This is a genomic window from Streptomyces sp. B15 (genome assembly GCF_018070605.1).
GTDB classification, from domain to species: Bacteria; Actinomycetota; Actinomycetes; order Streptomycetales; family Streptomycetaceae; genus Streptomyces; species Streptomyces smyrnaeus.
In genome coordinates, this window is sequence record NZ_JAGPXJ010000070.1 from 1 (window position 1) to 41,116 (window position 41,116).

The window sequence follows — 41,116 nt, forward strand, 5'->3', positions numbered from 1 at the left end:
GGCGGCGTCCAGGGTGATGGGCGGAAGGCGGTTGCTGTCGCGGCGGGCGACATAGGCGGTCTCCCCGTCGAGGTTCTCGACGGTGTCGATGACGAGCCCCAGCTCGCGCAGGTCGTCCTTGTCCCGCTCGAACATCCGGCTGAAGGACTCCTCGGTGCCGGTGGAACCCGCCGCCGGGCCGTAGGCCGCGGCCGCCTCCCCCGAACCGGACGGGGACGCCTCCGGCGAGCCGTAGGCCGCTGCCTCTCCCGAGCCGTACGCCGCTGCCTCTCCCGAGCCGTACGCCGCTGCCTCTCCCGAGCCGTACGCCTCGACATAGGCCTCGATCGACGCGCGCAGCTCGCGCTTGGTGAGCGGGCGGCGGGCCCCCAGCAGGCACAGAGCCAGATTCATCAGCCGCTCGGCCTTGGCGATCGCCATGAGTTCCTCGTGCCCTCTCTCATGCTGTTCTGGGCCCTCGACCGTACCGCCGGCGCGGCGGGAGGCAAAAGCCGGGAGCCCCGCGGTGGGCGGGGCTCCCGTTGGATGTGATATGCGGCCGTCAGACCGCGATGAGGTCGCAGACGAAGATCAGCGTCTCGTTGGGCTTGATCCGACCGCCACCCGCGCCGCGCTCACCGTAGGCGAGGTGCGAGGGGATGGTCAGCCGGCGGCGGCCGCCGACCTTCATGCCCTGAACGCCCTTGTCCCAGCCCTCGATGACCTGGCCGGCGCCGAGCTGGAACTGGAGCGGCTTGCCGCGGTTCCAGCTGGCGTCGAACTCCTCACCCGTGGAGAAGGAGACGCCCACGTAGTGCACGGAGACGTTGTCCCCGGCCTTGGCCTCGGGCCCGTCGCCCTCCCACAGGTCCTGGATCTCCAGGTCGGACGGCGGCTCGCCCTCGGGGAAGTCGACCTCGGGCTTGTCGATGCTCACGAAATTGCTCCTACGAACGTATCTGCGGGACAACCGCGCCAGTCTGCCACGGAAGCGGTCACTTCACGTCGAGCACGTCCACCGAGAAGACGACCCCGTCCTTGAACTGCTTCCGCTGCTCCTTGGGGAACTCGTCCTGCGGCACCGAGATCACCACGCGGCTGCCGGCCTGGGCCCCCTTGAGCCCTTCCTTCCAGCCCGGGATCTGGGCGACGGGGATCTCCTGCGGCGCACCGTTCTGCGCCCAGGTGTCGTCCAACTGCTTGCCGCCCTTCCAGGCCTTGGCGGTGAAGTGGGTCAGGATGGTGCTGTCCGCACCGACCTTCTTCTTGCCGTCGCCCTGGACAACGGTTTCGCTCAGCAACTGGTCGGGGGCCGAGTCCTTGCCCTTGGGCATCTGGACCGAGGGGGCCTTGTTCTTCTCGACCTTGGTGCTCACCTTGGGCAGCTGCGGGTTCTGCGGCTTGTCCACCGGCTTGCCGTCGATCTTGCTCGGGGCGATCTTCTCCAGGTCGACGACGAAGACCAGCGTGGAGTTGCCGGGAATCGTCGGCGGCTGCCCCTTCTTGCCGTATCCCTTGTCCGGCGGGGCGACGATCTCGACGCGGCTGCCGGTCTTCTTGCCGACCAGCGCCTCGTCCCAGCCCTTGATGACCTTGCCGGTCCCGATCTGGAAGGTGGCGGGCGTCTTCCGCTTCCAGCTGCTGTCGAACTCCTTGCCGTTCCACAGCTGGCCCACGTAGTGCGCGCTGACCGCGTCGCCCTTCTGCACCTTCTGCCCGTCGCCGCGCTTGAGCACCTTCGTCTTGAGCTCGGAGGGCGGGTCGCCCTCGCCCTTTTCGATCTTGGGCTTCTTGCCCCAGGATCCGCTCACCGCCGGGGGGCTGCCCTTGGCGTCGGACGAGCCGTCCTCGCCGCCGCAGGCCACCGCGGAGGCGGCGAGCAGCGGAACGGCCAGCAGCGCGGCGATACGGCGCGCGCTGCGACTGCGCGGCACCCGGAAGGCTCGGGGGGTACGGGGGGACGGGCCCCCGGAGATATACAACATGTGTCCCACTCGCGGGTATAGGGATGGTCCTGCGGTCATGACAGCCTACGACCCAGCAACGAGAGGCCCGACGCGCACGACACGAAAGCCGCCCGGCACCGGTCAACTCACGCTGACGGACGCCGCGGAGGGCGGCCCCGGAAGCTCGGGACCGCCCTCCGCACAGCTGTGTGCCGCCGCGGCGGGGCGCCGGTGGCACCCCCGCGCTCACATTCCCGCGATCAGCTTCTCCACCCGCTCGTCCACCGAGCGGAACGGATCCTTGCACAGCACCGTGCGCTGCGCCTGGTCGTTCAGCTTGAGGTGCACCCAGTCGACGGTGAAGTCCCGGCGCTGTTCCTGGGCGCGGCGGATGAAGTCGCCGCGCAGCCGGGCCCTGGTGGTCTGCGGCGGCACCGACTTGCCCTCGAAGATCTTGACATCGTTGCAGATACGGGCCGCCCTGCCGCTGCGCTCCAACAGGTAGTAGAGACCGCGGCGGCGGTGGATGTCGTGGTAAGCGAGGTCTATCTGAGCGATCCTCGGGTGCGACATCGTGATGTTGTTCTTGTTCCGGTACCGCTCGATGAGCTGGTACTTCATCACCCAGTCGATCTCGGTGTTGATCTTGTCCAGCTCCTGGGTGCGCACCGCCTCCAGGGCCCGCCCCCACAGCTCCAGCACCTGTTCGACCCGCCCGGTGCGGATGCCGCGCCGGTCGCAGAAGTCCAGCGCCTTGTCGAAGTACTCCTGCTGGACCTCCAGCGCGGAGGCCTCCCGGCCGCTGGCCAGCCGCACCTTGCGCTGGCCCGTGATGTCGTGGCTGACCTCGCGGATCGCCCGGATCGGGTTCTCCAGCGTCAGGTCCCGCATCACCGTCCCCGCCTCGATCATACGCAGCACCAGGTCGGTGGCGCCGACCTTGAGCAGCATCGTCGTCTCCGACATGTTGGAGTCGCCGACGATGACGTGCAGCCTGCGGTACCGCTCGGCGTCCGCGTGCGGCTCGTCCCGGGTGTTGATGATGGGGCGCGAGCGTGTCGTCGCGGAGCTGACGCCCTCCCAGATGTGCTCGGCACGCTGGCTGACGCAGTAGACGGCGCCGCGCGGGGTCTGCAGCACCTTGCCCGCGCCGCACACCAGCTGCCGGGTCACCAGGAACGGAATGAGTACGTCCGCCAGTCGGGAGAACTCCCCGTGCCGGGCCACGAGGTAGTTCTCGTGACAGCCGTAGGAGTTTCCGGCCGAGTCGGTGTTGTTCTTGAAGAGATAGACGTCGCCCGCGATGCCCTCCTCGTGCAGGCGACGTTCCGCGTCGACAAGGAGGCCCTCGAGAATGCGCTCACCCGACTTGTCGTGAGTGACCAGCTCGGTCACGCTGTCGCATTCCGGAGTGGCGTACTCCGGGTGCGAGCCCACGTCCAGATAAAGGCGCGCGCCGTTCCGCAGAAACACATTGCTGCTGCGGCCCCATGACACAACACGGCGGAAGAGGTACCGCGCCACCTCGTCGGGGGACAGCCGGCGCTGGCCCCGGAACGTACACGTGACGCCGTACTCGTTCTCCAGCCCGAAGATTCGGCGGTCCATGCCTGAACATTACGCCTACGTGGAGGATCTGAAACCGGGTTCGGGGCAGCCGTTCCGATCAGTCTCCGCACCTGGCAGAGGTTTCCGACGTTCGGTTCCGGTGCGCGGAAGGTCCGGCCGGGGCTCGCTCCCCGCGCTCGCGGAAGGCGTCGCGGCGGCCACGGATCCGGCCGCGGGCGCCGCCGAACCCGCCACCACCTCGCCCCGCGAGGGACCGTCGGGGGGTGCCAGGAACCGCCGCGCCGCCACGATCACGGCGAGCGCCGCCAGACCGCCGGCTCCGGCCAGACCGAACCCCGTTCCCGTACCGCCCCACTCGATGACCGAGCCCACCGCCGCCGTACCCGCGGCGGCCCCCACACCGAACGTCGTCACCAGCCAGGAGAACGCCTCGGTCACCGTCCCCGACGGGGCGTGCCGGTCCACGACCACGAAGGCACACGCCAGGGCCGGGGCCAGGAAGAGCCCGGACAGCCCGCCGAACACCACCATCACCGGGACGTCCGGCACCAGGGCCAGTGGCAGGTTGCCCGCGGCGAACAGGCCCACCAGCACCCGAAGCCGCCCCTCGTGGCTGCCGGGCCAGCCCCGCGCCCCGTAGCCGACCCCGCCCACCAGGGCTCCGGTGCCCTGCGCCGCCAGCAGATAGGTGGAGATCAGCTTGTTGTCGTGGTCGTCGGCGTAGGAGACCGCGGCCAGCGCGAAGGTGCCCAGCGCCAGCCCCACGAAGAAGAACGAGGCCAGCAGCACCTTCAGGCCCGGCGAGCGCAGCGCGCCCAGCCAGTGCGGCTTCCGGGGCGAGGAGCGCCAGCGGCGGGACGGCGGCGAGACGACCACCGAGAGGGCGCCCAGCACCCCCAGCAGGTTGACCACCAGCAGCGCCGCCGCCTCGCTCCACCCGGCGACCAGCAGCGTCACCAGCAGTGGCCCGGCCGCGAACATCACCTCCTGGGCGACGGCGTCCAGCGCGTAAGCGCTGTGCACCTGCTCCTCGCGCCGCAGCACGCTGGGCCACAGCGCCCGCAGCCCGCCCTCCAGCGGCGGGGTGAACAGGCCGAAGACCAGCACGCACGCAAAGCCCAGCGGCAGCGAGCCGATGCCCGCCAGCGCCAGTGTGGCCGCGCCCGCGGCGGAGACCACGGCGGCCGGCAGCATCACCCGTGGCTGCCCGTACAGGTCCACCAGCCGGCCCAGCATCGGCTGGCCGAACGCGGTGGCGAGGCCGTAGATCGCCGAGAGGGCGCCCGCCAGCGTCATGCTGCCGCCCTCGGCGCGGATGAACAGCGCGATGGCGATCGGCCCCGTGGCGTTCGGCAGCCTGCCCACCAGCGTGCCCGCCAGCAGGCGCATCGCGTGTCTGGCCCGCAGCAGTTCGGCGTAGCCCGTCGCCATCCGCCCCACCCCTCCCTCAGTTTTACGTATAACGGCTTGGTCATACGTACCATGCCAAGGCAGCGGCGGTGAAGGAGTTATCCGTGCCAGAACAGCACGCGTCAGCCAACGGGAACCGTGGCGGCGACGACCGCGGCACCGGAAACAGCAGCGACACCGGAGACAACGGCGGCGGGAACGGCACCGGAAACAGCGGCGGCGCCCCGGGCCGGGACACCGCGAACCGGGGCCGTACCCGGCCCACCGGCCATGACGTGGCCGGTGCGGCGGGCGTCTCACAGGCCACCGTCTCGCTGGTGCTCGGCGGCAAATGGCAGGGCAGGGTCTCGGCACGCACCGCCGAGTCCGTCCGCGCCGCGGCCCGGGAGCTCGGCTACCGGCCCAACCTCGCGGCCCGCACCCTGCGCCTCGGCCGTACCCGCACCGCGCTGCTGGTCGTTCCCGCGCTGACCAACGACTTCTTCGCCACCGTCCACCGGGGAGCCGTCGAGGTCGCCGGGGCGCACGACTTCGGAGTCGTCCTCTATCCCTCACCCGAAGGCATCACCGCGGCTCCCGACCCCTTCGCCTCGGCGCGTACCGCGCTCGACGGCGTCATCGCCTCCTCGATGGCCCCCGAAGCCCTCGCGGCGCTGCGCGGCGAGGGACTGCCCCTGGTGATGCTGGACAGCGACGAGGGCGCCTGTGACGCCACCGTCAACGTCGATCTCGCCGACGGCATGCGGCAGGTGGTGGCCCATCTGCGGGAGCTGGGCCACCGCCGGATCGCGCATGTCGCGGCCGACGTGGACTCCTGGACGTTCGAGGTACGGGCGCGGGCGCTGCGCGATCAGCTGCGGGCATGCGGAGCCACGCTGGTGCGCACCGAGCGGAGCCCGTTGAGCGTGGCGGGCGGCTTGGAGGCGGCGACGCGGATACTGGCCACGGCCGGGAAGGCCGGTGCCGCCGAAGCCCCCGAACAGGGGCCGACCGCACTGGTGTGCGATGACGATCTGCTCGCGGTCGGCGCCCTGAAGGCCGCACGGCGGCTCGGGCTGCGGGTCCCGCAGGATGTGTCGGTGACCGGGATCGACGATGTCGCGCTGGCCACGGCGGTTGAGCCGGAGTTGACGACCGTTCGGCTGCCCGCCGAGCGGGTGGGGGCGGCGGGCATGCACGCCCTGCTGTCCGTCCTGGAGGGCCGGCGGGTGGAGGCGGTGCGGCTGCCGGTGCGGTTGGTGGCACGCGGGTCGACCGGCCCCTGCCCCTCTCCCGGCCTCCGCGGCTCCCCCTCCCCCTAGGCCCCGGGCCCGCGGCCTCCTGGCGGGGCCGCGGGCCGGGTCCGGGGCCTATTTGTCCTCGTCGCCGCCCTCGCTGTCGCCCTCCGTGCTCTCCGGAGCCGGGGTCTCCTCCAGGAGGCGGGCCACCTGGCCGGCCGGGACACGCTTGAACTTGCGGCGCTGGGGGCGTTCGCGGTCCAGCACGGCAACTTCCAACTGCTCGGCGTCCAGCGACCGTTCGCTGCCGTTGGTGTCCCGCTTGAGCGCCTCGACGGCCAGTTTCAGCGCCTCGCCCAGCGACATTCCCTCCCGGTGCCGCTGGTCCATGTAGCTGCCGATCTGATCCGAGTTGCCGCCGACCGCGACCGAGCCGTGCTCGTCCACGATGGAACCGTCGTGCGGCAGCCGGTAGATCTGGTCGTCCTCGGGGGCCGGTCCCACCTCGGCGACGATCAGCTCGACCTCGTAGGGCTTCTCCGCGTTCGCGGAGAAGATGGTGCCCAGCGTCTGGGCGTAGACGTTGGCGAGCCCACGCGCCGTGACGTCCTCGCGGTCGTAGGTGTAGCCGCGCAGGTCGGCGTAGCGGACACCGCCGATGCGCAGGTTCTCGAACTCGTTGTACTTGCCGACCGCGGCGAAAGCGATCCGGTCGTAGATCTCGCTGACCTTGTGCAGTGCCCGAGAGGGGTTCTCGGCGACGAAAACGATGCCGTCCGCGTACTGCAACACGACCACGCTGCGCCCGCGCGCGATGCCCTTGCGGGCATACTCGGCGCGGTCCGCCATTGCCTGCTGGGGTGACACATAGAACGGCGTCGACACCGGCTATCCGTCCCTTCCTGTCCGAATGAGTGCTCTAGGAGACGGGGGCCTGCGGCCCGTTGGGCAGCCGGAGGCGGCCGTCGTGCACCGTCTGCGCCAGCCCGGAGACCTCCTCCTCGCTCAGCCTGCGGTAACCGTCCTCGGTGATCGCCACGACGACCGGGTAGATCCGGCGCGTCATATCGGGGCCGCCGGTGGCCGAGTCGTCGTCCGCGGCGTCGTACAGCGCCTGGAGGACCACGGTGGCGGCCTGCTCCTCGGTCATCTCGTCGCGGTAGAGCTTCTTGAGCGAGCCGCGGGCGAAGACCGAGCCGGAGCCGACCCCGGCGAAGCCCGGCTCCTCGGAGCGGCCGCCCGTCACGTCGTAGGAGAAGATCCGGCCCTTGCCGCGGTCCAGGTCGAACCCGGCGAACAGCGGGACCACCGCGAGGCCCTGCATCGCCATGCCCAGATTGCCGCGGATCATCGTGGAGAGGCGGTTGGCCTTGCCCTCCAGGGAGAGGGTGGAGCCCTCCACCTTCTCGAAGTGCTCCAGCTCCAGCTGGAACAGCTTCACCATCTCCACCGCCAGGCCCGCGGTGCCCGCGATCCCCACGGCGGAGTGCTCGTCGGCGGGAAACACCTTCTCGATGTCCCGCTGCGCGATGACGTTGCCCATCGTCGCCCGCCGGTCCCCGGCCAGCACCACGCCCCCGGCGAAGGTCGCGGCCACGATCGTGGTTCCGTGCGGGGCCTGCACGGCACCCTCCACGGGGGGCAGCGGCCGGCTGCCCGGCAGCTGCTCCGGAGCGTGGTCGGACAGGAAATCCATGAAGGACGACGACCCTGGCGTCAGGAAGGCAGCAGGTAGACGCCCCGTGCTACGAGTTTCGGCTTCCACACGTTTCCTTCCACGTAGGCGGCGGCACGTCCCAGGACGCCCGCCCGGTCCTTGAACTTCCCCAGCGCGGCGTCCCGGCTGGAGTACGGTACGCCCCGGACCCTACCCGTCTCATGATCGTGGTCCACCTGCTCGGCCGGTTCCGCGTTCTGCGTTCCGCGGACTGCCGGTGCCGCACGTTCCTGCGGACCCGGGACGGGTCGGACGGATGCCGAACCGGACGTCGAGGAGCATGTCTGGCCGCTCCCCGACGCGGTTCATCGCTTCGACTCCCCCTCGTTCACGGTCACTCGTTCAAGAGTGTGGACTACTGTCCACCCTTCTGAACGAAGGAGCGCACGAAGTCCTCTGCGTTCTCCTCGAGTACGTCGTCGATCTCGTCCAGCACCGAGTCCACGTCGTCCGAGAGCGCCTCCTGCCGCTCCTTGAGGTCCTCGGAGACCTGCGCTTCCTCGGTCTGCTCCTCGGTCTCCTCGGTGTGGCGCGTGGACTTCTGCTGTCCGCCGCCGGTGTCCTTGGTCGCCATTTCCCTCACCCCGCTCGGTTCGGTGGTGTACGCGGAACGTACAAGATCAGACCCTACAAGCAGGGACTGACATCGGCTCCTTCGTTGTTACAACGTCCGACAACCACCTCGATGATTCCCGGACCACGGACCGAATAGCCGCGATTCAGCCGCCCGAAAGCACCTTCACCAGCTCTTCCGCGGTGCGGCAGCGGTCCAGCAGCTCCTTGACGTGGTTGCGGGTACCCCGCAGCGGTTCCAGCGTGGGCACCCGTTGCAGGGAGTCACGGCCGGGGAGGTCGAAGATGACCGAGTCCCAGGAGGCGGCCGCCACGTCGTCGGCGTACTGCTCCAGGCAGCGGCCGCGGAAGTAGGCGCGGGTGTCCTCCGGAGGCTTGAAGGCGGCCTCCTTGACCTCTTCCTCGGACAGCAGCCGCTGCATGCTGCCGCGGGAGACCAGACGGTTGTACAGGCCCTTGTCGGGGCGTACGTCCGCGTACTGCAGGTCCACCAGATGCAGCCTGGGGGCGTCCCAGTCGACCCCGTCACGGCGGCGGTAGCCCTCCATCAGCTCCCGCTTGGCGACCCAGTCCAGCTCCCCCGCCAGGCTCATGGGGTCGCGCTCCAGCCTGCCCAGCACGTCCTCCCAGCGGGCCAGCACATCCCGGGTCTGGTCGTCCGCGTCGGCGCCCCAGCGCTCCTCGACGTACTTGCGGGCCAGCTCGTAGTACTCCATCTGGAGCTGTACCGCCGTGAGGGTGCGGCCGTTACGAAGGGTGATCAGCCGTTCGAGTGTGGGGTCGTGCGAGACCTGGTGCAGGGTGCGTACGGGCTGGTCGACGGCGAGGTCGACGGCGATGAAGCCGTCCTCGATCATGGACAGCACCAGCGAGGTCGTGCCCAGCTTGAGGTAGGTGGAGACCTCCGAGAGGTTGGCGTCCCCGATGATCACATGCAGTCGCCGGTACTTCTCGGCGTCCGCGTGCGGCTCGTCGCGGGTGTTGATGATCGGCCGTTTGAGCGTGGTCTCGAGCCCGACCTCGACCTCGAAGTAGTCGGCGCGCTGACTGAGCTGGAAGCCGTGCTCGCTGCCGTCCTGCCCCAGGCCCACCCGTCCGGCTCCGCACACGACCTGCCGGGAGATGAAGAACGGGGTCAGATGCCGCACGATCTCCGAGAACGGGGTCTCCCGTTTCATCAGATAGTTCTCGTGCGTGCCGTAGGAGGCGCCCTTGTTGTCGGTGTTGTTCTTGTAGAGGTGGATCGGGCTGGTGCCGGGGACCTCGGCCGCGCGCTCGGCGGCCTCGGCCATGATCCGCTCGCCCGCCTTGTCCCACAGCACGGCGTCCCGCGGGTTGGTGACCTCCGGGGCGCTGTACTCCGGGTGGGCGTGGTCGACGTAGAGCCGGGCTCCGTTGGTGAGGATGACGTTGGCCAGGCCGATGTCCTCGTCCGTCAGCTGGCTGGCGTCGGCCGACTCGCGAGCCAGATCGAAGCCGCGGGCGTCCCGCAGCGGGTTCTCCTCCTCGAAGTCCCAGCGGGCGCGGCGCGCCCGGTGCATCGCCGCCGCATAGGCATTGACGACCTGGGACGAGGTGAGCATGGCATTGGCGTTGGGGTGGCCGGGCACGGAAATGCCGTACTCGGTCTCGATGCCCATTACGCGCCGTACGGTCATGCTTCCCTCCTTGCCTGACGGCGGCCCGCCGGTGGACCACCGTTCAAGTCCCGCTGCGCATCCGTCCCGTGTGCGGCCCCCTCCTGCGCACTGCGCGTCGCGGCGGTAGGGCAGAGCCTATGACGCACGGAGGGGAGTGGGGAGATCACTCTGCGGACTTCCTTGACGCTCCGGGAAACGATCCGGCTGCGGGTACCCCGGGCGGGGACCCGCAGCCGGAATCGGTCCTCGTTACAGGTACTGACCGGTGTTGGCGACGGTGTCGATGGACCGGCCGGTGTCCGCACCCTGCTTTCCGGTGACGAGGGTGCGGATGTAGACGATCCGCTCGCCCTTCTTGCCGGAGATGCGGGCCCAGTCGTCCGGGTTGGTGGTGTTGGGCAGGTCCTCGTTCTCCTTGAACTCGTCCACGCAGGCCGACAGCAGATGGGAGACGCGCAGGCCCTTCTGGTTGTGGTCCAGATACGCCTTGATGGCCATCTTCTTGGCACGGCCGACGATGTTCTCGATCATCGCGCCGGAGTTGAAGTCCTTGAAGTAGAGGACTTCCTTGTCACCGTTGGCGTAGGTGACCTCCAGGAAGCGGTTCTCCTCCGACTCCGCGTACATCTGCTCCACGACCGACTGGATCATGGCGTCGCAGGCGGCCTCCAGGTTGCCGCCGTGCTCGGCGACGTCGTCCGCGTGGAGCGGCAGGTTCGGGGTGAGGTACTTGGAGAAGATGTCCTTGGCGGCCTCGGCGTCCGGGCGCTCGATCTTGATCTTCACGTCCAGCCGGCCGGGACGCAGGATCGCCGGGTCGATCATGTCCTCGCGGTTCGAGGCGCCGATGACGATGACGTTCTCCAGGCCCTCCACACCGTCGATCTCCGAGAGCAGCTGCGGGACGATGGTGTTCTCCACGTCCGAGCTCACGCCGGAGCCACGGGTGCGGAAGAGCGAGTCCATCTCGTCGAAGAAGACGATGACGGGCGTGCCCTCGCTGGCCTTCTCCCGGGCCCGCTGGAAGACGAGCCGGATGTGCCGCTCGGTCTCACCCACGTACTTGTTGAGCAGCTCGGGGCCCTTGATGTTGAGGAAGTAGCTCTTCCCCTGGGGCTTGCCGGTGACCTCGGCGACCTTCTTGGCGAGCGAGTTGGCCACCGCCTTGGCGATGAGCGTCTTGCCGCAGCCGGGCGGGCCGTAGAGCAGGACACCCTTGGGCGGGCGCAGTTCGTGCTCCCGGAAGAGGTCCGGGTACAGATACGGGAGCTCGACGGCGTCTCTGATCTGCTCGATCTGTCCGGTGAGGCCACCGATCTTGGTGTAGTCGATGTCGGGGACCTCTTCGAGGACCAGTTCCTCGACCTCGCTCTTGGGTACGACCTCGAAGACGTAGCCGGAGCGGCTCTCCAGCAGCAGTGCGTCCCCGGCCCGCAGTGTGGTGTTCAGCAGCGGCTCGGCGAGACGTACGACCCGCTCCTCGTCGGTGTGGCCGACGACCAGCGCTCGCTCTCCGTCGTCGAGCACTTCCTTGAGGGTGACGATGTCACCCGCGCGCTCGAACTCCATGGCCTCGACCACGTTGAGCGCCTCGTTCAGCATGAGCTCTTGGCCGCGCTGCAGGGACTGCAGGTCGACATTGGGGCTGACGTTCACCCTCAGCTTGCGGCCTCCGGTGAAGATGTCGGCCGTGTCGTCCTCGTTGGCCTGCAGGAAGACTCCGAAGCCCGCCGGCGGCTGGGCGAGCCTGTCGACCTCTTCCTTGAGGGCGACGATCTGGTCACGTGCCTCGCGGAGCGTGTTGGAGAGCCGCTCGTTCTGGGCGGACACGCCGGCCAGGTTGGTCTGCAGCTCGACGATCCGCTCCTCGAGAATACGAGTGTGCCGCGGAGAGTCGGCGAGCTTGCGGCGCAGGACGGCGATTTCCTGCTCAAGGTAGGCGATCTGGCCGGACGGGTCTTCGGAACCCCGACCGGGCCGGATGCCGCGGTTGGTGTCGTCGTCGTGGGCTGCCACGGTCCTCACCTCCTCCAGGGGGAGCTGGACGCTTCGACCCTACCTGGGCCGGTGCGGGTTGAAACCCCTAGATCACAAAGACGGTCGGGGTGTGTCCGATCTTCACCCTTGCGCACTCCCTCAGGACTGGGAATACCCACCCACAACCATCTGAAAGCGACGGGTATGTGACCGGTTGCAGTGTCGAGACGTTCAACACCCTTCAAGGGCCGCACTATTTCGGCCCGAGCGGGACTTGAGACGGCGGCTTCGCCCGGTGCCGCAGGAGGGCCCGTCAGACGCTGACGCCGCCGCCGGCCACCGGGCCCGGACGGAGGGCGAACTTCCCCTCGCGCCACTCCCACTTGACCGTGCGCCGCTTGTCGGGACAGCAGCGGGGCACATCGGCGGAGGAGTAGCCGAGGAGGGTCGCGGAGATGGTGGTGCCCCGCACGGCGAGGTCCCGGACCGACATGCCCTCCCGCTGCTCGACGAGGGTGGCGGCGATCCGCGGCCGGCGGTCCTCGGCGGGGCCGGAGAGCACGAAGACCGCGCTGGGCGGAGTGCCCCCGTGCGCCCGGCAGCGGACGACCGCGACGGTCTCCACCGCGCTGTCGCCGTCGAAGTCCGCCGCGGCCTTGTCGAGTACGTCGATCCCGGCGCCGGCCGGGCCGCAGTCCAGCGGGTAGCGGGCCTGTGCCGGGTCCGGCGCTCGGCCCGGGGCCTCGGGGGCCGTGGTGGCGGTGGCGGGCTGGAGCAGCGTGGTGCCGCCGAGTACGGCGGCGAGGGCTGCGGCAGTGGCGAGCCAGTGGACGGCACGGGTGCGGGTGTGCGGCAGTTCCGTCACTCGGGGTGACTCCTGGCGGACGAGACGGCGGAGGAGGTGCTCCGCATCGTGCCATACGTCACACCGCCGCGGAACGGCGGGGTCCCCTTCTCCCGGGCCCCTCCCCCGCGCCAACGCCGCAGCCCAGCACGCCGGTTCGGGTCCCGGGCCTTGCACGGGACCTCTCACGTACCCGGCATGCGGGCTGCGCTTGCCCACCCTGCTCCAGGGGGCAGCCCCTCGGCCGGAACAGCCGAGAAGGGGAGGCCGGGCGCCGCCCGCCTAGGCCCGGCCGCCGCCGGACTGGCTGCCGGGGCCGGTGTAGTCCTCCCCGTACGCGCCCTTGGCCGGGCGGCGCCGGCGGAGGGGCGGCTCGACGCCGTCGGCCAGCCGACGGGCCGTGAGCAGGAAGCCGGTGTGGCCGATCATCCGATGGTCGGGCCGGACGGCGAGGCCCTCGATGTGCCAGTTGCGCACCATCGTCTCCCAGGCCTGCGGCTCGTTGAACGTCCCGAACTCGCGGATCGACTCGACCATGCGCGCCATCTGCGTGGTGGTGGCGACATAGGCGCACAGGATGCCACCGGGTACCAGCGCCTTGGAGACGGCCTCCAGACACTCCCAGGGCGCGAGCATGTCGAGGATGACGCGGTCCACGTCGGGGTCGCTGAGGTTGTCCTGGAGGTCACCGACGGTGAGCGTCCAGGCCGGGTGGGGGCTGCCGAAGTAGCGCTCCACGTTCTGCTGGGCGATCTCGGCGAAATCGGCGCGGCGCTCATAGGAGTGGAGCATGCCCTGGTCGCCGATGGCGCGGAGCAGGAAGGTGCTCAGCGAGCCGGAGCCGACCCCCGCCTCGACGACGCGCGCGCCCGGAAAGATATCGGCCATGGCGAGCACCTGTCCGGCGTCCTTGGGATAGACGACGGCGGCTCCCCGCGGCATGGACAGGACATAGTCGGGGAGCAGTGGACGCAGCGCGAGGTAGGCGACGTTTCCGGTGGTACGGACGACACTCCCCTCGGGCGCACCGATCAGCTCGTCATGGGGGAAGGCTCCCTTGTGGGTGTGGAAGCTCTTTCCCTCTTCGAGGGTGATCGTGTAGTGGCGTCCCTTGGGGTCGGTGAGCTGGACCTGGTCCCCGACCTTGAAGGGCCCGCGACGGCGGGCGGCACCGGTCGGTTCGGACATACGCACAGCCTAGCCGGTCCGCAGGGTGCGGTTAGCCGCCGGGCCTGCTGCCGTCCTGGTCCGGGCGCTTGGCCATGGCCTCCACGAACGCGCGCTCGACATCGGCGGTGGACAGCACCCCGTAGATCTCGCCGGTGTCCTCCACCACCAGGTACTCGGTGGCGGGGGTGGCGCGCAGCCACTCCAGCAGGTCCTCCCCGGCCAGCTCGGCGGGGACCCGCATGCCCTCCTTGAGGTCCTGCGCGAGGGTACTGACCGCGACCCAGGGGCGGCGGTGCTCGGGGACCGAGGCGATGGCCGTCTCCCGCACCAGCGAGAGCGGGTCGCCCTTGCCGTCGACGACGACCAGCCCGCGGGCGCCCGCGGCGTTGGCCCGGCGCAGCGCCTCGGACAGCGGGGTGTCCGTCTCCACCGGGACCGCGCGCCGGGTCAGCGTGCGGGCGCGCAACTCGGGGAGGCGCTCGCGCAGCCTGGCCATCCGCAGGCTGTTGCCGGCCCCGGTCCAGATGATGGCGGCCAGGATCGCGGCGAGCAGCGCGTCGGTGAGGGAGTCCGTACCGCTGACGCCGTCCCTGGCCAGGCCGCCCGCGTGGGTGGCCAGGGGAAGGCCGATCAGCACGGTGACGGCCAGCGCCCGGCCGATCCAGGCGGCGGCGACAGTGCCGGTCATCGGCTTGCCGGTGATCTTCCAGATGACGGCGCGCAGCATCCGGCCGCCGTCCAACGGGAGGCCGGGCAGCAGGTTGAAGGCCGCGACCAGGAGGTTGGAGACCATCAGCCCGGCCAGCAGCACACCGGGGACGCTGCGGGGTTCCACCGCGCGCATGGCGCCGTAGAAGACACCGGCCAGGGCCAGGGAGAGCAGCGGTCCCACGAAGGCGAGGACGAACTCGCGCCCCGGGGTCTCGGACTCCTTCTCGATCTCGGAGACGCCGCCGAAGAACTGCAGCTGGATGCGGCGCACCGGCAGCTTGAAGCGGAGCGCGGCCACCGTGTGCGCCAGCTCGTGGACGAGGACGGAGGCGTAGAAGGCGACGGCGAAGAAGAGCGCGATCAGATAGCGGACGACACCCAGATGGGGCAGCACGCGATCGAGCTGGCCACCGAAGACCCAGGTGATCAGGATGGCGACGAGGAACCAGGACGGCGCCACGTAGACGGGGACCCCGAAGGGACGCCCCATCAGGATTCCGCCACCCGGCGGGTTGGGGCGTACGGGTTTACGGGGAACCGGCCGGCGACGGTTCGGCTCGTCGGAGCCGTTGCCCTCGCCGGAGCCGCCGGCTGGCGGCTTCCCGTCGTTGTCCTCGTCCGCCACGGGTTCCCCTCTGCTGCTTCCCTCGGGCCCCGCTGCGCCGCGCGGCTGCCGAATCATCTTCAGGTTGGCGATCATCCGACGCGAGGGGGTCTGCCGTCGATGGTAAGTGTCCCCTGTCAGTGGTGGGCCGTAGGGTCTTGCCCCATGAGAACCAGCGCGGCCACACCGCCGACCTCGCTGTCGCCCTCCCGGGCGGGGGACTTCATGCAGTGCCCGCTGCTCTACCGCTTCCGGGTGATCGACAAACTGCCGGAGAAGCCCTCTGCCGCCGCCACCCGGGGGACGGTGGTGCACGCGGTGCTGGAGAGACTCTTCGACGCCCCGGCCACCGAGCGCAGCGCACGGCGGGCGCGCGCCATGGTGGCCGGGGAGTGGGAGCGGCTGCTGGCCAAGCGCCCGGAGCTGGCCGAGCTGTTCGCGGAGGACACCTCGGACGGCGCCCGGTTGGCGCAGTGGCTGGCCGACGCCGAGGCGCTGGTGGAGCGGTGGTTCACCCTGGAGGACCCCACCCGGTTGGAGCCGGCGGAGCGCGAGCTGTTCGTGGAGGCGCGGCTGGACTCGGGGCTGCGGCTGCGCGGGATCATCGACCGGGTGGATGTGGCGCCCACCGGCGAGGTGCGGATCGTCGACTACAAGACGGGCAAGGCACCGCGCCCGGAGTACGCCGAGGGCCCGCTGTTCCAGATGAAGTTCTACGCCCTGGTGCTGTGGCGGCTGCGCGGGGTGGTGCCGCGCCGGCTGCAGCTGGTCTTCCTGGGCAGCGGTGACGTCCTCACCTACGACCCGGACGAGCGCGATCTGCAGGCCACCGAGCGCAAGCTGCTGGCGCTGTGGGACGCGATCGAGCGGGCGACGGAGACGGGCGACTGGCGCCCCAGGCCGAGCAAGCTGTGCGACTGGTGCGACCACCAGGCGCACTGTCCGGAGTTCGGCGGCACTCCCCCGCCCTATCCGCTGACGATCCAGCCCCGGCTGCCCGAGCCCCGGGAGCCGGGGTCGGAAGGGCAGCGGGCCACGGCCTCGGGGGCTGAGTGAGAATGGGGCGACCGCTGCCGTCCCCCTGAGGAGTTCCCGTGGCAATCCGCGTACTGCTGGTCGACGATCAGCCGCTGCTGCGCACCGGTTTCCGGATGATCCTGGAAGCCGAGCAGGACATAGCGGTGGTCGGTGAGGCGGGCGACGGTCTGCAGGCGCTGGACCAGGTGCGGGCGCTGCAGCCGGACGTGGTCCTGATGGACATCCGGATGCCCCGGATGGACGGGGTGGAGGCCACCCGCCGGATCACCGGCCCGGCCAAGGACGGCCCGGCGAAGGTGCTGGTGCTGACCACCTTCGACCTGGACGAGTACGTGGTGGAGGCGCTGCGGGCCGGGGCCAGCGGGTTCCTGCTCAAGGACGCGCCCGCCGGGGAGCTGGTGCAGGCCATTCGGGTGGTGGCGGCGGGCGAGGCGATGCTGGCGCCCAGCATCACCCGCAGGCTGCTGGACAAGTACGCGGGCAAGCTGCCCTCGGGCGAGGAGCCGGTGCCGGACACGCTGCACCAGTTGACGGAGCGTGAGGTGGAGGTCCTCAAGCTGGTGGCGCGGGGGCTGTCGAACGCGGAGATCGCGGCGGACCTGTTCGTGAGCGAGACGACCGTCAAGACGCATGTCGGCCACGTGCTGACCAAGCTGGGGCTGCGCGACCGGGTGCAGGCCGCGGTGTACGCGTACGAGAGCGGACTGGTGCGGCCCGGCTCGGCGTAGCCGCACGGGTGGTTCCGGCGGCCCCTGTTCCGCCGGGGTCCCGCCTCCGTGGCCGGGGCCCCCGCCTCCGTGGCAGGCCGTGCCCCCGCCGCCGTGGCGAGCGTCGCCGTGGCGCGCCGCCGCTGCGGCGGGGAGGGTGTGGGAGCTTCACCCCCACACCCTGGGCGCGTCAGCCTGCCGCGCCGCGGCCCAGTTCCCACAGCTGGAGCACCGAGGAGGAGTTGAGGGCCCACTCGACGCCGGTGATGTCGTCACGGGCCGCCAGGTACTGCTTGCCCTGCCAGAGCGGGAGGATCGGCACGTCCTTGGCGACGATGTCCTGTGCCTTGCCGAAGGCGCCGGTGGTGGCGGAGCGTTCGGTCTGCCGGCGGGTCTGCGGGACGAGCTTGTCGCGGATCTCGTGGTTGGTGTACGGCGAGCCGAGGAAGTTGTCCTTCTCGAAGAAGGGGGCGACGAAGTTGTCCGCGTCGGGGAAGTCCGGGTACCAGCCGTAGCCCCAGACCTGGTACTCGCCGTGGGTGGCCGCCGGGCGGAAGGAGTCCCACTTGACGCCCTTGGTCCGCACGTCGAACAGCCCGCTGTCGTTGAGCTGCTGCTTGAGGACGTCGAACTCCTTGGCGGTGGCGTCGCCGTAGTGGTCCGTGGTGTAGGTGAGGGTGAGCTTGACCGGCTTGTCGATGCCCGCCTCGCGCAGGATCCGCTCGGCCGCCGCCTTGCTGGGGTTGCCGTACTTGTTGAAGAACGAGTTGCGGTGGGCGGGCAGCCCGGCGGGCACGATGCTGTAGAGCGGCTCGGTGCTGCGGTCGTAGGCGTCCCGCACGATCTTCTTGCGGTCGACGAGCTGGGCCATGGCCTGGCGGACGGCCTTCTTGCCCGCCGTCTTGTCGTCGGTGTCGAAGGCGAGGTAGCGGATCTCCTGGCCGGGCTGCTCGACCAGTTCGATGCCGCTGTCGTGCGCGTCGCCCAGCCTGCCGACCTGGTCGGGCGAGACGGTCCGGCCCATGACATCGATGTCGCCGGCCGTGAGCGCCTTCTCCATCCCCTTGGCGTCGTCGAAGAAGCGCATCTCGATCTTGCTGTTGTGCAGCTTCAGGCCGCCGCTGTAGTGCGGGTTCTTGGCCAGTACTGCGGACTCGGAGTCGATGCTCTGCAACGCGTAAGGGCCCGATCCGGTGAGCTGGTCGCCCTTGGTGAGGGAGGCGGCCGGGTAGGTCTCGCTGTCCACGATGGCCGCGGCCGGGGTGGTCAGCTTGTAGGGGAAGGTCGCGTCGGGCTTCTTGAGATGGAAGACGACCTCGTTCTTCTTGGTGGCCTCGACCCGGTCGAGGTTGCTGAAGAGGACGGCGGGGCCGCCCTTGTGGTTGATGTTCTTCAGCCGCCGCAGCGAGAACTCGACATCCTCGGCGTCCAGGGTGTGCCCGTTGGAGAACGTCTGGTCCTTGCGCAGGGTGCAGCTGTACCGCTCGTTCGCCGCGTCGGTGAACCCGCACCGGGAGGCGGCGTCCGTCGTCGGAGAGGTGCCGGTACGCGGGAAGCGCAGGAGCGTCTGGAAGGTGTTGCGCATGACGCTCCAGGCCGCGACGTCGTACGCCGCCGCCGGGTCGAACGGGGCCGGCGCGTCCTTGCTGACCGCGAAGTGGTCCGTCGTGCCGACGACGATCGCGTCGCCCCCGGTGCTTCCGCCCTTCTCGGACCCGCACCCGGCGAGAATCGGCGTGAGCAGCCCGGCGGCAAGCACAGGCAGCACCACAGTTTTACGGTTCATGGTCGACGATCTCCTCGGCCGGCCAGGGTTTGTTGCAGGGGAGGAATGGCCGGTACACCGACATTAATCGTCCCCTCCGCCCAGCTCCGAAGCGCAGGTCGGGGAACCGGTTTCACAGACAGAAACCACGAGCTTCCTGTCCGCTATCCGGACGTCGGAACGATCTCCGCGTCGCTCTACCAATACGGACACAAGGGAAGGACAATTTCCCCACGAGTCCCAGCAGCACCACAGGTCAGCCCCACCGTCGAGGGGGTCGGACGTGATGAACGTCACTGGACCAATCCGCGCACCGGACACCGGAGTTCACCGTTCACGAGCGCTTCCAAAATCGTTTACCGAGCCCGGCGCGGCACATTTTTCCGGACCACCGGAAATGCGGGAACCGGCCGGAACCGCCGCCCTCAACGAGCGACCATGATCCGCGAACGCAGAAATTCGAGATCGACTTCTTCGAGCGAACTCACAATGGTCCGGCCGGACTTGGGTTTGATCGGTGCGATGGACGGCACCGCCACCACATGGCAGCCGGCGGCCTCGGCGGCGGCGACACCGGTGGCGGTGTCCTCCAGGACGGCACAGCGCGCCGGATCGGCGTTCAGTCGGCGTGCCGCGGTCAGATACGGGTCCGGGTGCGGCTTGGTCCTGGCCAGCTCGTCCCCGGCGACCGTGAAGGCGAAGTGCTCCGGCCCGATCCAGGTGAGCATCCGGTCGACGACGGTGCGGTGCGAGGCTGAGACCAGCGCGGCGGGGATCCGGTGCGCCGACAGTTCCGCCAGCAGTCGCCGGGCTCCGGGCATCAGCGGGACGCCGCGCTCCAGCCGCTCCACGAACTTGGCGTTCAGCAGCACGCTGAGCTCCTCCAGACCGATGTCGGCGGCCGTGGCCTCGATCAGGAAGCCGGCACTGCGCGACATCGGCCCGCCGACCACCACGGTGCGCCACTCGTCGCGCAGCTCGTGCCCCAGCTCGGCGAAGACCTCGACCTCCGCGTCCCACCAGAAGTCCTCGGTGTCGACCAGGGTGCCGTCCATGTCGAGCAGCACGGCCTGGAGCGCTGGCTCCTCACCCGTCAGAGTGGTGACGGCGGGGGATGGACCGGCCATCCGTGGCACCTCCTTGAAAGACGACTCCAAAGGGACGACAAGGCCGGTCGCCCTCTTCCCGGGGAATCCCGCCGGAGCCCTGTGGACTCCGGCGGAACCCCGGCGAAGGGGACGACCGGCCTGTACCGGACCGATCAGTGTATGACCTATACCCTCATCGGGCGTTGAAATACTTGGCCTCGGGGTGGTGCAGCACGATCGCGTCGGTCGACTGTTCGGGGTGGAGCTGGAACTCCTCGGACAGCTCGACACCGATCCGCTCCGGCCGCAGCAGTTCGGCGATCTTCGCGCGGTCCTCCAGATTGGGGCAGGCGCCGTAGCCCAGGGAGAAGCGCGCGCCCCGGTACTTCAGATCGAACATGCCCTGCATCTGGTCGGGGTCCTCCCCCGCGAAGCCCAGCTCGCTGCGGACCCGGGCGTGCCAGTACTCGGCCAGCGCCTCGGCGAGCTGCACCGAAAGCCCGTGCAGCTCCAGATAGTCGCGGTAGGCGTCGGCCGCGAACAGCTCGGCGGTCTTCTCGCCGATCTTGGAGCCGACGGTGACCACCTGCAGCCCGACCACGTCCGTCTCGCCCGAGTCCTCCGGACGGAAGAAATCGGCCAGGCACAGCCGGCGGCCACGCCGCTGGCGGGGGAAGGTGAAGCGGGTGCGCTCGTTGCCCTGCTCGTCCAGCAGGATCAGGTCGTCACCCTTGGAGTAGCAGGGGAAGTAGCCGTAGACGGCGGACGCCTCCAGCAGGTTCTCCGTCTGCAGCCGCTCCAGCCAGCCGCGCAGCCGCGGGCGGCCCTCGGTCTCCACCAACTCCTCGTAGGAGGGCCCGTCGCCCTTGCGGGACTCCTTGAGCCCCCACTGGCCCTTGAACAGCGCGCCCTCGTCCAGCCAGGAGGCGTAGTCCTGCTGCTGGAGGCCCTTGACGACGCGGGTGCCCCAGAAGGGCGGCTCCGGGACGGGGTTGTCGACGGCCACGTCCGAGCGGATGGAGCCGTCGTTGACCTCCGGTTCGGGGATGTCGAGGTCCCGCTTGGGCACCCGGCGCTGCTTGAGGTCGGGCAGCTTGGCGCCGGGGACGCCGCGCTTGACGTCCATCAGGGCGTCCATCAGGCTCAGCCCCTCGAAGGCGTCCTTGGCGTAGCGGACCTCGCCCTCGTAGATCTCGTGCAGATCCTGTTCGACGTAGGCCCGGGTGAGCGCGGCACCGCCGAGGATGACCGGGAAGTCGGCGGCCATCTTGCGCTGGTTGAGCTCCTCCAGGTTCTCCTTCATGATCACCGTGGACTTCACCAGCAGCCCGGACATGCCGATCACATCCGCGCGGTGCTCGGCCGCCGCCTCCAGGATGGCGCTCACCGGCTGTTTGATGCCGAGGTTGACGACCTCGTAGCCGTTGTTGGACAGGATGATGTCGACCAGGTTCTTGCCGATGTCGTGCACATCGCCGCGCACGGTGGCCAGCACGATCGTGCCCTTGCCCTCGTCGTCGGCCTTCTTCTCCATGTGCGGTTCGAGGTAGGCCACCGCGGCCTTCATCACCTCGGCCGACTGGAGTACGAACGGCAGCTGCATCTGGCCGGAGCCGAACAGCTCACCGACGACCTTCATGCCCGCCAGCAGCGTGTCGTTGACGATGTCGAGCGCCGGCCGTTCCTCCAGCGCCTCGCCCAGGTCGGCCTCCAGGCCGTTGCGCTCGCCGTCGATGATGCGGCGCTGAAGGCGCTCCTCCAGCGGGAGGGCCGCCAGCTCCTCGGCCTTGCCGGCCTTCATCGACTTGGCGGTGGCCCCCTCGAACAGCTCCATCAGCTTCTGCAGCGGGTCGTAGCCCTCGCGGCGCCGGTCGTAGATCAGGTCGCGGGCGACCTCGACCTGCTCCTCCTCGAAGCGAGCGATCGGCAGGATCTTGCTGGCGTGCACGATCGCGGAGTCCAGACCCGCCTTCACACACTCGTCGAGGAAGACGGAGTTGAGCACGATCCGGGCGGCCGGGTTGAGGCCGAAGGAGATGTTCGACAGGCCCAGGACGGTCTGCACATCGGGGTGCTTGCGCTTGAGCTGCCGGATGGCCTCGATGGTGTTGATGCCGTCCTTGCGGGACTCCTCCTGGCCCGTGCAGATGGTGAAGGTGAGGACGTCGATGAGGATGTCCGACTCGTGGATGCCGTAGTTGCCGGTCAGGTCCTCGATGAGGCGTTCGGCAATGGCGACCTTGTGTTCGGCGGTGCGGGCCTGGCCCTCCTCGTCGATGGTCAGCGCGATGAGGGCCGCGCCGTGCTCGGCCGCCAGCTCGGTGACCTTCGCGAAGCGGGAGTCGGGGCCGGCGCCGTCCTCGTAGTTGACGGAGTTGATGACCGCGCGACCGCCCAGCTTCTCCAGTCCGGCCCGGAGAACGGCGATCTCCGTCGAGTCCAGCACGATCGGCAGCGTGGAGGCCGTGGCCAGCCGTCCGGCCAGCTCCGCCATGTCGGCCACGCCGTCCCGGCCGACGTAGTCGACACACAGGTCGAGCATGTGGGCGCCTTCGCGGATCTGCTCGCGGGCGAGCTCGACGCAGTCCTCCCAGCGCTCGTCCAGCATCGCCTCGCGGAACTTCTTGGACCCGTTGGCGTTGGTCCGCTCCCCGATGGCCAGGTACGCGGTGTCCTGGCGGAAGGGGACCGCCTGGTAGAGGGAGGCCGCAGCCGGCTCCGGCTGCGGGGTGCGCTCGGCCGGCTCCCGGCCGCGCACCCGCTCCACCAGCTGCCGCAGATGCTCGGGCGTCGTACCGCAGCAGCCGCCCACCAGGGAGAGGCCGTAGTCGCGGACGAAGGTGTCGTGCGCGTCCGCCAGCTCCTGCGGGGTGAGCGGGTAGCTGGCGCCGTCCTTGCCCAGCACCGGCAGGCCCGCGTTCGGCATGCACGACAGCGGGACGCGGGCGTGCTGCGCCAGATGGCGCAGGTGCTCGCTCATCTCGGCGGGCCCGGTCGCGCAGTTCAGCCCGATCATGTCGATGCCCAGCGGCTCCAGGGCCGCGAGCGCCGCGCCGATCTCGGAGCCGAGCAGCATGGTGCCGGTGGTCTCCACGGTGACCGAGCACAGCAGTGGCAGGTTCACGCCCACCGCCTCCATCGCGCGGCGTGCGCCGATGACGGAGGCCTTGGTCTGCAGCAGGTCCTGGGTGGTCTCCACCAGCAGCGCGTCGGCGCCGCCCGCGATCATGCCTTCGGCGTTCTGCTGGTAGGCGTCCCGCAGCGTGGCGTACGGGGCGTGGCCGAGGGTCGGCAGCTTGGTGCCCGGGCCCATGGAGCCCAGCACCCAGCGCATCCGGCCGTCCTCGGCCTCGAACTCCTCGGCGACGTCCCGGGCGATCCGTACGCCCTTCTCGGACAGCTCGAAGATGCGGTCGGTGATCTCGTACTCCCCCAGCGCCGCGTGGTTGGCGCCGAAGGTGTTGGTCTCCACGCAGTCCACGCCGGCGGCGAAGTACTCCTGGTGCACCGTGCGGATGATGTCGGGGCGGGTCACGTTCAGGATCTCGTTGCAGCCCTCGAGCTGCTCGAAATCCTCCAGCGTCGGGTCCTGGGCCTGGATCATCGTCCCCATCGCTCCGTCGGCGACGACCACACGCGAGGCCAGTGCCTGACGGAGGGCATCGGCCCGGGTGGGGGACGAGGATACGGTCGTGCTGCTCGGCGACGAGGCCATGGAACTAGCTCCCTGGGGTGCGACGGCTGTCGGCTTTGCGCGCCAGTGAGGCAGCGCACCCGGTCAGCGTAGCGGGCCGACGCAAGAGTGCCGGTCGACATTCCGACCATCGGACACTCCCGCGCTCGATCCCGACTCGATCCCGACTACCGCCGCGTCGACATCAAGCGATACCGTTCGGCATTGTCGAATCGAAGGCAGCAGGTCAGGGAGGACCGATGGCCCGGACCATCCAGTCGCTGGAGCGTGCGGCGGCCGTACTACGGCTGTTGGCGGGCGGTGAACGGCGACTCGGGCTCTCCGAGATCGCCTCCGCGCTCGACCTTGCCAAGGGTACGGCGCACGGGCTGCTGCGCACCCTCCAGCAGGAGGGCTTCGTGGAGCAGGAGCCGGTCACCGGCCGCTATCAGCTCGGTGCCGAGCTGCTGCGCCTGGGCAACAGCTATCTGGACGTCCACGAACTGCGCGCCCGCGCCCTGGTCTGGACGGACGACCTGGCCCGCTCCAGCGGCGAGAGCGTCTATCTGGGCGTGCTCCACCAGCAGGGGGTGCTCATCGTCCACCACGTCTTCCGCCCCGACGACAGCCGCCAGGTGCTGGAGGTCGGTGCGATGCAGCCGCTGCACAGCACGGCGCTGGGCAAGGTGCTCTCCGCGTACGACCCGGTGGCGCTCAGCGAGGCGCTGGACGGGGAGCGGCCGGCCTTCACCGAGCGCACGGTGACCGACCCCGGGCGGTTCGAGGGGCTGCTGGAGGCCGTACGGGCGCGCGGCTGGGCAGCGGACGTGGAGGAGACCTGGGGCGGCCTCGCCTCGGTTGCGGCGCCGATCCACGACCGGCGGCGGATGCCGGTGGGCGCGGTGGGCATCACCGGCGCGGTGGAACGGGTGTGCGAGGGCGACGAGCTGATCCCCCGGCTGGTCGCGGCGGTACGCGACACGGCACGCGCGGTCTCCCGGGACCTGGGAGCGCAGCGGTTCTGAACCCCTGGGGCTAGCCGGCACACCGTCTGGCCGTCCCAGGGCGGATCCAAGGTGCCGCAATCGCTCCGTGCCCGCAGGATGACAGGCAGGAGTCATCCGTCACAGCCTCTTGACGAGACCCCCACGAAGGAGAAAAGTTGCCGTTCGGCGGTCGACATTGTCGAACACCGGACGCTCACCGACCGGCCCGCCCATCCTCCCCCAGCCTTCGGCCGGGAGGTGCCCCTATGGACATAAAGGACAAAGGAGTCGCGGGTGTCCAGCTCCGACATCTTCACGAGTGAGGTCACCGGCACCATGGTGCTGGTCCTCCTCGGTGGCGGCGTAGTGGCCGCAGTCAATCTGAAGCGTTCCAAGGCATTCCAGGCCGGCTGGGTCGCCATCGCCTTCGGCTGGGGGTTCGCGGTCCTCACCGGCGCCTACATCGCCCAGCCCTCCGGCGCCCACCTCAACCCCGCGGTCACCCTGGGCCTCGCGATCAAGGGCGACACGCCCTGGAGCGACGTCCCCCTCTACATGGGCAGCGAGCTGCTGGGCGCCATGATCGGGGCGGTCCTGGTCTGGCTCGCCTACTACAGCCAACTGCAGGCCACTTTGCACGACCCGGACGCCGTGAAGCTGAAGGACACGAATCCCGGTCCGGTGCACGGCGTCTTCTTCACCTCCCCCGAGGTGCGCAAGCCGCTGCTGAACTTCCTCACCGAGGTCATCGCCACTTTCGTGCTGATCTTCGCGATCCTCACCCAGGGCCTGGTCAAGGACGTCGACGGGACCGTCGGTCTCGGTCGCATGGGTGCCCTGATCACCGCGCTGGTCGTCGTCGGTATCGGTCTGTCGCTCGGTGGCCCCACGGGCTACGCCATCAACCCGGTGCGTGACCTCGGGCCCCGCATCATCCACGCGGTGCTGCCGCTGCCCAACAAGGGCGGCAGCGACTGGAGCTACGCCTGGGTGCCCGTGGTGGGTCCGCTGGCCGGCGCGGCCATCGCCGCCGGGCTCTACAACCTCGCATGGGCGTGAGCGACAAAGTCACCCGCCGACCAACCGATGACGCAAGGGAGCACATACACACCATGAGCGACACCCACAGCACCCACGCCTCCGCGCACGGCGGCGGGCCCTTCATCGCCGCGATCGACCAGGGCACCACCTCCAGCCGCTGCATCGTCTTCGACAAGGACGGCCGCATCGTCGCGGTCGACCAGAAGGAGCACGAGCAGATCCTGCCGAAGCCGGGCTGGGTCGAGCACGACGCCGCCGAGATCTGGACCAACGTCCAGCAGGTGGTCACGGGCGCGCTGAAGAAGGCCGGAGTCACCAAGAGCGACGTCCTGGCCCTGGGTATCACCAACCAGCGCGAGACGACCGTCCTGTGGGAGAAGGCGACCGGCAGGCCGGTGCACAACGCCATCGTCTGGCAGGACACCCGCACCGACACCCTCTGCAAGGAGCTGGGCCGCAACGTCGGTCAGGACCGGTTCCGCCGTGAGACCGGGCTGCCGCTGGCGTCCTACTTCGCGGGGCCGAAGATCCGCTGGCTGCTCGACAATGTCGAGGGGCTGCGGGAGCGCGCCGAGAGAGGCGAGATCCTCTTCGGCACCATGGACTCGTGGGTCATCTGGAACCTGACCGGTGGGCCCAACGGGGGCAAGCACGTCACCGACGTCACCAACGCCTCCCGCACCATGCTGATGAACCTGCACACCATGGCCTGGGACGAGAAGATCTGCGCCTCCATCGGCATCCCCATGGAGGTACTGCCCGAGATCCGGTCCTCGGCCGAGGTGTACGGCGAGGCCACCGGCGAGCTGGCCGGGCTGCCCGTCGCCTCCGCACTGGGCGACCAGCAGGCGGCGCTGTTCGGCCAGACCTGCTTCGCGCAGGGCGAGGCGAAGTCGACGTACGGCACCGGCACGTTCCTGCTGATGAACACCGGCCACGAGCCGGTCAACTCCTACAACGGGCTGCTCACCACCGTCGGCTACCGCATCGGTGACCAGCAGCCGGTCTTCGCGCTGGAGGGCTCCATCGCGGTCACCGGCTCGCTGGTGCAGTGGATGCGCGACCAGATGGGGCTGATCAACAGCGCCGCGGAGATCGAGACACTGGCCAGCTCCGTGGAGGACAACGGCGGCGCCTACTTCGTCCCGGCGTTCTCCGGCCTGTTCGCGCCGTACTGGCGCTCGGACGCACGCGGCGTGATAGCGGGCCTGACCCGCTACGTCACCAAGGCGCATCTGGCCCGCGCGGTGCTGGAGGCGACGGCCTGGCAGACCCGGGAGATCGTCGACGCGATGCAGAAGGACTCCGGCGTCGAGTTGGCCGCGCTGAAGGTGGACGGCGGTATGACCGCCAACAACCTGCTGATGCAGACCATCTCGGACGTCACGGACGCGCCCGTCGTCCGTCCGATGGTTGCCGAGACCACCTGTCTCGGTGCGGCGTACGCGGCCGGTCTGGCCGTCGGCTTCTGGTCGGACACCGACGAGCTGCGGGCCAACTGGAAGCGCGCCGCGGAATGGACCCCCCGCATGGACGCGGACACGCGTGAGCGGGAATACCGGAACTGGCTCAAGGCCGTGGAGCGGACCATGGGCTGGATCGAAGAGGAGAACTGAGTCAGATGAACACCTCGCAGAGCGTCCCCACCCTCGGGACGCACCCGACTGCCGGCAGCAACCCTGGCCGCGCAGAGACCAGAGGGCTGCTCGCGAACGCGACGTACGACCTCCTGGTCATCGGCGGCGGCATCCTGGGCACCTCGGTGGCCTGGCATGCGGCGCAGTCGGGACTGCGGGTGGCCATGGTGGACGCCGGTGACTTCGCCGGCGCCACCTCGTCCGCGTCCTCGAAGCTGGTGCACGGTGGCCTGCGGTATCTGCAGACCGGCGCGGTCAAGCTCGTCGCGGAGAACCACCACGAGCGGCGGGTGCTGGCCAAGGACGTGGCCCCGCACCTGGTCAACCCGCTCACCTTCTACCTGCCCGTCTACAAGGGCGGCCCGCACGGCGCCACCAAGCTGGGTGCCGGCGTCTTCGCCTACTCGGCGCTGTCCGCCTTCGGTGACGGCGTGGGCCGGGTCATCTCCCCCGCCAAGGCCGCCGCCGACAACCCGGCGCTGCGCACCGACAACCTCAAGGCCGTCGCGGTCTACGGCGACCACCAGATGAACGACTCGCGGATGGCCGTGATGACCGTCCGCGCCGCCGTCGAGTCGGGTGCCGTCGTCCTCAACCACGCGGAGGTCACCGGGCTGCGCTTCACCGGCGGCCGGGTCACCGGTGCCGAGCTGCGGGACCGGACGGACGGTAAGGAGTTCGGTGTCAACGCGCGGCTGGTGCTGAACGCGACCGGCCCGTGGGTGGACCACCTGCGCAAGATGGAGGACAGCGGTGCGGCGCCCTCCATCAGGCTGTCCAAGGGCGCGCACCTGGTGCTCAAGCGCAAGTCGCCGTGGCGTGCGGCGATGGCCACCCCCATCGACAAGTACCGCATCACCTTCGCCCTGCCGTGGGAGGACCAGCTGCTGCTGGGTACCACGGACGAGGAGTACACCGGCGACCCCGCCGACGTACGCGCGACCGAGGCCGACATCCAGCAGATCCTGGACGAGGCCGCGTTCTCGGTACGGGACGCGGACCTGGACCGCGACCTGATGACGTACGCCTTCGCGGGACTGCGCGTGCTGCCGGGCGGCCCCGGCGGCGTGGAGTCGGCCAAGCGCGAGACCGTCGTCACCGAGGGCAAGGGCGGCATGCTGTCGGTCGCCGGCGGCAAGTGGACCACCTACCGGCACATCGGCCGCACGGTGATGAACAAGCTGGAGAAGCTGCCCGGCGGTGCCCTCGCGGAGGACACTGTGCCGGTCAAGGAACTGGTGCGGCGCACCCCGCTGCCCGGGATCGCCAACCCGAACGCGGTCGCGCACCGGCTGCTGGTCGACCGCGAGCCGGGCGTGCGGATGGATCCGCTGACCGCCCGTCAGCTGGCCACCCACTACGGCTCGCTCTCCTTCGACATCGCCCGCCTGGTCAACGAGGACCCCGCACTGGGCGAGCGCATCCACCCCGACGGTCCGGAGATCTGGGCCCAGGTGGTCTACGCCCGCGACCACGAGTGGGCCGAGACGGTGGACGACGTCGCCCGCCGGCGGACGACCCTGACGATCCGCGGCCTGGACACCGACGACGTACGCGGCCGCATCGAGGAACTGCTCGCCCGGCGCGACTGACGCGGCCGGCCGCACCCGCGGAGTGCGACACGAGAGGGGCGTACGCCATCAATGGCGTACGCCCCTCTCGTTCGTCCTACGCCGGGCTCCGCCGACCGGCTACGGAACTGTCTCCTTGCTACAGCCACATGTGCGTGCGATCACCAGTTCGGCAACTTCGTAACGAGCCCGTTCCCGCAGCCCGGGTGGGCAGTGGGGCGTGGCACCGTCCTCGGCATGGAAGCCGAGACGGGGGCGGGAACGGGCACGGGATCCGGGGCGCGGCGGCGTCGGCTGCGGATGCCCGGCCGCACCCGGGCCCGGCGGGCCGCGGGCTGGGGCGCTCTCGCGCTGGCGGTGCTGGTCGTGCTGCCGGTGGCGAGCGCGTCCACCGCGCTCCGCGTCTCGTACGCCGGAGAGGTGTCACCGGACGCCCGTACCCGGGGGCGGGATGCCATATGGCTCGGCCACGCATGGGTGGACGGGCGCCGGGACGCGGACGATCTGCGGGCTCTCAAGCGGCGGATGGCGGGCACCGGTATCCGCGATCTGTATGTGCACACCGGGCCGCTGGCGCACGACGGTTCCCTTCCCGAGAAGCGCCACCCGCGCGCCGAGTGGCTGCTGGACGCGGTCGAACGGGAGCTGCCCGGGGTGCGGGTGCAGGCGTGGCTCGGTGACCGGCTGGTGTACGGGGAGGGCGAGCGCGGCGGGCTGCGACTGGCCGACGGCGCGGCGCGGCGCGCGGTGGTGGCCGGCGCACGGCAGGTGCTGGACGCGGGCTTCGACGGGGTGCACTTCGATCTGGAGCCGCTGCGCTCGGACGACGGCGATTACCTGCGGCTGCTGGACCGGCTGCGCCCCGCCGTCCACGCGCGGGGCGGAGTGCTGTCCGTCGCCGCGCACCAGATCGATCCGCTGCCCGGGCTCCACCACGTCTCCGGCACCGTCGCCGGGCACGGCAAGTGGTGGTCGCAGGAGTACTTCGGCGAGGTCGCGCGGCGAGTGGACCAGATCGCGGTGATGTCGTACGACACCGCGCTGCCGGTGGAGAGCCTGTACGGCGGCTATGTGGCGCAGCAGACGGCCCTGGCGCTGGAGGCGGCGCCCGCGCGGGTGGACGTGCTGATGGGGCTGCCCTTCTACCACACGGACGACCTGGGCCATCACGCCTCGGCCGAGACGGCAGCCGCTGCCGTGCGCGGGGTGCGGCTGGGGCTGGGCCGCGAGGCCCCGGAGCGGCGACGGTTCGGCGTCGCCCTCTATGTCGACTTCGCGGCGACCGAACAGGACTGGCGGGCCTATCGGAGCGGCTGGGGCGAGCACGCCGGACGATGAGCAACACCCGCAAACGCAGATCAGGGGGAGGAAGTGTGTCCGTAACCGATGAGGCGATCCGGAAGATCCAGGGAATGATCGTCTCGGGTGCGCTGGGTCCCGGTGACCGGCTGCCCAAGGAGAGCGAGTTGGCCACCGAGCTCGGCCTGTCGCGCAACTCGCTGCGCGAGGCGGTACGCGCGCTGGCACTGATCCGCGTCCTGGACGTACGCCAGGGTGATGGCACGTATGTGACCAGCCTGGACGCCCGGATGCTGCTGGAGGCGATGGCCTTCGTCGGAGGCTTCCACCGCGACGAAGCAGCCCTGGACCTCCTTGCCGTACGCCGCATCCTGGAACCCGCCGCCACGGCGCTGGCCGCCGCGCGGATCACGGCCGAGGAGCTCGACGCGCTGGAGCACCAGCTGGACACGCTGGGGCCGGAGCCTTCGGCGGAGGAACTGGCCGCAGCCGAGCCGGAGTTCCACCGTCGGCTGGTGGCCGCCTGCGGCAACTCCGCACTGTGCTCACTGCTGAGCGGTCTGTCCGCGCCCACCGTCCGGGCCCGGGTGTGGCGGGGGCCGAGCCGGCAGATCGCCGTCAGCCGCACCCTGGACGAGCACCGGCAGCTGCTCGCCGCCTGCCGCGCCCGCGACACGGAGGGGGCGCGCGCCTGGTCGACTGCGCACCTCACCGGTGTGGAGCAGGGACTGCGCGCGACGCTGTGAACGCGGGCGGGCCCGGGGGCCCGGCAGAGCGGGTGGTGATCCGGGGCGTGCGGGGGCTGCGGGACGGGCAGCGTCACGCCGTAGGCTGGGCCTCGCACGAAAACGGCTGGCAGCCGTACCCGAACCGAGCAGGCAGCGGCATCGCCGACGGCAGGCTACAGCAAGTTAAGGAGGCGCTGGGTGATCGAGCTGGAGGGGGTTCCCGAGCTGGTCGACCCAGTCATGGTGGCCGCGTTCGAAGGGTGGAACGACGCCGGGGACGCGGCCTCCACCGCGGTCGAGCATCTGGAACGGGAGTGGAAGGGCGAGGTGTTCGCCGCGCTGGACGCGGAGGACTACTACGACTTCCAGGTGAACCGCCCGCAGGTCTTCATGGACGGCGGGGTCCGGAAAGTCACCTGGCCCACCACCCGGCTGTCCGTCGTCCGCGTCGAGGACGCCGACGGCAAGGGGAAGCGGCGGGACCTGGTGCTGGTACGCGGCATCGAACCGAGCATGCGGTGGCGCTCGTTCTGCAACGAGATCCTCGGCTTCGCCCATGAGCTGGGGGTCGAGCTGGTGGTGGTGCTGGGCGCGCTGCTCGGCGACACCCCGCACACCCGGCCGGTGCCGGTCACCGGGGTGACCTCGGACGCGGACGTGGCCCGCACCATGAATCTGGAGGAGTCCCGGTACGAGGGCCCGACCGGCATCGTCGGCATCCTGCAGGAGGCCTGCACCCACGCGGGTGTCCCGGCCGCCAGCCTGTGGGCGGCCGTGCCGCACTACGTCTCCCAGCCGCCCAATCCGAAGGCGACGCTGGCCCTCCTCAATCGGCTGGAGGACCTGCTGGGCGTACGGATCCCGATGGGCGAGCTGCCGGAGGACGCGCGGGCCTGGCAGATCGGTGTCGACCAGCTCGCGGCGGAGGACAGCGAGGTCGCCGAGTATGTGCAGTCGCTGGAGGAGGCACGGGACACCGCCGAACTGCCGGAGGCCTCGGGAGAGGCCATCGCCAAGGAGTTCGAGCGCTATCTGCGGCACCGCGACGGGTCCGGCCCCGCCGAGGGAGGGACCGCGCCCGGTACTCCCCCGTTCCTGCGGGACCAGGGGCCGCCACCACCTCCGCCCAAGCCGGGCGGGGAGCCCCCGCGGCCGGACGAGCCGGACGAGGAGTAGCTCTCCTTCGCCGCGGGGCCCCTGCCCGCCGCAGCGGTGACGTACCCCACACAGGCAGCAGTCGCAGCAGCCCGGCGGTGCCGGTGTCAGCGGCACCGCCGGGCTGGTGGCGGAGAGTTCTCGCCGTCCGGCGGAAGGGTCCGCGCGGGAGACAGCAAGGAGAGTCCGCGCAGGGAAACTCCTACAGCGCCACACCCAGCAGGGCGTCCACCGTGCGGGACACCAGTCCGGGTGCGCCTTCGTCGGTGCCGCCCCGTGTCGCCTGCTCCTCCGCCCAGGCATCGACCGCCGCCAGTGCGGCGGGCGAGTCCAGGTCGTCCGCGAGCGCGACCCGGACGCCCTCCAGCATGGACTCCGCCGGCGGCCCGTCGGGCCGTGAGACGGCAGAACGCCAGCGGGCGAGGCGCTCCTTGGCCGCTTCCAGCACCGCGTCGGTGTACTCCCAGTCGGCGCGGTAGTGGTGGGCCAGCAGGGCGAGCCGGATGGCGGCGGGGTCGACGCCCTCTCTCCGCAGCTGGGAGACGAAGACGAGGTTGCCCTTGGACTTGGACATCTTCTCGCCGTCCAGCCCGACCATCCCGGCATGCACATAGGTACGTGCGAAGGGGAACTCGCCGGTGAGCGCCTGCGCGTGGGAGGCGCCCATCTCGTGGTGCGGGAAGGCGAGGTCGGAGCCGCCGCCCTGGACGTCGAAGCCCATGCCCAGGTGTTCCAGGGCGATGGCCACGCACTCGATGTGCCAGCCGGGCCGTCCGGGGCCGAGGGTGCCGCCGTCCCAGTGCGGCTCGCCCTCGCGGGCCGCCGTCCACAGCATCGGGTCGAGCAGGTTCTTCTTTCCGGGGCGCTCGGGGTCTCCGCCGCGCTCGGCGGACAGCAGCCGCATCGTTTCCGCGTCGTAGCCCGAGACCCCGCCGAAGTGGGCGTCGGACTCGACGGAGAAGTAGATGTCGCCTTCGAGCTCGTAGGCGGCGCCCATGTCGCGCAGCCGTTCGACCAGCGGAACGATGCGGGGAATGGACTCCACCGCACCGATGTAGTGCTTCGGCGGCAGCATCCGAAGGGCCGTCATGTCCTCACGGAACAGCGCCGTTTCACGCTCGGCGAGGGCCGCCCAGTCCATGTTCGTCGCGACGGCCCGCTCCAGGAGCGGATCGTCCACGTCTGTGACGTTCTGTATGTACTGAACCTGGCGCTTGGTGTCGAGCCACACGCGCTGAACGAGGTCGAACGCGTTGTAGGTCGCCGCGTGCCCCAGGTGGGTGGCGTCGTACGGGGTGATGCCACACACGTAGATACGGGCGACAGGACCGGGGGCGAGGGTCACCCGTCCGCCGGTCGCGGTGTCGTGGATGTCGAGGTCGCGGCCCTGTCCAGGCAGGACGGGGACCTCCGTAGCGGGCCAGGCATGCATGCCTTGAGCCTAACCCGGACTGGTGTTCCGTATCCGGCCAGATGGGCGCCGTTCGAGCCTAGACGGGTGGCCAGGGGATCGCGGGCCACTCACCGCTGGGCAGCGGGTGCCGTCCGGAGCTGAGCAGCGCCTCCACCCGCTTGCGGGTGGCCTCCACCTCGGCCTCGGTCAGCAGTTCGGTCAGCCGTGCGGCCAGCGGGGCGCCCTCGGCCAATCCGGCCGACAGCAGGCGCAGCGCCTCGACGGCCTCGCCGGTCAGCTCCTCGCCCGCCCATCCCCACAGGAGGGTGCGCAGCTTGTCGTCGACGTGGAAGGTGACGCCGTGGTCGATGGCGTACAGCGCGCCGTCCGGCCGGGGCAGCAGATGGCCGCCCTTGCGGTCACCGTTGTTGATCACCGCGTCGAGCACGGCGAGCCGCCGCAGCCTGGGGTCGTCTGCGTGTACGAGCAGCGCCGTCCGGCCGTCGCCGACATCGGCGAAGCCGACCGCCTTCCAGCCCTCGCCGGGCTCGTCACCGTCGACCAGCGCGAGCAGTGGCGCGGGCTCGTCCGGCGCCGGGTCCCCGGCCGCCGACACCGGCTCCTGGGCGGTTGCGGCACCGGCCGGCTGCGCCCCGTCCGTGGTGTCGTCCGCCCGGTCCGCGCCGGCTTCGGCGTCCACTTCGGCGTCCGGCAGCTCCCCCACCCACGCCTGGCACATGCCCGCGCCGTACGGTCCCTCGCGCAGCACGGTGGCGGGTATCAGGTCCCAGCCGGTGGCGCGGGAGATCTCGTAGGCCGCGACCTCCCGCTGGGCGAGGTTGCCGTCGGGGAAGTCCCACAGCGGGCGCTCACCGGCGACGGGCTTGTAGACGCAGGCCAAGCTGTGGTCCTCGTGCTCGACGGTGCCGAACAGTACGGCGTTGGACGCCGCCATGATCCGCCCGTGCACCCTGAGGGTGCCCCGGGTGAGCAGCTCGCGGGTGGCCTCGGTGGCCGGTGCTGTGCCCCTGTCAGGTCGTGAGCCGTTCATTCGCCCCGGCGGTATCCGTTCTGGCGCGGACATACGTGTCCCTCCGGGTCGAGCGGCAGGCTGCACAGGGGGCACGGCGGGCGGCCCGCGTTGACGACCTCCATCGCCCGCTTGGCGAAGGCACGGGCCATGCTGCCGCTGATCCGCACCCGGAGCATCGGAGGGCCGTTCTCGTCGTCCTGCAGCAGCCGCTCCTCGGCCTCGGCCAGGTCCTCGTCCTCGCCCGGCTCCAGCTCGACGATGGCCTGCGCCTCGACGACCATCCGCTCGCCCTCGCCGTCCCAGGCCAGCGCCATGGTGCCGACCCGGAACTCCTCCTCGACCGGAGTCTCCAACGGCGCCGTGTCATCGACCTCGGAGGGAGCGACAGCGGGGACGGGCGCGCTGCCACCGGAGCGGCGCACCACCTCGTCCAGCAGCTCGTCGATCCGCTCGGCGAGCGCTTCGACCTGCGCCTTCTCCAGAGCCACGCTGGTGGTGCGGCCTCCTGCACTGGCCTGGAGAAAGAAGGTGCGGCGGCCAGGCAGACCGACGGTGCCGGCTACGAACCGGTCCGGCGGGTCGTACAGAAATACCTGACGGGACACGTTCTGCTCCGTTGGGTTCGACGGCTTGAGTGGCTTCGGACACCCGCACCCTACTGTGCGTTCCGATCATCGTGCTCAGGCGCTTCCACCCACGGTCGCGTTGCCCTCCCCAGCACTTTCCCCGGTACTTCCAGTGTCGCCCTCTTCGTCCTTGCGGTCCGGTGGCGCGAGGGAGGCCAGCTCCCCGGTGTCCCCCAGCCGCAGCACGAAGGGGCGCAGGGGCGTGTAGGCGATGGCCGTGGCCGAGCAGGGGGCGACGGATATCCGCTGGAAGAGGTCGAGGTGCATGCCGAGGGCGTCCGCGACGATCGATTTGATCAGATCGCCGTGCGAGCACATCAGATAGACGGCGTCGGCCCCGTGCTCGGCCTCGATCCGCGCGTTCCAGTCGCGCACGGCCTCCACCGCGCGCGACTGCATGGCCCGCATCGACTCACCGCCGGGGAAGGCCGCCGCCGAGGGGTGCTGCTGGACAGTGGTCATCAGGGGCTCGCCGTTGAGCTCGGCGAGCTTGCGGCCGGACCAGTCGCCGTAGTCGCACTCGGTGATGCGGTCCTCGGTGTGCACCGGCAGTTCGGGGCGGGCCTCGGTCAGCGGCATCAGGGTCTCCTGGCAGCGGCGCAGCGGGCTGCTGACGGCGGCGGCCAGCGGAATCTCCCGGAGCCGGTCGGGCAGCGCCGCCGCCTGCCGCCGACCGCGCTCGTCCAGGGTGACTCCGGGCGTGCGGCCGGCCAGCAGCCCGTCGGTGTTCGCCGTGGACCTGCCGTGGCGTACGAGGATCAGCGTGGGCATGCCGCAACCCTAAGCGAGGCGCTGCCGGCGGCGCTCTCCGGTTGTGGGACGGCCGGAGCGCGGCAGAATGCGAGGAGTGATCGTCGATTGTGTGCTCTACCGGCGAGGCCGCCGAACGGAGCGCCCGCAGGACTTCTCGGCGGCGCTGCGCGAGGCCCGGTCCTCGGCCGACACCTTCTTGTGGATCGGTCTGTACGAACCGACGGAAGCGGAGTTCGACCAGGTCACCAGGGACTTCGGGCTGCATCCGCTGGCCGTGGAGGACTCGCTGCACGCCCATCAGCGGCCGAAGCTGGAGGTGTACGCGGACTCGCTCTTCCTCGTACTGAAGCCGGTGGCATACGACGAGACCGCCGACGCGCTGAGCACGGGCGAGCTGATGGTGTTCGTGGGCGACTCGTTCGTACTGACCGTGCGGCACGGTGCGGCCAACCCGCTCGGCTCGGTGCGCGAGCGGCTGGAGGAGGCCCCGGACGTGCTGCGGCACGGCCCCACCGCGGTGATGTACGCGGTCAGCGACACGGTGGTCGACCAGTATCTGGATGTCGCCGCGACCCTGCACACCGCCCTCGGTGAGCTGGAGGCCGGGGTGTTCGCCAAGGACGCCCGGGTGGGCACCGGCACGGCGAACCGCATCTACGAGTTCAAGCGCCGCGCGCTGGAGTTCCGCAGGGCGACGGTGCCGCTGACGGACCCCGTCGCCCGGCTGACGGGCACGGGGGTCCCGTTCGTGCACAAGGACGCACGGCTGTTCTTCCGGGATGTCGCCGACCATCTGTCGCGGGTGAACGAGCAGGTGGAAGCCATCGACCGGCTGCTGACGGACATCCTGTCGGCGTATCTGGCCCAGATGGGCGTGCGGCAGAACGACGACATGCGCAAGATCTCCGCCTGGGCGGCGATGTTCGCCGTGCCGACGGCCATCGCCGGCGTGTACGGCATGAACTTCGAGCACATGCCCGAACTGCACTGGGTGTGGGGTTATCCGGCCACGCTGCTGCTGATGGTGACCATCTGCGTGGTGCTGTTCCGGATCTTCAAGCGCCGCGACTGGTTCTAGCGTGCCGGCCCGCGGGGGCCGCGGCCCCCGCCCAGCTCGGCTCCGGCGCGGTGACCCGCTCAGGCGTACTCCGGGGCAGCTCCGGCCCGCCCGGTGCCCAGCGCGTCGCGCCGCTCGGGCATCCGGAGGCTGACCATCCGGCGCCAGCCGCCCAACCGCTCCTGTACGTACCTGCCGTGGATGCCCAGCGCGATCAAGCCGTATTTGAGTCCCGACCAGCCCAGGATGCGCGCCATCCGGCTCATGACGGCCAGACTGACGTCCCGGTAGACCTTGATCTCGGCGAGCGCGCTCTCGCGCAGCAGCGCCTTGATGGTGCGGGCGTGACCGGCACGGGCGAGGCGCAGCAGTTCCTCGTGACAGTAGGCGAGGTGGTTGTCCTCGTCCTTGGAGATCATCTTCACGGCGCGGCCGAGCTCCGGGTGGTCGCCGGCCGCCTTCTTCAGCAGGTTCATCTCTTCGGCGGCACGCTGTTCGGTGACCCGGCTGTGCGCGAGGTAGGCGAGCACGTCGTGCTCGGTCAGCTGCTCGTCGCGGCGCAGCTTCTCATGGGCCAGGCCGATGCCGAGGCCCTCCAGGATCATCGTGTAGTCGGTGTCGTCGGGGATCTCGGCCGCCTCCAGCCCGCGCTTGTTCAGCAGCGCCATGAAGATACGGCCGTGCTTGTCCTCGTCGGCGCCGTGCCGGGCGATCTTGGGCGCCAGGTCGCGCTGGGACTCGGGGACGAGCGCGGCGATGCGAGCGTTCTCCCAGCCGCCCTGGGCCTCACCGCTGGCGGCGATGGAGCAGAAGAGCCGGAAGGACTCGTCGTTGTCGAGGATTTCCTGGAACAGACTCCTGGCCGAGAGCATCGCTGCCACCTCCGTGCACGAGTTCCAAACAGCACGACATCCGCAAAGAACGAGTCAAATGCCGCGTAGGCGAACAAGCAACAGGTGAGTAGCCGATCTGCGCCGAACGCAGGAGCCGCCCCGCCCGCCCGCGTAACCGGGCGGGCGGGGCCGCGTTGTGCTCCGTGACGGCCGTGGCGGGGTTGACCCCGAGCCCCCACCACGGCCGCGGACTTCTCCGGCACGTTCCACCGTGCGGGGCCGGGGCTTAGGCCTTACGGGCGGGCCGCACCTCGTGCGGACGCTGCCGACAGGCCCCCGGCGCCGCGCGACGCGAGCGCGACGCGCGGGACCGGGAGAGGCGGCCCGGCGCTCCCGCCAGGGCCTCAGGAAGCCAGGCCGGCCCGCTCCAGGGCCTCGACCCCGGCACGCAGGCTGGTCAGCCGCTCCTCCAGCGAGAACCCGGCCGGCGCCAGCGACAGCGTCGTCACCCCGGCGTCCGCGTAGACGCGCATCCGGTCGGCGATCCGCTCGACGGGGCCGATCAGGGTTGTGGAGTCGATCAGCTCGCGTGGGATCGCCGCCGCCGCGCCCTCCTTGTCGCCGGCCAGGTACTTCTCCTGGATCTCGGCGGCTTCCTTCTCGTAGCCCATGCGCTGGGCGAGCTGGTTGTAGAAGTTCTGCTTGCGGCTGCCCATGCCGCCCACGTACAGCGCGGTGTAGGGGCGGAAGAGGTCGGCGAGCGCGTCGATGTCGTCACCGACGGCCATCGGGACGGTGGGGCACACGTCGAAGCCCTCCATCGTGCTGCCCGCGGCCTCCCGGCCCGCGCGCAGGTGCCGCAGGGTGGTCTCCTCTGCGTGCTCGGGGGAGAAGAAGACCAGCAGCACACCGTTGGCGATCTCGCCGGTCTGCTCCAGGTTCTTGGGGCCGATGGCGGCGATGTAGAGCGGGATCTCCTCGCGCTCCGGGTGGACGGTCAGCTTGATCGGCTTGCCGGGGCCACCGGGCAGCGGCAGCGTCCAGTGCTGCCCTTCGTAGGTCAGGCGCTCGCGGGACATGGCGCGCCGGATGATCTCGACGTACTCGCGGGTGCGGGCGAGCGGCTTGTCGAACTTCACCCCGTACCAGCCTTCGGACACCTGCGGGCCCGAGACGCCGAGGCCGAGCCGGAAGCGGCCGCCGGAGAGCGAGTCGAGGGTGGCGGCCGTCATCGCGGTCATGGCGGGGGTCCGGGCGGGGATCTGGAAGATCCCGGCGGCCACGTCGATCCGCTCGGTGTGGGCCGCCACCCAGGTGAGCACGGTCGCGGCGTCCGAGCCGTACGCCTCGGCCGCCCAGCACACGTCGTAACCGAGCCGGTCGGCCTCCTGTGCGACGGCGAGGTTGTCCGCATCCATCCCGGCACCCCAGTAGCCGAGGTTGATGCCCAGTCGCATCCCCATCCCGCACCCACTTCCCTTACTGATCAGTAATGTCCCTGACCCCCGGACTCTAACGCCTGCCACAACTACGCTCAACGCCCATGGAGCTAAGGCACCTCGGCCGCACTGGCCTGCGCGTATCCCGGATCGGGCTGGGCACTCTCGGCTGGGCGCGCAGCGGTGGCGCGTCCGGCCCGGCCGACCGCGCCGGACGCGGCGGTCAGCACGACACCTACGGGCAGCACGACCAGTACCTGCAGAACGCCGCCGACCAGCTCAAGGCGTTCTGGGAAGCCGGCGGCACGCTCGTGGACACGGCCGACGTCTACGGCGACGGCGAGGCCGAGTATCTGCTGGGTCGGCTGATGCGCGACCGCGTACCGCGAGGAGATCTGGTCGTCGCCACCAAGGCGGGCAGCGTCCCCGACCCCGACCGCCGCATCGACTGCTCACGCGGCCACCTCCTCACCGCGCTGGACGCCTCCCTCGACCGGCTGGGCACCGACCATGTGGACCTGTGGCAGGTGCACGCCTACGACCCGTACACCCCGCTGGAGGAGACGCTCCAGGCACTGGACACGGCCGTCAGCAGCGGGCGCGCCCGCTACGCCGGGGTGTCCGACTTCTCCGGCTGGCAGCTCGCCAAGGCGGGCACCTGGCAGCTGGCCGCGCCGGGCGTACGGCATCCGCTGGCCAGCACCCAGATGGAGTACTCGCTGCTCCAGCGCGGCATCGAGCGGGAGGTGCTGCCCGCCGCGCGGGACCTGGGCATCGGGCTGCTGCCGTCCTCGCCGCTGGGCCGCGGCGTGCTCACCGGGAAGTACCGGCAGCCGGGCCCGCCGCCGACCGGGTCGCGCGGCGCCTCCGAGCGGCTGGCGGCGTTCGTCGAGCCGTACCTGGACGAGACCGCCGGACGGATCGTGGACGCGGTCGCCATAGCGGCCGACGGGCTCGCCCTGCCCCCGCTCCAGGTCGCACTGGCGTGGGTGCGCGATCGGCCGGGCGTGGTGGCGCCGATCGTCGGCGCGCGGACAGCCGAGCAGCTCACGGAGGCGCTGTCAGTGGAGGGCCTTAGTCTTCCAGACGAGATCCGCGCGGCGCTGGACGACGTCTCGGCACCCGTGCACCGCTACCCCGACCATGACTGGAGCGAGCTGTGAGCAACGACAAGGCAGCCGAACTCCTCGCGGCCGTCCGCGCGGTGGAGAGCGGCGAACGCTCCGCCGCCTCCTTCTTCACCGAGCCACCGGCCAGGCCCGCCCGGCCTGCCGCCCCCGGCGGCCCGACCGGAACCACCGCCGACGGCAGCACCGGGGCCGACGGCAGCACCGGAGCCGACGGCAGCACCGGCGGTGCCGGGAACTCCGCCGTCGGCGGACAGGGCCGCGGGACGGGCGGCGAACAGCCGGGGAGCGCGTCCCCCCGGCGCCCGGGCCCCCCGGACTCCGCCGCCCAGCGGGGCGGGCGGCAGCCGGGGCGCGGAGCCGGGCCGGTCACCGTCCCGGACGAGGTGCGGGCCCTGCTGGCGGAGGGCGGGGCACCCGAGGCGCTGGGGCAGCCGGTGGTCGAGACGCTCGGTGAGGGCGCGGCCGGGCTGCTGCGGACCGATCCGTGGCAGCTCCTCGCGGTCCCCGGGGTGCGCCCGGAACAGGCCGACGGCTTCGCCCGCGCCCTGCTCGGCGACGAAGCGGGACCCGGTGACCCGCGCCGTGCGGTCGCGCTGGTCGGCCGGCTGCTGGAGCGCGCGGCGCTGCGGGGCGACACGGTGCTGACGCCGGACGCGCTCGCCGAGGGACTGGCCCGGCAAGTGAGCCGGAGCACGGACGTGTGAGCCGTAGCCGGGCGGAGCGGGCCGTGGTCGGGGCGCGGCCCGCGGCGCCCCTCCGTGCCTGTGCCGTGCCTCGGGCCGCGCAGACCTGCTCCTGCTACCTGCT

Annotated in this window: 34 protein-coding genes and 2 pseudogenes; 13 read left to right on the forward strand and 23 right to left on the reverse strand. The window is 70.6% G+C overall.

From position 1 onward, the window contains the following. From KBY19_RS26115 to KBY19_RS26135, 5 genes and pseudogenes are all read right to left on the reverse strand, one after another. Positions 1-420 (reverse strand): annotated as a pseudogene (locus KBY19_RS26115) (WYL domain-containing protein); the annotation flags it as partial. A 121-nt stretch (positions 421-541) separates the two neighbouring features. Then, positions 542-916, reverse strand: coding sequence for an FKBP-type peptidyl-prolyl cis-trans isomerase (locus KBY19_RS26120; RefSeq protein WP_099878896.1), 375 nt, complete (start codon positions 914-916; stop codon positions 542-544). 58 nt (positions 917-974) lie between these two features. Next, positions 975-1,913, reverse strand: coding sequence for an FKBP-type peptidyl-prolyl cis-trans isomerase (locus KBY19_RS26125; protein WP_307842605.1), 939 nt, complete (start codon positions 1,911-1,913; stop codon positions 975-977). A 258-nt stretch (positions 1,914-2,171) separates the two neighbouring features. After that, on the reverse strand, positions 2,172-3,533 hold the full coding sequence (gene pafA, locus KBY19_RS26130) for a Pup--protein ligase (RefSeq protein ID WP_099878900.1): 1,362 nt from the start codon (positions 3,531-3,533) through the stop codon (positions 2,172-2,174). A gap of 15 nt (positions 3,534-3,548) precedes the next feature. Then, a complete protein-coding gene (locus KBY19_RS26135) occupies positions 3,549-4,925 on the reverse strand; it encodes an MFS transporter (protein ID WP_210966828.1) in 1,377 nt (458 codons plus the stop codon). 254 nt (positions 4,926-5,179) lie between these two features. Here KBY19_RS26135 and KBY19_RS26140 point away from each other — a divergent pair, with 254 nt between their 5' ends. Beyond that, entirely contained in the window at positions 5,180-6,205 is a 1,026-nt protein-coding gene (locus KBY19_RS26140; RefSeq protein ID WP_307843626.1) for a LacI family DNA-binding transcriptional regulator, read from the forward strand. Between the two features lie 48 nt (positions 6,206-6,253). Here KBY19_RS26140 and prcA read toward each other — a convergent pair whose 3' ends face one another. The 9 genes and pseudogenes from prcA to KBY19_RS26185 form a co-directional block, all read right to left on the reverse strand. Further along, the gene (gene prcA, locus KBY19_RS26145) at positions 6,254-7,006 is read right to left on the reverse strand and encodes a proteasome subunit alpha (RefSeq protein WP_099878905.1); all 753 of its coding nucleotides are present in this window, start codon (positions 7,004-7,006) and stop codon (positions 6,254-6,256) included. A 34-nt stretch (positions 7,007-7,040) separates the two neighbouring features. Further along, a complete protein-coding gene (gene prcB / locus KBY19_RS26150) occupies positions 7,041-7,886 on the reverse strand; it encodes a proteasome subunit beta (RefSeq protein WP_099878907.1) in 846 nt (281 codons plus the stop codon). Then, positions 7,838-8,023, reverse strand: a pseudogene (locus tag KBY19_RS26155) (endonuclease domain-containing protein); the annotation flags it as partial. The pseudogene KBY19_RS26155 and the gene prcB, both read right to left, overlap by 49 nt. Positions 8,024-8,193: 170 nt before the next feature. Further along, positions 8,194-8,412 (reverse strand): ubiquitin-like protein Pup, encoded by a 219-nt coding sequence (locus KBY19_RS26160; protein WP_185016359.1) that lies wholly within the window; start codon positions 8,410-8,412, stop codon positions 8,194-8,196. Between the two features lie 145 nt (positions 8,413-8,557). Continuing rightward, positions 8,558-10,069, reverse strand: coding sequence for a depupylase/deamidase Dop (dop, locus tag KBY19_RS26165; RefSeq protein WP_180289569.1), 1,512 nt, complete (start codon positions 10,067-10,069; stop codon positions 8,558-8,560). Positions 10,070-10,300: 231 nt separating this feature from the next. After that, positions 10,301-12,067, reverse strand: coding sequence for a proteasome ATPase (gene arc / locus KBY19_RS26170; RefSeq protein ID WP_099878914.1), 1,767 nt, complete (start codon positions 12,065-12,067; stop codon positions 10,301-10,303). Between the two features lie 274 nt (positions 12,068-12,341). Beyond that, on the reverse strand, positions 12,342-12,893 hold the full coding sequence (locus KBY19_RS26175; protein WP_099878916.1) for a hypothetical protein: 552 nt from the start codon (positions 12,891-12,893) through the stop codon (positions 12,342-12,344). Between the two features lie 261 nt (positions 12,894-13,154). Further along, entirely contained in the window at positions 13,155-14,060 is a 906-nt protein-coding gene (locus tag KBY19_RS26180; protein ID WP_099878918.1) for a tRNA (adenine-N1)-methyltransferase, read from the reverse strand. Positions 14,061-14,091: 31 nt separating this feature from the next. Beyond that, positions 14,092-15,378: a site-2 protease family protein gene (locus KBY19_RS26185; RefSeq protein WP_099886333.1), complete on the reverse strand. Its 1,287-nt coding sequence runs from the start codon at positions 15,376-15,378 to the stop codon at positions 14,092-14,094. Positions 15,379-15,522: 144 nt separating this feature from the next. On the opposite strand from KBY19_RS26185, the gene KBY19_RS26190 reads away from it, so the two are divergent. Further along, entirely contained in the window at positions 15,523-16,413 is an 891-nt protein-coding gene (locus tag KBY19_RS26190; protein ID WP_099878920.1) for a RecB family exonuclease, read from the forward strand. A 38-nt stretch (positions 16,414-16,451) separates the two neighbouring features. Beyond that, on the forward strand, positions 16,452-17,123 hold the full coding sequence (locus KBY19_RS26195; RefSeq protein WP_019356404.1) for a response regulator transcription factor: 672 nt from the start codon (positions 16,452-16,454) through the stop codon (positions 17,121-17,123). Between the two features lie 169 nt (positions 17,124-17,292). Here KBY19_RS26195 and KBY19_RS26200 read toward each other — a convergent pair whose 3' ends face one another. The 3 genes from KBY19_RS26200 to metH form a co-directional block, all read right to left on the reverse strand. Continuing rightward, positions 17,293-18,888 carry an ABC transporter substrate-binding protein gene (locus KBY19_RS26200; RefSeq protein ID WP_210966830.1) on the reverse strand — a complete coding sequence of 532 codons (1,596 nt, stop codon included), beginning with the start codon at positions 18,886-18,888 and terminating at the stop codon, positions 17,293-17,295. Between the two features lie 404 nt (positions 18,889-19,292). Next, on the reverse strand, positions 19,293-19,994 hold the full coding sequence (locus KBY19_RS26205) for an HAD family phosphatase (protein WP_099878922.1): 702 nt from the start codon (positions 19,992-19,994) through the stop codon (positions 19,293-19,295). A gap of 154 nt (positions 19,995-20,148) precedes the next feature. Further along, entirely contained in the window at positions 20,149-23,670 is a 3,522-nt protein-coding gene (gene metH / locus KBY19_RS26210) for a methionine synthase (protein WP_210966831.1), read from the reverse strand. 218 nt (positions 23,671-23,888) lie between these two features. On the opposite strand from metH, the gene KBY19_RS26215 reads away from it, so the two are divergent. The 7 genes from KBY19_RS26215 (at position 23,889) to KBY19_RS26245 (ending at position 32,066) form a co-directional block, all read left to right on the forward strand. Further along, on the forward strand, positions 23,889-24,653 hold the full coding sequence (locus tag KBY19_RS26215) for an IclR family transcriptional regulator (RefSeq protein ID WP_099878926.1): 765 nt from the start codon (positions 23,889-23,891) through the stop codon (positions 24,651-24,653). 255 nt (positions 24,654-24,908) lie between these two features. Beyond that, positions 24,909-25,673: an MIP/aquaporin family protein gene (locus KBY19_RS26220; RefSeq protein ID WP_099878928.1), complete on the forward strand. Its 765-nt coding sequence runs from the start codon at positions 24,909-24,911 to the stop codon at positions 25,671-25,673. Between the two features lie 53 nt (positions 25,674-25,726). Beyond that, a complete protein-coding gene (glpK, locus tag KBY19_RS26225; RefSeq protein ID WP_099878930.1) occupies positions 25,727-27,271 on the forward strand; it encodes a glycerol kinase GlpK in 1,545 nt (514 codons plus the stop codon). Positions 27,272-27,276: 5 nt separating this feature from the next. Continuing rightward, on the forward strand, positions 27,277-28,884 hold the full coding sequence (locus KBY19_RS26230) for a glycerol-3-phosphate dehydrogenase/oxidase (protein ID WP_099878932.1): 1,608 nt from the start codon (positions 27,277-27,279) through the stop codon (positions 28,882-28,884). Positions 28,885-29,163: 279 nt separating this feature from the next. Then, positions 29,164-30,201 carry a hypothetical protein gene (locus KBY19_RS26235; protein ID WP_247691444.1) on the forward strand — a complete coding sequence of 346 codons (1,038 nt, stop codon included), beginning with the start codon at positions 29,164-29,166 and terminating at the stop codon, positions 30,199-30,201. A gap of 35 nt (positions 30,202-30,236) precedes the next feature. Further along, on the forward strand, positions 30,237-30,908 hold the full coding sequence (locus tag KBY19_RS26240) for a FadR/GntR family transcriptional regulator (RefSeq protein ID WP_099878934.1): 672 nt from the start codon (positions 30,237-30,239) through the stop codon (positions 30,906-30,908). A 180-nt stretch (positions 30,909-31,088) separates the two neighbouring features. Next, on the forward strand, positions 31,089-32,066 hold the full coding sequence (locus KBY19_RS26245; RefSeq protein ID WP_099878936.1) for a PAC2 family protein: 978 nt from the start codon (positions 31,089-31,091) through the stop codon (positions 32,064-32,066). Positions 32,067-32,247: 181 nt separating this feature from the next. Here the strand turns inward: KBY19_RS26245 and mshC are convergent, their stop codons facing one another. The 4 genes from mshC to KBY19_RS26265 form a co-directional block, all read right to left on the reverse strand. Then, positions 32,248-33,477 carry a cysteine--1-D-myo-inosityl 2-amino-2-deoxy-alpha-D-glucopyranoside ligase gene (mshC, locus tag KBY19_RS26250; protein ID WP_210966833.1) on the reverse strand — a complete coding sequence of 410 codons (1,230 nt, stop codon included), beginning with the start codon at positions 33,475-33,477 and terminating at the stop codon, positions 32,248-32,250. A 58-nt stretch (positions 33,478-33,535) separates the two neighbouring features. Next, complete coding sequence (locus tag KBY19_RS26255; RefSeq protein ID WP_247691442.1) at positions 33,536-34,489, reverse strand: SCO1664 family protein; 954 nt, start codon at positions 34,487-34,489, stop codon at positions 33,536-33,538. Beyond that, a complete protein-coding gene (locus KBY19_RS26260; RefSeq protein ID WP_099878942.1) occupies positions 34,486-35,076 on the reverse strand; it encodes a DUF3090 domain-containing protein in 591 nt (196 codons plus the stop codon). The genes KBY19_RS26255 and KBY19_RS26260 overlap by 4 nt, the downstream gene beginning before the upstream one ends. 75 nt (positions 35,077-35,151) lie before the next feature. After that, a complete protein-coding gene (locus tag KBY19_RS26265) occupies positions 35,152-35,868 on the reverse strand; it encodes a histidine phosphatase family protein (protein WP_099878944.1) in 717 nt (238 codons plus the stop codon). A 67-nt stretch (positions 35,869-35,935) separates the two neighbouring features. Here KBY19_RS26265 and corA point away from each other — a divergent pair, with 67 nt between their 5' ends. Next, the gene (gene corA, locus KBY19_RS26270) at positions 35,936-36,928 is read left to right on the forward strand and encodes a magnesium/cobalt transporter CorA (RefSeq protein ID WP_099878946.1); all 993 of its coding nucleotides are present in this window, start codon (positions 35,936-35,938) and stop codon (positions 36,926-36,928) included. 59 nt (positions 36,929-36,987) lie between these two features. Here the strand turns inward: corA and KBY19_RS26275 are convergent, their stop codons facing one another. Together KBY19_RS26275 and KBY19_RS26280 are read right to left on the reverse strand one after the other, a co-directional pair. Then, a complete protein-coding gene (locus KBY19_RS26275) occupies positions 36,988-37,779 on the reverse strand; it encodes a hypothetical protein (RefSeq protein ID WP_099878948.1) in 792 nt (263 codons plus the stop codon). Between the two features lie 365 nt (positions 37,780-38,144). After that, positions 38,145-39,197, reverse strand: coding sequence for an LLM class F420-dependent oxidoreductase (locus KBY19_RS26280; protein WP_185019319.1), 1,053 nt, complete (start codon positions 39,195-39,197; stop codon positions 38,145-38,147). An 86-nt stretch (positions 39,198-39,283) separates the two neighbouring features. Between KBY19_RS26280 and KBY19_RS26285 the strand changes: the two genes are divergently transcribed. Together KBY19_RS26285 and KBY19_RS37630 are read left to right on the forward strand one after the other, a co-directional pair. After that, the gene (locus KBY19_RS26285) at positions 39,284-40,342 is read left to right on the forward strand and encodes an aldo/keto reductase (RefSeq protein ID WP_099878950.1); all 1,059 of its coding nucleotides are present in this window, start codon (positions 39,284-39,286) and stop codon (positions 40,340-40,342) included. Then, the gene (locus KBY19_RS37630; protein ID WP_307843625.1) at positions 40,339-41,013 is read left to right on the forward strand and encodes a helix-hairpin-helix domain-containing protein; all 675 of its coding nucleotides are present in this window, start codon (positions 40,339-40,341) and stop codon (positions 41,011-41,013) included. Before KBY19_RS26285 ends, KBY19_RS37630 begins: the two co-directional genes overlap by 4 nt. The last annotated feature ends 103 nt before the right edge of the window (positions 41,014-41,116 follow it).

Bases quoted from the DNA above. Each gene is read 5' to 3' on its own strand.
- pafA (WP_099878900.1), bottom strand. From the start codon at position 3,533: ATGGACCGCCGAATCTTCGGGCTGGAGAACGAGTACGGCGTCACGTGT.
- KBY19_RS26135 (WP_210966828.1), bottom strand. From the start codon at position 4,925: ATGGCGACGGGCTACGCCGAACTGCTGCGGGCCAGACACGCGATGCGC.
- KBY19_RS26160 (WP_185016359.1), bottom strand. From the start codon at position 8,412: ATGGCGACCAAGGACACCGGCGGCGGACAGCAGAAGTCCACGCGCCAC.
- dop (WP_180289569.1), bottom strand. From the start codon at position 10,069: ATGACCGTACGGCGCGTAATGGGCATCGAGACCGAGTACGGCATTTCC.
- KBY19_RS26180 (WP_099878918.1), bottom strand. From the start codon at position 14,060: ATGTCCGAACCGACCGGTGCCGCCCGCCGTCGCGGGCCCTTCAAGGTC.
- KBY19_RS26190 (WP_099878920.1), top strand. From the start codon at position 15,523: ATGAGAACCAGCGCGGCCACACCGCCGACCTCGCTGTCGCCCTCCCGG.
- KBY19_RS26200 (WP_210966830.1), bottom strand. From the start codon at position 18,888: ATGAACCGTAAAACTGTGGTGCTGCCTGTGCTTGCCGCCGGGCTGCTC.
- KBY19_RS26205 (WP_099878922.1), bottom strand. From the start codon at position 19,994: ATGGCCGGTCCATCCCCCGCCGTCACCACTCTGACGGGTGAGGAGCCA.
- metH (WP_210966831.1), bottom strand. From the start codon at position 23,670: ATGGCCTCGTCGCCGAGCAGCACGACCGTATCCTCGTCCCCCACCCGG.
- KBY19_RS26215 (WP_099878926.1), top strand. From the start codon at position 23,889: ATGGCCCGGACCATCCAGTCGCTGGAGCGTGCGGCGGCCGTACTACGG.
- glpK (WP_099878930.1), top strand. From the start codon at position 25,727: ATGAGCGACACCCACAGCACCCACGCCTCCGCGCACGGCGGCGGGCCC.
- KBY19_RS26230 (WP_099878932.1), top strand. From the start codon at position 27,277: ATGAACACCTCGCAGAGCGTCCCCACCCTCGGGACGCACCCGACTGCC.
- KBY19_RS26235 (WP_247691444.1), top strand. From the start codon at position 29,164: ATGCCCGGCCGCACCCGGGCCCGGCGGGCCGCGGGCTGGGGCGCTCTC.
- mshC (WP_210966833.1), bottom strand. From the start codon at position 33,477: ATGCATGCCTGGCCCGCTACGGAGGTCCCCGTCCTGCCTGGACAGGGC.
- KBY19_RS26255 (WP_247691442.1), bottom strand. From the start codon at position 34,489: ATGAACGGCTCACGACCTGACAGGGGCACAGCACCGGCCACCGAGGCC.
- KBY19_RS26265 (WP_099878944.1), bottom strand. From the start codon at position 35,868: ATGCCCACGCTGATCCTCGTACGCCACGGCAGGTCCACGGCGAACACC.
- corA (WP_099878946.1), top strand. From the start codon at position 35,936: ATGCGAGGAGTGATCGTCGATTGTGTGCTCTACCGGCGAGGCCGCCGA.
- KBY19_RS26275 (WP_099878948.1), bottom strand. From the start codon at position 37,779: ATGCTCTCGGCCAGGAGTCTGTTCCAGGAAATCCTCGACAACGACGAG.
- KBY19_RS26280 (WP_185019319.1), bottom strand. From the start codon at position 39,197: ATGCGACTGGGCATCAACCTCGGCTACTGGGGTGCCGGGATGGATGCG.
- KBY19_RS26285 (WP_099878950.1), top strand. From the start codon at position 39,284: ATGGAGCTAAGGCACCTCGGCCGCACTGGCCTGCGCGTATCCCGGATC.